Annotated in this window: 52 protein-coding genes, 1 tRNA gene, 1 other RNA gene and 2 pseudogenes (1 of these 56 cut by a window edge); 41 read left to right on the top strand and 15 right to left on the bottom strand. The window is 53.2% G+C overall.

Annotated features, from left to right (window positions below):
- From WC7_RS06655 to fbaA, 8 genes are all read left to right on the top strand, one after another.
- Positions 1-95, top strand: the end of a protein-coding gene (locus WC7_RS06655; RefSeq protein ID WP_016154384.1) for a PTS mannitol transporter subunit IIBC. It extends 1,285 nt beyond the left edge of the window; only the last 95 of its 1,380 coding nucleotides appear in the window; its start codon lies beyond the left edge, outside the window; it ends in the stop codon at positions 93-95.
- Positions 96-119: 24 nt separating this feature from the next.
- The gene (locus tag WC7_RS06660) at positions 120-1,397 is read left to right on the top strand and encodes a zinc-binding dehydrogenase (protein ID WP_016154383.1); all 1,278 of its coding nucleotides are present in this window, start codon (positions 120-122) and stop codon (positions 1,395-1,397) included.
- Positions 1,394-2,365 (top strand): class II fructose-bisphosphatase, encoded by a 972-nt coding sequence (gene glpX / locus WC7_RS06665; RefSeq protein ID WP_016154382.1) that lies wholly within the window; start codon positions 1,394-1,396, stop codon positions 2,363-2,365. Before WC7_RS06660 ends, glpX begins: the two co-directional genes overlap by 4 nt.
- 15 nt (positions 2,366-2,380) lie before the next feature.
- Positions 2,381-2,890 carry an MltR family transcriptional regulator gene (locus WC7_RS06670; protein ID WP_016154381.1) on the top strand — a complete coding sequence of 170 codons (510 nt, stop codon included), beginning with the start codon at positions 2,381-2,383 and terminating at the stop codon, positions 2,888-2,890.
- Positions 2,887-3,597: a nucleoside/nucleotide kinase family protein gene (locus tag WC7_RS06675; RefSeq protein ID WP_016154380.1), complete on the top strand. Its 711-nt coding sequence runs from the start codon at positions 2,887-2,889 to the stop codon at positions 3,595-3,597. Before WC7_RS06670 ends, WC7_RS06675 begins: the two co-directional genes overlap by 4 nt.
- A gap of 287 nt (positions 3,598-3,884) precedes the next feature.
- The gene (epd, locus tag WC7_RS06680; RefSeq protein ID WP_016154379.1) at positions 3,885-4,913 is read left to right on the top strand and encodes an erythrose-4-phosphate dehydrogenase; all 1,029 of its coding nucleotides are present in this window, start codon (positions 3,885-3,887) and stop codon (positions 4,911-4,913) included.
- A 39-nt stretch (positions 4,914-4,952) separates the two neighbouring features.
- Entirely contained in the window at positions 4,953-6,116 is a 1,164-nt protein-coding gene (gene pgk / locus WC7_RS06685) for a phosphoglycerate kinase (protein WP_003027032.1), read from the top strand.
- Between the two features lie 88 nt (positions 6,117-6,204).
- Positions 6,205-7,284, top strand: coding sequence for a class II fructose-bisphosphate aldolase (gene fbaA / locus WC7_RS06690; protein WP_003027029.1), 1,080 nt, complete (start codon positions 6,205-6,207; stop codon positions 7,282-7,284).
- A gap of 48 nt (positions 7,285-7,332) precedes the next feature.
- On the opposite strand, the gene WC7_RS06695 is transcribed toward fbaA, so the two are convergent.
- On the bottom strand, positions 7,333-8,238 hold the full coding sequence (locus WC7_RS06695) for a carbamate kinase (RefSeq protein ID WP_016154378.1): 906 nt from the start codon (positions 8,236-8,238) through the stop codon (positions 7,333-7,335).
- A 338-nt stretch (positions 8,239-8,576) separates the two neighbouring features.
- Here WC7_RS06695 and WC7_RS06700 point away from each other — a divergent pair, with 338 nt between their 5' ends.
- The 6 genes from WC7_RS06700 (at position 8,577) to WC7_RS06725 (ending at position 15,575) form a co-directional block, all read left to right on the top strand.
- On the top strand, positions 8,577-9,800 hold the full coding sequence (locus WC7_RS06700; protein ID WP_016154377.1) for an MFS transporter: 1,224 nt from the start codon (positions 8,577-8,579) through the stop codon (positions 9,798-9,800).
- A 13-nt stretch (positions 9,801-9,813) separates the two neighbouring features.
- A complete protein-coding gene (locus tag WC7_RS06705) occupies positions 9,814-11,475 on the top strand; it encodes an acyl-CoA synthetase FdrA (protein WP_016154376.1) in 1,662 nt (553 codons plus the stop codon).
- Between the two features lie 16 nt (positions 11,476-11,491).
- A complete protein-coding gene (locus tag WC7_RS06710) occupies positions 11,492-12,754 on the top strand; it encodes a YlbE family protein (RefSeq protein ID WP_016154375.1) in 1,263 nt (420 codons plus the stop codon).
- A 110-nt stretch (positions 12,755-12,864) separates the two neighbouring features.
- Positions 12,865-13,737: an oxamate carbamoyltransferase subunit AllH family protein gene (locus tag WC7_RS06715; protein ID WP_016154374.1), complete on the top strand. Its 873-nt coding sequence runs from the start codon at positions 12,865-12,867 to the stop codon at positions 13,735-13,737.
- Positions 13,655-14,587 (top strand): HTH-type transcriptional activator AllS, encoded by a 933-nt coding sequence (gene allS, locus WC7_RS06720; protein ID WP_032931810.1) that lies wholly within the window; start codon positions 13,655-13,657, stop codon positions 14,585-14,587. Before WC7_RS06715 ends, allS begins: the two co-directional genes overlap by 83 nt.
- 127 nt (positions 14,588-14,714) lie before the next feature.
- Positions 14,715-15,575 carry a small-conductance mechanosensitive channel MscS gene (locus tag WC7_RS06725; RefSeq protein ID WP_016154372.1) on the top strand — a complete coding sequence of 287 codons (861 nt, stop codon included), beginning with the start codon at positions 14,715-14,717 and terminating at the stop codon, positions 15,573-15,575.
- A gap of 41 nt (positions 15,576-15,616) precedes the next feature.
- Here the strand turns inward: WC7_RS06725 and dctP are convergent, their stop codons facing one another.
- Entirely contained in the window at positions 15,617-16,663 is a 1,047-nt protein-coding gene (gene dctP / locus WC7_RS06730; protein WP_016154371.1) for a TRAP transporter substrate-binding protein DctP, read from the bottom strand.
- Positions 16,664-16,863: 200 nt separating this feature from the next.
- Here dctP and argO point away from each other — a divergent pair, with 200 nt between their 5' ends.
- The 3 genes from argO to WC7_RS06745 all read left to right on the top strand — a co-directional run bounded on the left by argO (position 16,864) and on the right by WC7_RS06745 (position 19,399).
- Positions 16,864-17,499: an arginine exporter ArgO gene (gene argO, locus WC7_RS06735; RefSeq protein WP_003027005.1), complete on the top strand. Its 636-nt coding sequence runs from the start codon at positions 16,864-16,866 to the stop codon at positions 17,497-17,499.
- A 93-nt stretch (positions 17,500-17,592) separates the two neighbouring features.
- On the top strand, positions 17,593-18,315 hold the full coding sequence (locus WC7_RS06740) for an oxidative stress defense protein (RefSeq protein ID WP_016154370.1): 723 nt from the start codon (positions 17,593-17,595) through the stop codon (positions 18,313-18,315).
- Between the two features lie 187 nt (positions 18,316-18,502).
- On the top strand, positions 18,503-19,399 hold the full coding sequence (locus tag WC7_RS06745; RefSeq protein ID WP_016154369.1) for a LysR family transcriptional regulator SrsR: 897 nt from the start codon (positions 18,503-18,505) through the stop codon (positions 19,397-19,399).
- On the opposite strand, the gene WC7_RS06750 is transcribed toward WC7_RS06745, so the two are convergent.
- The 5 genes from WC7_RS06750 to argP form a co-directional block, all read right to left on the bottom strand.
- A complete protein-coding gene (locus WC7_RS06750; protein ID WP_016154368.1) occupies positions 19,396-20,862 on the bottom strand; it encodes an acetyl-CoA hydrolase/transferase family protein in 1,467 nt (488 codons plus the stop codon). The two genes, WC7_RS06745 and WC7_RS06750, sit on opposite strands and share 4 nt — an antisense overlap.
- A gap of 24 nt (positions 20,863-20,886) precedes the next feature.
- Positions 20,887-21,672 carry a methylmalonyl-CoA decarboxylase gene (gene scpB / locus WC7_RS06755; RefSeq protein ID WP_016154367.1) on the bottom strand — a complete coding sequence of 262 codons (786 nt, stop codon included), beginning with the start codon at positions 21,670-21,672 and terminating at the stop codon, positions 20,887-20,889.
- Between the two features lie 10 nt (positions 21,673-21,682).
- Positions 21,683-22,678: a methylmalonyl Co-A mutase-associated GTPase MeaB gene (meaB, locus tag WC7_RS06760; RefSeq protein WP_016154366.1), complete on the bottom strand. Its 996-nt coding sequence runs from the start codon at positions 22,676-22,678 to the stop codon at positions 21,683-21,685.
- The gene (gene scpA, locus WC7_RS06765; protein WP_016154365.1) at positions 22,671-24,815 is read right to left on the bottom strand and encodes a methylmalonyl-CoA mutase; all 2,145 of its coding nucleotides are present in this window, start codon (positions 24,813-24,815) and stop codon (positions 22,671-22,673) included. Before scpA ends, meaB begins: the two co-directional genes overlap by 8 nt.
- 226 nt (positions 24,816-25,041) lie before the next feature.
- On the bottom strand, positions 25,042-25,935 hold the full coding sequence (argP, locus tag WC7_RS06770) for a DNA-binding transcriptional regulator ArgP (protein ID WP_003825477.1): 894 nt from the start codon (positions 25,933-25,935) through the stop codon (positions 25,042-25,044).
- Between the two features lie 170 nt (positions 25,936-26,105).
- On the opposite strand from argP, the gene rpiA reads away from it, so the two are divergent.
- Entirely contained in the window at positions 26,106-26,765 is a 660-nt protein-coding gene (rpiA, locus tag WC7_RS06775) for a ribose-5-phosphate isomerase RpiA (protein ID WP_016154364.1), read from the top strand.
- A gap of 271 nt (positions 26,766-27,036) precedes the next feature.
- A complete protein-coding gene (serA, locus tag WC7_RS06780) occupies positions 27,037-28,269 on the top strand; it encodes a phosphoglycerate dehydrogenase (protein ID WP_016154363.1) in 1,233 nt (410 codons plus the stop codon).
- 381 nt (positions 28,270-28,650) lie between these two features.
- Here the strand turns inward: serA and WC7_RS06785 are convergent, their stop codons facing one another.
- The 3 genes from WC7_RS06785 to zapA all read right to left on the bottom strand — a co-directional run bounded on the left by WC7_RS06785 (position 28,651) and on the right by zapA (position 29,821).
- Positions 28,651-29,247, bottom strand: a complete 597-nt coding sequence (locus WC7_RS06785; protein WP_016154362.1) for a 5-formyltetrahydrofolate cyclo-ligase — start codon at positions 29,245-29,247, stop codon at positions 28,651-28,653.
- A 19-nt stretch (positions 29,248-29,266) separates the two neighbouring features.
- A non-coding RNA gene (gene ssrS, locus WC7_RS25850) (6S RNA) lies at positions 29,267-29,450 on the bottom strand.
- Between the two features lie 41 nt (positions 29,451-29,491).
- Positions 29,492-29,821 carry a cell division protein ZapA gene (gene zapA, locus WC7_RS06790; RefSeq protein WP_003026980.1) on the bottom strand — a complete coding sequence of 110 codons (330 nt, stop codon included), beginning with the start codon at positions 29,819-29,821 and terminating at the stop codon, positions 29,492-29,494.
- Between the two features lie 167 nt (positions 29,822-29,988).
- On the opposite strand from zapA, the gene WC7_RS06795 reads away from it, so the two are divergent.
- The 8 genes from WC7_RS06795 to WC7_RS06830 all read left to right on the top strand — a co-directional run bounded on the left by WC7_RS06795 (position 29,989) and on the right by WC7_RS06830 (position 40,251).
- A complete protein-coding gene (locus WC7_RS06795) occupies positions 29,989-30,567 on the top strand; it encodes a YecA/YgfB family protein (protein ID WP_016154360.1) in 579 nt (192 codons plus the stop codon).
- 24 nt (positions 30,568-30,591) lie between these two features.
- A complete protein-coding gene (gene pepP / locus WC7_RS06800) occupies positions 30,592-31,917 on the top strand; it encodes a Xaa-Pro aminopeptidase (RefSeq protein WP_016154359.1) in 1,326 nt (441 codons plus the stop codon).
- A complete protein-coding gene (gene ubiH / locus WC7_RS06805; protein ID WP_016154358.1) occupies positions 31,914-33,092 on the top strand; it encodes a 2-octaprenyl-6-methoxyphenyl hydroxylase in 1,179 nt (392 codons plus the stop codon). The genes pepP and ubiH overlap by 4 nt, the downstream gene beginning before the upstream one ends.
- Positions 33,093-33,231: 139 nt before the next feature.
- Positions 33,232-34,434 carry an FAD-dependent 2-octaprenylphenol hydroxylase gene (ubiI, locus tag WC7_RS06810; RefSeq protein ID WP_016154357.1) on the top strand — a complete coding sequence of 401 codons (1,203 nt, stop codon included), beginning with the start codon at positions 33,232-33,234 and terminating at the stop codon, positions 34,432-34,434.
- Positions 34,435-34,886: 452 nt separating this feature from the next.
- A complete protein-coding gene (gene gcvT, locus WC7_RS06815) occupies positions 34,887-35,981 on the top strand; it encodes a glycine cleavage system aminomethyltransferase GcvT (RefSeq protein ID WP_016154356.1) in 1,095 nt (364 codons plus the stop codon).
- A 25-nt stretch (positions 35,982-36,006) separates the two neighbouring features.
- Positions 36,007-36,396 (top strand): glycine cleavage system protein GcvH, encoded by a 390-nt coding sequence (gene gcvH, locus WC7_RS06820; protein ID WP_003026965.1) that lies wholly within the window; start codon positions 36,007-36,009, stop codon positions 36,394-36,396.
- Positions 36,397-36,572: 176 nt separating this feature from the next.
- Positions 36,573-39,446, top strand: a complete 2,874-nt coding sequence (gcvP, locus tag WC7_RS06825; protein WP_016154355.1) for an aminomethyl-transferring glycine dehydrogenase — start codon at positions 36,573-36,575, stop codon at positions 39,444-39,446.
- Between the two features lie 61 nt (positions 39,447-39,507).
- Positions 39,508-40,251 (top strand): SDR family oxidoreductase, encoded by a 744-nt coding sequence (locus WC7_RS06830; protein ID WP_016154354.1) that lies wholly within the window; start codon positions 39,508-39,510, stop codon positions 40,249-40,251.
- A 94-nt stretch (positions 40,252-40,345) separates the two neighbouring features.
- Here the strand turns inward: WC7_RS06830 and bglA are convergent, their stop codons facing one another.
- Together bglA and WC7_RS06840 are read right to left on the bottom strand one after the other, a co-directional pair.
- Positions 40,346-41,779, bottom strand: coding sequence for a 6-phospho-beta-glucosidase BglA (gene bglA / locus WC7_RS06835; protein ID WP_016154353.1), 1,434 nt, complete (start codon positions 41,777-41,779; stop codon positions 40,346-40,348).
- A 122-nt stretch (positions 41,780-41,901) separates the two neighbouring features.
- Entirely contained in the window at positions 41,902-42,630 is a 729-nt protein-coding gene (locus WC7_RS06840) for a MurR/RpiR family transcriptional regulator (RefSeq protein ID WP_003838265.1), read from the bottom strand.
- A 52-nt stretch (positions 42,631-42,682) separates the two neighbouring features.
- Here WC7_RS06840 and yqfB point away from each other — a divergent pair, with 52 nt between their 5' ends.
- On the top strand, positions 42,683-42,994 hold the full coding sequence (gene yqfB / locus WC7_RS06845; RefSeq protein WP_016154352.1) for a N(4)-acetylcytidine aminohydrolase: 312 nt from the start codon (positions 42,683-42,685) through the stop codon (positions 42,992-42,994).
- A gap of 163 nt (positions 42,995-43,157) precedes the next feature.
- Positions 43,158-43,817, top strand: coding sequence for a PAQR family membrane homeostasis protein TrhA (locus WC7_RS06850; RefSeq protein WP_016154351.1), 660 nt, complete (start codon positions 43,158-43,160; stop codon positions 43,815-43,817).
- Between the two features lie 79 nt (positions 43,818-43,896).
- Here WC7_RS06850 and ygfZ read toward each other — a convergent pair whose 3' ends face one another.
- The gene (ygfZ, locus tag WC7_RS06855) at positions 43,897-44,877 is read right to left on the bottom strand and encodes a tRNA-modifying protein YgfZ (RefSeq protein WP_016154350.1); all 981 of its coding nucleotides are present in this window, start codon (positions 44,875-44,877) and stop codon (positions 43,897-43,899) included.
- Between the two features lie 257 nt (positions 44,878-45,134).
- On the opposite strand from ygfZ, the gene sdhE reads away from it, so the two are divergent.
- Together sdhE and WC7_RS06865 are read left to right on the top strand one after the other, a co-directional pair.
- Positions 45,135-45,401, top strand: coding sequence for an FAD assembly factor SdhE (sdhE, locus tag WC7_RS06860; protein ID WP_016154349.1), 267 nt, complete (start codon positions 45,135-45,137; stop codon positions 45,399-45,401).
- Entirely contained in the window at positions 45,382-45,789 is a 408-nt protein-coding gene (locus tag WC7_RS06865; RefSeq protein WP_016154348.1) for a protein YgfX, read from the top strand. The genes sdhE and WC7_RS06865 overlap by 20 nt, the downstream gene beginning before the upstream one ends.
- Positions 45,790-45,889: 100 nt before the next feature.
- On the opposite strand, the gene fldB is transcribed toward WC7_RS06865, so the two are convergent.
- The gene (gene fldB, locus WC7_RS06870; RefSeq protein WP_016154347.1) at positions 45,890-46,411 is read right to left on the bottom strand and encodes a flavodoxin FldB; all 522 of its coding nucleotides are present in this window, start codon (positions 46,409-46,411) and stop codon (positions 45,890-45,892) included.
- Positions 46,412-46,524: 113 nt separating this feature from the next.
- Here fldB and xerD point away from each other — a divergent pair, with 113 nt between their 5' ends.
- From xerD to lysS, 5 genes are all read left to right on the top strand, one after another.
- The gene (xerD, locus tag WC7_RS06875) at positions 46,525-47,421 is read left to right on the top strand and encodes a site-specific tyrosine recombinase XerD (RefSeq protein WP_016154346.1); all 897 of its coding nucleotides are present in this window, start codon (positions 46,525-46,527) and stop codon (positions 47,419-47,421) included.
- 23 nt (positions 47,422-47,444) lie between these two features.
- Positions 47,445-48,158 (top strand): bifunctional protein-disulfide isomerase/oxidoreductase DsbC, encoded by a 714-nt coding sequence (gene dsbC, locus WC7_RS06880; protein ID WP_016154345.1) that lies wholly within the window; start codon positions 47,445-47,447, stop codon positions 48,156-48,158.
- A 5-nt stretch (positions 48,159-48,163) separates the two neighbouring features.
- Positions 48,164-49,897 carry a single-stranded-DNA-specific exonuclease RecJ gene (gene recJ, locus WC7_RS06885; RefSeq protein WP_016154344.1) on the top strand — a complete coding sequence of 578 codons (1,734 nt, stop codon included), beginning with the start codon at positions 48,164-48,166 and terminating at the stop codon, positions 49,895-49,897.
- A gap of 217 nt (positions 49,898-50,114) precedes the next feature.
- Positions 50,115-51,213, top strand: a protein-coding gene (gene prfB / locus WC7_RS06890) for a peptide chain release factor 2 (RefSeq protein WP_100250065.1) whose coding sequence is annotated in 2 segments (ribosomal slippage) — positions 50,115-50,189 and positions 50,191-51,213 — 1,098 coding nt in all. Because the reading frame shifts where the segments join, the coding sequence is not laid out codon by codon here.
- Positions 51,214-51,222: 9 nt separating this feature from the next.
- Complete coding sequence (gene lysS, locus WC7_RS06895) at positions 51,223-52,740, top strand: lysine--tRNA ligase (protein WP_005123357.1); 1,518 nt, start codon at positions 51,223-51,225, stop codon at positions 52,738-52,740.
- A gap of 85 nt (positions 52,741-52,825) precedes the next feature.
- Here the strand turns inward: lysS and idi are convergent, their stop codons facing one another.
- Positions 52,826-53,374: an isopentenyl-diphosphate Delta-isomerase gene (gene idi, locus WC7_RS06900; RefSeq protein ID WP_016154343.1), complete on the bottom strand. Its 549-nt coding sequence runs from the start codon at positions 53,372-53,374 to the stop codon at positions 52,826-52,828.
- A gap of 166 nt (positions 53,375-53,540) precedes the next feature.
- Between idi and actS the strand changes: the two genes are divergently transcribed.
- From actS to WC7_RS26410, 5 genes and pseudogenes are all read left to right on the top strand, one after another.
- Positions 53,541-54,299 (top strand): amidase activator ActS, encoded by a 759-nt coding sequence (gene actS / locus WC7_RS06905; protein ID WP_016154342.1) that lies wholly within the window; start codon positions 53,541-53,543, stop codon positions 54,297-54,299.
- Between the two features lie 79 nt (positions 54,300-54,378).
- Positions 54,379-54,452 (top strand) — tRNA-Gly (locus WC7_RS06910).
- Between the two features lie 114 nt (positions 54,453-54,566).
- Positions 54,567-56,180, top strand: a complete 1,614-nt coding sequence (locus tag WC7_RS06915) for a site-specific integrase (protein WP_016154341.1) — start codon at positions 54,567-54,569, stop codon at positions 56,178-56,180.
- Positions 56,173-56,643: pseudogene (locus WC7_RS06920) on the top strand (DUF4145 domain-containing protein); the annotation flags it as partial. The gene WC7_RS06915 and the pseudogene WC7_RS06920, both read left to right, overlap by 8 nt.
- 73 nt (positions 56,644-56,716) lie before the next feature.
- Positions 56,717-57,585: pseudogene (locus WC7_RS26410) on the top strand (IS3 family transposase); the annotation flags it as partial.
- Between the last annotated feature and the right edge of the window lie 86 nt (positions 57,586-57,671).

Below are 57,671 nucleotides of genomic sequence, written 5' to 3'. Positions count from 1 at the left end.
TTAAACGTGTAAGTGAAAAACCCTTAGTGCTGATTAAGAACTATATTGGTGACCCATTGTTGGATGATTTATTTAAACGCATTACTGCGAACTAGCCTTCTTCTATTTTTGGAGTGAATATGAAAACGAAAGTTGCTGCCATATATGGCAAGCAGGATATTCGTATCCGTGAGTTTGAACTGCCTGCAATTACAGATAATGAATTGTTAGTAAGCGTAATATCCGATAGCGTTTGTTTGTCCACCTGGAAAGCAGCAGCATTGGGGAGCGATCATAAACGCGTACCGGACGATCTGGAAAACCATCCGGTGATTACCGGACATGAATGTGCAGGTATCATTGTTGAGGTGGGAAAAAACCTGACGGATAAATATAAGAAAGGTCAGCGTTTTGTGTTGCAACCCGCGATGGGATTGCCAAGTGGATATTCAGCAGGATACAGCTATGAATATTTTGGCGGCAATGCGACATATATGATTATCCCGGAAGTGGCGATTAACCTGGGATGCGTTTTGCCTTACCACGGCTCTTATTTTGCCGCCGCCTCATTGGCAGAACCGATGTGCTGCATTATTGGCGCGTATAACGCGAATTTTCATACCACTCCTTACGTTTATGAGCATCGCATGGGGATTAAGCCAGGGGGGAACATTGCGCTTCTGGCCTGCGCCGGGCCGATGGGTATTGGTGCAATAGATTATGCCATTAACGGGAATATTCAGCCGTCGCGCGTGGTGGTGGTCGATATTGACGAAGCACGACTGGCGCAGGCTAAAAAACTGTTGCCCGTTGAGCTGGCAGCAGAAAAGGGGATTGAGCTCATCTATGTGAATACTACTGGCATGGATTCTCCGACAGCGATGCTGCGAGCGTTAACTCATGACGCAGGTTTTGATGATGTCTTTGTGTATGCGGCAGTGCCTGCAGTTGTTGAGATGGCTGATGATTTACTCGCGGAAGATGGTTGCCTGAATTTTTTTGCCGGTCCTACGGACAGTAACTTCAAAGTGCCGTTTAATTTTTATAACGTGCACTACAACAGCACTCACGTTGTCGGGACATCCGGTGGTTCAACGGATGATATGAAAGAGGCTATTGCGCTCAGTGCAACTGGCCAACTGCAACCGTCGTTTATGGTGACGCACATTGGCGGCCTTGATGCAGTTCCGGAAACTGTATTGAATTTACCGGCGATCCCCGGCGGTAAGAAGCTGATATATAACGGCGTTACCATGCCACTAACCGCCATTGCTGATTTTGCCGAGAAAGGGAAAACTGACCCATTATTCAAAGAACTGGCGCTGCTGGTGGAGGAGACGCACGGTATCTGGAATGAAAAGGCAGAAAAATACCTTTTGGCACACTTTGGCGTTGATATCGGGGAGGCGGCGATATGATGTCGCTGGCATGGCCGCTATTTCGTATCACGGAGCAGGCTGCACTGGCAGCCTGGCCGCAAACCGGGTGCGGCGATAAAAACAAGATTGATGGTCTGGCTGTGACGGCAATGCGGGAAGCATTGAACAGTATTGCCATTCGCGGACGCATCGTTATTGGCGAAGGGGAGATTGATCAAGCCCCGATGCTGTGGATTGGTGAGGAAGTGGGAACCGGCACCGGACCTGAGGTAGATATCGCCGTTGATCCTATCGAAGGAACCCGAATGGTGGCTATGGGGCAAAGCAATGCGCTGGCCGTCATGGCGTTTGCCCCTCGCGGTAGTTTGTTACACGCCCCTGATATGTACATGAAAAAACTGGTTGTTAATCGGTTTGCGAAAGGGGCGATTAATCTGGCGCTGCCGTTGGCAGATAATCTGCGTAATGTGGCAGAGGCGTTGGGTAAACCGCTGGAGCGACTGCGGATGGTGACGCTGGATAAACCGCGCCTTCAACCAGCGATTGCCGAGGCGACACGGCTTGGCGTCAAGGTCTTTGCTCTACCCGACGGCGACGTGGCCGCCAGCGTGCTGGCCTGTATGCAGGAGAATCCTTATGATCTGATGTATACCATTGGCGGCGCGCCTGAAGGGGTTATTTCAGCCTGTGCGGTTAAAGCGCTGGGGGGTGATATGCAGGCTGAACTGATTGATTTTTGCGAAGCGAAAGGAAATAACGCAGATAATCGTCTGATTGCGGCACAGGAACATCAGCGCTGCGCGGAAATGGGCGTTGAGATCAACCGGATCTACGCGCTGGACGAACTGGTAGGGGGAAATAAGATCCTCTTTAGCGCGACAGGGGTCACGGGCGGCGATCTTGTGAAAGGGATCCAACAGGTTGCGAATGGTGTGCGCACGCAAACTTTACTAATCGGCGGCGCGGATCGAACGTGTAATATAATAGACTCTCTGCATTCATGGTGATTTATCGAGAAACGAATGACGACGCTGACAGAAGACGATGTGCTTGAGCAACTGGATGCTCAAAATAATTTACTCTCGTTTATGACGACGGCACATAACATTTTGCTCCAGGGCATTAAGCGCTTTCTACCGTCGCTGTTCGTTAATAACGATGAAGAGATCGTGGAATATGCAGTGAAGCCGTTACTCGCCCAGAGTGGACCGCTTGACGATATCGACGTTGCGTTACGTCTGATTTATGCGTTGGGAAAAATGGATAAATGGCTTTATGCCGACATCACCCATTTCTCTCAGTTTTATCAGTATCTGAATGAGCAGGATAATATCCCCGGTTTTGCCGATGACATTACCTGGGATTTTGTCAGCAACGTGAACAGTATCACCCGCAACGCAACGCTCTACGGTGCGCTGGAGTCGATGAAATTTGCCGACTTTGCTGCGTGGTCCGAAGTGCGCTTTAGCGCAATGGTCAAGACGGCAATGACGCTGGCAGTGACGGCGATTTTAAAGGAATTAACGCCGTGAAAATCAAACTAACGGTGAATGGGCTACAGGTTGAAGCACATTACCGTGATGATGAGATAGAGAACGTCCACAAACCGTTATTACAACAGCTGGCAAAAATACACGCCACTCACCCGCAGCGACGAACAATCGTTTTTCTCAGCGCACCGCCTGGTACGGGTAAATCGACGCTGACCACCTTCTGGGAATATCTCTCCCGTCAGGATCCTGGCCTGCCGGAGATCCAGACGCTGCCGATGGATGGCTTCCATCACTACAACACCTGGCTGGATGCTCATAACCTGCGAGCATACAAAGGTGCGCCGGAAACCTTTGATGTGGATAAGCTTGCACAGAATCTACGTCTGATAAGGGAAGGGGAGGGCACCTGGCCACAGTACGACCGGCAAAAACACGATCCGGTAGAAGCGGCCATAACAGTGACCGCGCCGATTGTGATTGTGGAAGGTAACTGGTTATTACGCGATGATGAAAGGTGGCGGGCGTTAGCTGAGTTTTGTGATTACTCGCTGTTTATTCGTGCTCCTGCCAACGCGCTCCGTACACGACTGGTAGGCCGTAAACTGGCGGGCGGACTATCACAAGCTGACGCTGAGGCGTTTTATGAGCGTACCGACGGACCGAATGTTCATCGGGTACTGGAAGTGAGTCTGCCTGGAGACCTGACGCTGGAGATGCTGGAATCTGGTGAATATCGGATTGCGTGAAGGCCAATTATTCCTGTTAAGCCGTAATGATTATTACGGTTTACTGGAATAATTTCCCCCGGTCTCAGCGGGAAAAATGTGATGTACGTCAGATAACTGTTTTCTTTGGCTGGACAATCATTCCTTTTATTCCGCGTTTCGCTTATTCTAGCTGAAGCGTTTCAGTCGATTAAATGTTCGACAATTAATCAATTAGTCGCAGTTTGCGACAGGTAAGGTTTCCCTGAGCGATTTGCTGCATTACTCTGTCTGCCACATCGTTTCTGAGAAATCCTTGCAGGAGACCTATGACCGTACGCGTAGCGATTAATGGTTTCGGTCGCATCGGACGCAACGTGGTTCGTGCTTTGTATGAATCCGGGCGTCGGGCGGAAATCACCGTGGTGGCAATCAACGAACTGGCGGATGCTGCAGGCATGGCGCATTTGTTGAAATATGACACCAGCCATGGACGTTTTGCCTGGGATGTTCGTCAGGAACGTGACCAGCTCATCGTTGGCGATGACGCGATCCGCATTCTGCATGAGCGAACGCTCGATGCGCTTCCCTGGCGCGAACTGAGTGTCGACGTTGTGCTGGATTGTACGGGGGTTTTCGGCAACCGCGAACACGGCGAGGCGCATATTGCCGCTGGTGCAAAAAAAGTGCTCTTTTCACATCCTGGTAGTCACGACATCGACGCAACCGTTGTGTATGGCGTTAATCAGGATCAGCTGCGCGCTGAACACCGGATCGTTTCCAACGCCTCCTGCACCACGAATTGCATAATACCCGTCATTAAATTGCTGGATGATGCTTACGGCATTGAGTCTGGTACCGTCACCACGATCCACTCTGCGATGCACGATCAGCAGGTTATTGATGCCTATCATCCTGACCTGCGTCGCACGCGAGCGGCCAGCCAGTCTATTATTCCGGTTGATACCAAACTGGCGGCGGGCATCACGCGAATTTTCCCGCAGTTTAACGATCGTTTTGAAGCGATTGCGGTGCGTGTACCGACCATAAATGTGACGGCGATCGACTTAAGCGTGACGGTGAAAAAACCAGTAAAAGCCAGTGAAGTCAACCAGTTGCTGCAAAAAGCAGCACAAGGTGCATTTCATGGTATAGTTGACTATACGGAATTACCGTTGGTCTCTGTAGATTTTAACCACGACCCGCACAGCGCCATCGTTGATGGTACGCAAACGCGCGTGAGTGGCGCTCACCTGATCAAAACGCTGGTCTGGTGTGATAATGAATGGGGCTTTGCTAACCGTATGCTCGACACAACGTTAGCGATGGCTGCTATTGGTTTCAGGCTCGACGCTTGAGCGTCGACAAAACTTTATGAATCAACGAGAGGATTCACCATGTCTGTAATTAAGATGACCGATCTGGATCTGGCTGGTAAACGCGTTTTTATCCGTGCGGACCTGAACGTACCAGTTAAAGAAGGGAAAGTAACCAGCGATGCGCGTATCCGTGCTTCCCTGCCGACCATCGAACTGGCCCTGAAACAGGGTGCTAAAGTGATGGTAACTTCCCACCTGGGTCGTCCTACCGAAGGCGAGTACAACGAAGAATTCTCTCTGCTGCCGGTTGTTAACTACCTGAAAGACAAACTGTCTGCTCCGGTTCGCCTGGTAAAAGATTACCTGGACGGCGTTGAAGTCGCTGCCGGTGAACTGGTTGTTCTGGAAAACGTTCGCTTCAACAAAGGCGAGAAGAAAGACGACGAAGCACTGTCCAAAAAATACGCTGCGCTGTGTGACGTATTCGTAATGGACGCTTTCGGTACTGCTCACCGTGCGCAGGCTTCTACCCACGGTATCGGTAAATTCGCCGACGTAGCTTGCGCTGGTCCGCTGCTGGCTGCTGAGCTGGATGCGCTGGGTAAAGCGCTGAAAGAACCTGCTCGTCCGATGGTGGCTATCGTTGGTGGTTCTAAAGTTTCTACCAAACTGACCGTTCTGGACTCTCTGTCAAAAATCGCTGACCAGCTGATCGTTGGTGGTGGTATCGCGAACACCTTCGTTGCTGCTCAAGGCCACAACGTCGGCAAATCCCTGTACGAAGCTGACCTGGTTGATGAAGCTAAGCGTCTGCTGACGACTTGCGATATTCCGGTCCCGACTGACGTTCGCGTAGCGACTGAATTCTCTGAAACTGCACCGGCTACGCTTAAATCCGTTAGCGATGTAAAAGAAGACGAGCAGATCCTGGATATCGGCGACGCTTCTGCACAGCAGCTGGCTGACATTCTGAAGAATGCGAAAACCATTCTGTGGAACGGCCCGGTTGGCGTGTTCGAATTCCCGAACTTCCGCAAAGGTACTGAAATCGTTGCTAATGCTATCGCAGACAGCGAAGCATTCTCTATCGCAGGCGGCGGTGACACCCTGGCAGCAATCGACCTGTTCGGCATTGCTGACAAAATCTCCTACATCTCTACTGGCGGCGGCGCATTCCTCGAATTCGTGGAAGGCAAAGTACTGCCAGCAGTAGCCATGCTCGAAGAGCGTGCTAAAAAGTAAGACATTGATGGGCAGGGAAACCTGCCCAATTATTAGCGCGCTGTCGAGCGCGCCCCCTTTCCAAGGCCGAAGATACAGGACTCGCAACATGTCTAAAATTTTTGATTTCGTAAAACCAGGCGTAATCACTGGTGATGACGTACAGAAAGTTTTCCAGGTAGCTAAAGAAAACAACTTTGCTCTGCCAGCTGTTAACTGCGTTGGTACCGACTCCATCAACGCCGTTCTGGAAACCGCTGCAAAAGTTAAAGCGCCGGTAATCGTCCAGTTCTCCAACGGTGGTGCTTCTTTCATCGCGGGTAAAGGCGTGAAGTCTGACGTTCCTCAGGGCGCTGCAATCCTGGGTGCTATCTCTGGTGCGCATCACGTTCACCAGATGGCTGAACACTATGGTGTTCCGGTTATCCTGCACACTGACCACTGCGCGAAGAAACTGCTGCCGTGGATCGACGGTCTGCTGGACGCGGGTGAAAAACACTTCGCAGCAACGGGCAAACCGCTGTTCTCTTCTCACATGATCGACCTGTCTGAAGAGTCTCTGGAAGAGAACATCGAAATCTGCTCCAAATACCTGGCGCGCATGTCCAAAATGGGCATGACTCTGGAAATCGAACTGGGTTGCACCGGTGGTGAAGAAGACGGCGTGGACAACAGCCACATGGACGCTTCTGCACTGTACACCCAACCGGAAGACGTTGACTACGCATACACCGAGCTGAGCAAAATCAGCCCGCGTTTCACCATCGCAGCGTCCTTCGGTAACGTACACGGCGTTTACAAGCCGGGTAACGTAGTTCTGACCCCGACCATCCTGCGCGACTCTCAGGACTATGTTTCTAAGAAACATAACCTGCCGCATAACAGCCTGAACTTCGTCTTCCACGGTGGTTCCGGTTCTACTGCTCAGGAAATCAAAGACTCCGTAAGCTACGGCGTAGTGAAAATGAACATCGACACCGATACCCAATGGGCTACCTGGGAAGGCGTTCTGAACTACTACAAAGCAAACGAAGCTTACCTGCAGGGTCAGTTGGGCAACCCGAAAGGCGAAGATCAGCCGAACAAGAAATACTACGATCCGCGCGTATGGCTGCGTGCTGGTCAGGCAACCATGATCACCCGTCTGGAACAGGCTTTCAAAGAACTGAACGCGGTTGACGTTCTGTAATTCCGTCTGCGGACAGTAAAAATGGCTTCCTTTGGGAAGCCATTTTTTTTACTGCATAACGCAAGTTCCTTTTTCACCCGCCAGGACCTGCGGCGCATCCTTCAGGGCGCCGATAAATGCTGCGTTTCCGGTCTGTTTGACAAACTGTATCACCGCCGCCGCTTTCGGGCCCATTGCACCGTCAGGCGCGGCAAACGGCGCCAGCTCTTCTGGTGTGACATGTCGTAGCGCACGCGCCTGGGGGGTTCCCCAGTTTTCATACACGGCATCGGCGTCCGTCAGGATCAGCAGGTGGTCAGCGTTAATGGATTGCGCCAGCACGGCAGCGGTCAAATCCTTATCAATGACGGCTTCGGTTCCCTGATAGCCATCGCCTTGCGCAATGACCGGAATACCACCACCGCCACAGCAAATCACCATGTGTCCCGCATCCATCAACGTGCAGATGGCATCACTGTCGAGAATTTTTAGCGGTGTCGGGGAGGGAACCACGCGGCGAATATATTGCCCATCCGCTTTCATCTGCCAGCCATAGCGTTCTTCCAGCTCTGTCTGTTGATCCGGCTGGTAGACGGGGCCGATATATTTACCGGGGGTTGAGAAAGCGTCATCCTGCGGATCGACCTCAACGCGGGTCATCAGCGTCGTCACGGGCGCGTTACCCGTGGATGACGCCAGCGCCTGGGCAATGGCAAAACCGATCATCCCCTGACTTTCCGCAACCAGAATGTCCAGCGGCCAGGCCGGGGACTCTTTGTAAGCCGCGTTCTGTAGCGCCAGCAGACCAACCTGAGGACCGTTGCCATGAACAATGACCAGTTGATAATCACGGGCTAATTCGGATGCCATTTCGGCAAATACCTGAATACTACGCTGCTGGTTTTCTGCACTCAAAATTTCTCCGCGCTGTAATAAGGCATTGCCGCCAAGCGCAATGACAATCTTCTTTTTCATTAATGACCTCATTGTGAAAAATATCTCGTGGTCAACATAGCGTTTTATCGCTTTTATTATGTGATAAGGTCGACAACTCAAATACCTGTAAAAATATCTCGATAATTAATGATGTTTTCTGTCTCTTTATTTAAATTGCTTTGAAAGTGATTATTAGACTTTTTTTAATAATGTTGTGGCCAGTTCCCAGGAATTTATAACAATGGATTTTGTGTGATTTTGTTCAAATGAAATGAATTTTTACCCCGATATGGTAGACGCAGTTAAAACATCAAACCTCACGTATCCTGTCAGATAACATGAGGTATTCAGCGGTAATGATTACCGGGAGATTAATTATGTCTGGTTCATATGAAGTGGCTGAGGCCACAAAGAAAAGAGGAATACCGGCCTGGTGGGTCACCGTTTTTCTGTTCTGGCTGGGATGGATTTTTATGTATGCCGACCGCACGGTGCTCAATCCGGTGATGGGCGAATTAGAAAAAGAATTTGGCTTAAGCGGCACACAATTGGGTATTCTTAATTCTGTGTTCTATTTTTCTTACGCATTACTTCAGGTACCTGCCGGAATTCTGGGTGACAAAATTGGTAAGAAAAAGGTGCTGGTTCCGGGGTTTATTCTTTTTGGTGTTTTCACCGCGGTAACCGGCTGGGCAAAAAGTTGGTACACCCTGCTGTTTGCCCGCGTGGTGACGGGGGCGGGTGAAGGAACCTATTATGGTCCGCAATACGGTCTTTCCTCTGAGCAGATCCCGAAGAAGTACCGCTCTCTTGGCAGCGCAATCATCAACAGCGGTATGGCTTTTGGTATTGCGCTGGGGCTGATGACCTCAAGCTGGCTGGTATACGATCAGGGATATTCATGGCGGATGCCATTCTATGCGATGGCGGTTCCATCCGTGCTGGTTGGGGTGGCTATCTGGCTATTTGTGAAAGAGAAGAAACGTACTGCCGACGCCGATGGCGCGCCGGTTAAAAAGGGTAAATTCAGCGATCTGCTGAAAAACCGTAATTTAATTATCACCTATATTATGGTGTTCTGTAGCCTGTTCGGTTTCTTCGTTATCCTGACCTGGCTTCCCTATTATCTGCAAAGTGAACGGGGTATCGCTGGCAGCGAAACCGGATTTATCTCTTCGCTGGTGGCCTGGATTTCCATTCCTGGGGCGCTGCTATTCTCCAGCCTGTCTGACAAATTAGGCAAGCGTAAACCTTTAATTATGTTCCTGGTGCCGGTCGCGATTATCAGCATGTTGTCAATTATTTGGATGCCGAATATGACAGGTGTTATCACTGCGCTGTGTGTCTATGGTCTGGTGGGTAAACTGGCGCTGGATCCGGTACTGGTTGCCCTGGTAGCCGATAGCGTGGATGAAAATAATTACAGCACCGCATTTGGCTTATTTAATTTTATCGGCATGAGTTCATCCATTCTGGCACCGATTATTGCCGGGGCTGCGCGTGATATGACCGGAAGCCTGGCTTCCAGTTTCTATGTTTCAGCCGTACTGCTGGCTATTGGTTTATTCGCAATGCTGTTTTTAAAAGAACAACGCACATAAAGAGGTAGTGGTAATGATTTACGCCTTTATTAAAAAGGGAAGTTTTCAGGATTCCGTCAGCCTGATGATCATTTCCCGAAAACTCAGTGAGCGCCCGGAAGTTGATCAGGTTTCGGTCATGATGGGAACACCAGCCAATAAATCGATGCTGGATTCCACAGGGTTCTGGCACGACGACTTTGCCGATGCCACGCCAAATGATATTTGTGTGGCGGTCAGAACCGAAGGTGAGCGGCCTGAGATCCTGGATTTGATTCGTGAGCAACTGGAGAAAGAGCTAAGCGCGATCGCCAACGCGTCGGGGAGTTCACATCAACTGGTGAAAGCTCGCCGCTTCGAAAGCGCGTGCCAGAAATTACCTCAGGCCAATCTTCTGCTGGTCTCCGTCGCCGGAGAATATGCCGCATCTGTTGCCAGAGAGGGGTTGCAGGCCAATAAAAACGTCATGTTGTTTTCCGATAACGTATCGCTGGAGCAGGAAGTTGAGCTGAAAACCATGGCCCGCGAGCGCGGGCTGATCGTCATGGGACCAGACTGCGGAACGGCGATGATTGCCGGAAGCCCATTAGCTTTTGCCAACGTCCTGCCTGAAGGCGGGATTGGCGTGATTGGCGCGTCAGGCACTGGTATTCAGGAAATTACCTCGCAGATTGCGCTGCATCAGCAGGGCATTAGCCATGCGATTGGCCTGGGGGGACGTGACCTGAGCGCTGACGTGGGCGGTATCAGCGCATTGACCGCGCTGGAGATGCTGGCTGCGGATGATGCCACGCGGGTAATGGCTTTTGTCTCCAAGCCGCCGTCTCCGCAGGTGCGAACCCGCATTATTGCTGCGATGCAAAAGGTGGGGAAACCGGTTGTCGCGCTGTTTCTGGGCAGCAAGCCGGAGCAGCGTCGCGAAGGAAACGTCTGGCTGGCGAATTCACTTTCTGATGCCGCGCGGCTGGCGGTGCTGCTGATGCGCGTGGCGCAGCAGAGACGAGCTCAGCCGGAAGTGGCAGGCAAAGGGATTTACGGCCTGTATGCCGGGGGGACGCTGGCCGCGGAAGCCGCCATGCTGCTCTCAGCGGGGCTGGGGGTTCCCGTGAGTGAAAGCCACGACCAGGGCGTGATGCTGGACGCCGGTGGTCATCGTATTGTCGACCTCGGGGACGACAGCTACACCCTGGGCAGACCGCATCCGATGATTGACCCAACCACCCGCAGCATTGAAATCGAAAAACTGGCCGCGTTTCCGGATGTCGGGGTACTGCTGCTGGATGTCGTACTGGGCTATGGCGCCTGCGCCGATCCAGCGGGGGCGGTTGTTGAGGCGGTAGATCAAGTGCGCGCCAAACGCACTGCGCCGCTGGTGGTGATTGCTACTCTGACCGGAACCGAGGGCGATCCGCAGGGCCGCTGCGAGCAGGAAGAGAAACTCCGTGAAGCCGGGGTTGCCGTGGTAGAAACCCTCGAAGAGGCGGTACTGCTCGCCGTTAGCCTGACGCATCACCAGATTCACAATATTCCACAGACGCATAGCGCGCTTCTTGCGGGCGTACAGGTTATCAACGCCGGATTGCGCAGCTTCGCGCTGGATCTGCAAAGTAGCGGTACGCCGGTTGTGCATTATCAGTGGGCGCCTGTTGCCGGTGGCAATGCCCGTCTTGCCAACTTACTCAAACAGTTACATTAAGTTCAGAGGTACGGATATGTATTCATCTATTGCACAGGCCAACGAAGCCATTATCGAACGAATTAAAGCTGCACGCCCCCACTGGGTTGCCGTGCGTCCTGCAAAAGAAGCGGTGGCCGAATTATCTTCTGGACGCAAATTACTGCACGCTGGTCCGCCGATTGCCTGGGGAGAGATGACTGGCCCAATGCGCGGAGCCTGTATTGGCGCATCGCTGTTTGAAGGCTGGGCGGTCACGGAGGAAGATGCCCTGCGGATGCTGGAGCAGGGAGAGGTCGAGTTTATTCCTTGCCACCACGTTGGCGCGGTCGGTCCGATGGGTGGTATTACGTCCGCCAATATGCCGGTGCTGGTCGTGCGTGATATCGTCCACGGCAATCAGGCCTGCTGCAACCTCAATGAGGGGATCGGCAAAGTGATGCGCTTTGGCGCTTACGGCGATGACGTGCAGAAACGTCTGCGCTGGATGCGTGATACGCTGGCGCCGGTATTGCAGGAAGCGCTCTCGCAGATGGAAAACGGCGTCGATCTGACGGCACTGATGGCGCAGGCTATCACGATGGGCGATGAGTTCCACCAACGTAATATTGCGGCCTCTTCTCTGCTGCTACGCACGCTTTCTCCGGTGATTGCCGGACTGGCGCGTCCGAAGGCGGAAATCATTGAGGTGTTGCAATTCCTGAGCGTCACCGACCAGTTCTTCCTTAACCTGGCAATGGCCTACAGTAAAGCCGTTATGGATGCGGCGGCGGAAATTAAAGCAGGTTCTGTGGTGACCGCCATGACGCGTAACGGCCGTGATTTCGGTATTCGCGTGAGCGGCACAGGCGATCGTTGGTTTACCGCGCCGGTGAACACGCCGCAGGGGCTGTTCTTTACCGGCTATAGCCAGACTGATGCCAATCCGGATATCGGCGACAGTGCCATCACGGAAACGCTGGGGATTGGCGGTGCTGCGATGATCGCCGCACCGGGCGTAACGCGCTTCGTTGGCGCGGGTGGCATGGGGGCTGCGCTGGAGACATCGGAAGAGATGGCGGAGATCTATCTTGCCAACAATCCGCTGTTCCAGATCCCGTCATGGGATTTCAAAGGGGCATGTCTGGGGCTGGATATCCGTCGCGTCGTGGAAACGGGGATTACGCCGCTGATTAACACCGGTATTGCTCACAAGGATGCGGGGATCGGCCAGGTGGGGGCGGGCACCGTTCGCGCACCGCTGCTCTGTTTTGAAAAAGCGCTTGAAGCGCTGGCGGAACTGCATCACATCACGGCATAACAACGTTGCCGGAAGGCGACGCAGTTGCGTTTTATCCGGCCTGCGAATGAGTTCATTCCGTAGGCCGGCTCGGGCGCTCTCCCTGCCATCCAGTGTCCTGGAGTGTATCGATGGTGACGATTAAGGCATTAGCCAGCGCGGGTTTTTATCGACTTCCCGATGGCGAATGGAGGTTGCACAGCCGCTTCTCGCAGGCGATTAATTTTTGCCGTCCTGACGGCGAGCTGTTGACGCTGTTTCGCTACGGAAAGGGGATGGGACCGACGGGCATGCTGCTGAGCACCACACAGTTTTCCCGCGTGGCGCATATTGAACGACTTATCAAACAGGGGAGCATCCTGCGGGGACAGGGTATAGCGCTTTGCTCGCGTCGCACACTCCGGATGTCGCTGGATCCTGCCGTACTTGCCCCTGTCGATCTCTCTTTTTGCACTCAACACAGTGGTCTTTCCGGAGCGCTGAATCAGCCACTCAATACGATGTTGCACTACCCTGAAATCATTGAGCAACTTGAGTGCTGGCATCGTGGCGTGACGCCTGACTGGCGCTGGCTGATCGGATACGGCCCAGGACTGACGCCCAGCGGCGATGATATGCTGACGGGGATGCTGGCTGTGCTGTATGCTGCGGGGCTTTCTGCCAAATTGCGCTATTTTTTACCCCCGACGGAGCAACTTGTGCCGCTCACCACGTCAGTAAGCTGTAGCTATCTGAACAGCGCCAGAGTGGGCGAATTTTCAACGCCGCTACAGAAGGTGATACGTGGTTTACAGTCCGGACGCGATCCGCATTCTGCAATCAGACGCCTGCTTGCTGTCGGGCACTCCTCGGGGGCGGACATATTGCTGGGAATCGCGATAGCGCAACGGTGGTTACAGGTGGTCGACTCAAGGGGAACGCATGCTCGATCAGGAAACAATACGCACTTTTATTCGGGTTGCACAGACGGAGAGTTTTTCCCGCGCGGCCAGCTCCCTGCATAAAACGCCCGCGGCGATTAGCTATCGCATTAAAACGCTGGAAGAGCAGGTGGGGACGCAGCTCTTTTTACGTACAACCCGCTCCGTCAGTCTGACGCTAGCCGGACAACATCTGCTTGAGCATTGTCGACAGTGGCTTAACTGGCTGGATGCAATGCCGGACGAGCTTCAGCAGATCAACGCGGGCGTTGAACGGCAGGTGAACATCGTTATCAACAATCTGCTGTACCAGCCGCAGACCACGGCAGATTTACTGACCTGGCTGCACCAACAATTTCCCTTCACCCGATTTCAAATTTCCCGACAGGTCTATATGGGCGTGTGGGATTCGCTACTGTATGACGATTTCCAATTGGCGATTGGCGTCACCGGATCGGAATCGCTCTCCAATAATATCTCTCTGTTGCCGCTGGGAGATATCAGTTGGCGGTTTGTGGTAGCGCAAAATCACCCGCTGGCCAGCCATCCAGTGCCGGTACTGTCAGACGATATGCTGCGCCGCTATCCGGCTATCAATATTGAAGATACCTCGCGTACGCTTACGCGCCGCGTCGCCTGGCTGCTTAGCGGACAAAAGGAGATCAAAGTGCCGGATCTCAGCACTAAGCTGGCCTGTCATTTAAGCGGGCTTGGCGTCGGTTTTTTACCCGAGCGGATGTGTCGTCCTTATGTTGAATCCGGGGCACTGGTTGCCCGTGAGGTGATTAATCCGCGCCAGCCATCGCCGCTCTCGATTGCCTGGAAGAATGCGGGCAGCGGAAAGGTGGTCAGTGAAATTGCGGACATTTTTAAGCAAAAAGATTCTCTGGTGAGCGGGTTCCTGCGGATGGTCGACCGACCGGCGGAGAACTGAGTTTACGGCGGTTTTTTAAGGGATCATGTTGAAAAAATGGCAGATTCGGTCTTTTTTGTTTACCTTTAATAGGGTGTTTTCGTGAGATTGATCTCGTAATTTTTTTGACATGCTCAAGGACTATTGAATGGAAGATTTGAATGTTGTCGACAGCATAAACGGTGCGGGCACCTGGCTGGTCCGCAATCAGGAGCTACTGTTGAGCTATGCCGTCAACATCGTTGCGGCCATCGCGATTGTCATTATCGGTATGATCGTGGCGCGTATCGTATCAAACACCGTTAATCGCCTGATGCTGGCGCGTAAAATTGATGCCACCGTTGCCGACTTTCTTTCTGCACTGGTGCGCTACGGTATTATCGCTTTCACGCTGATTGCCGCGCTGGGTCGCGTTGGGGTGCAAACTGCCTCCGTGATCGCCGTTCTCGGTGCCGCAGGTTTAGCTGTCGGTCTGGCACTGCAAGGGTCGCTGTCCAACCTCGCCGCAGGCGTGCTTCTGGTGATGTTCCGTCCGTTCCGCGCGGGTGAATATGTAGACCTTGGCGGCGTTGCGGGAACCGTGCTTAACGTGCAGATTTTCTCCACAACTATGCGTACCGTAGACGGTAAGATTGTGGTGATCCCAAACGGTAAAATCATTGCCGGGAACATCATTAACTTCTCTCGCGAGCCGGTCCGTCGTAACGAATTTATTATCGGCGTGGCCTACGACTCCGATATTGATCAGGTGAAAAAAATCCTCACTGATATCATCCAGTCTGAAGATCGCATCCTAAAAGACCGTGAAATGACGGTGCGCCTGAATGAGCTGGGCGCTTCCTCGATTAATTTCGTCGTACGCGTCTGGAGCAACAGCAGCGATCTGCAAAGCGTCTACTGGGATGTACTGGAGCGTATTAAGCGCGAGTTTGACGCCAACGGTATCAGCTTCCCGTACCCGCAGATGGATGTGAACTTTAAACGCGTGAAAGAGAACGCGACCGAGTAACTTCAGCTAAAAACGCCCGCCAGAGAGAGGCGGGCGTTGATTTATCTCGTCTTGTTAAGAATTGCGCTGACACCCTGCATCAGCTCGCCAACATCGTTTATTCCTTTACTTTCCTGTTGGGCAATCCATTCGGCCTGAACGTGCTGATACCCGGTAGCGGCTTGCCACGCATTCAGCTCGCTGTTGGTCAGGTAATGAACGTGTGCACCCTCTTTTGCCATCTTTTTCGCCATTGCGGTCAGGCTTGCGTCCTGCACTGCGCCAATACGCTTTTGCGTCATGGTGGCGGCCCGATTGATGGCTGCGCGATCTTTCACGTCCAGGCTATCCCAGACGTCTTTATTCATCACCAGAAGATAAACGTGTCCGAGCCAGAGCGAAGGGGAGAGCTGAATATAGGGGGCCGCCCGCTGGGCATGGATATCATCTCCGCTGTCGAGGTTAACCATCAGGCCGTCAAGCTGTCCGGTCTGAAGCGCATCGGTAATTTTTTCATTCCATGGCATGCTGACCGGCACGCCGCCCGCGTTGCGTAAAAATGATTGATGCCAAAAGCTGGCGGTCCGCCATTGGCTTGCATTCAGCTGTGCCAAATTGACGTTCGGTTTGGTAGTAAAAAATCCAACCGGATAGCCGAGGAAAAACTGAAGATTCACCAGATTGTTGTTTTCCAGCTCGCGACCAAACTGGCGATACTCGCGGAAAATCCGCTGAAAGGCGTTAACCTGCGCTTCACCACGACCCGGTCCGAGGGGGAAGCTCTTAAAAATCTGGTGTCGCGGCAGTTGTTCGGGCGTGTACTCAGGGACCACGATCCCCATATCCGCCACGCTGCCCTGGCCGATAGTTTTTAAGGCGTCATAGCTGGTGGACAGCTCGCCGTTCCAGTGAGCGTCGATTTTCAAACGTCCAAGCGACTCTTGTTCGATCGCGCGAAAAAAAGTCTCTTTTATGAGCCGGGTACGCATGTTGCCATATGGCTCGTGATCGGTATAGCGCAGCGTTCTGTCTGCGCTGGCGACAGTGGGCCACAAACTGGTAACTACCAGCGAGGCACAGAAGAGAAAAATGTTCGCGTTATGCTTCATACCCATTCCTTTGGTATAGACAGATTTATCTTTCAGCATACCTCGGGTAACGCACAATCGCTATTGTCAGAGACTGAATATGGAGGGGAGTGTGCGCGGTATTATTAATAATGCTAATTACTGATTAATATTATCCATTTCCTCTAATGAATCCCGCGCAGTATAGTCTGCCCACAAGACAATTATGTGAGATGTTTTACATGTTATCCTACTATTTTCAAGGGCTTGCGCTTGGTGCAGCCATGATACTTCCGCTTGGTCCACAAAATGCCTTCGTGATGAATCAGGGGATCCGTCGTCAGTATCACATCATGATTGCTTTACTCTGCGCCATCAGCGATTTAGTGCTGATTTGCGCGGGGATCTTCGGCGGTAGCGCCTTGCTGATGCAGTCGCCATGGCTGATGGCGCTGGTCACCTGGGGCGGGGTCGCATTTTTACTCTGGTACGGATTCGGTGCGCTAAAAACGGCGATGAGCAGTAATCTGGAACTGGCCAGCGCCGAGGTGATGAAGCAGGGGCGCTGGAAAATTATCGCCACTATGCTGGCGGTGACATGGCTCAACCCACATGTTTACCTGGATACCTTTGTGGTGCTCGGGAGTCTGGGGGGACAACTGGACGTTGAGCCTAAACGCTGGTTTGCACTGGGAACCGTCAGCGCTTCGTTCCTGTGGTTCTTCGGTCTGGCATTGCTGGCGGCCTGGCTGGCACCGCGTCTGCGAACTGCGAAAGCACAGCGCATCATCAATACGCTGGTAGGATTAGTGATGTGGTTTATCGCTTTTCAGCTGGCAAAAGAAGGTGTTGCACACGTTCATGCGCTGTTCAACTAAGTGTTGTCTGATGGACAACGCAGCGAGATCGGCTAAGCTTGCCTGCATGTGCCCTGAGTTTTGGGGTAATTAATGAAACATGGAGGAACGACCGTGAAGTTCAAAATAATGGCCCTGGCGGCATTAGTCGGATTCAGCGCACTATCGGTACAGGCAAATGAGTTGCCAAATGGACCGCACATCGTGACTTCCGGAACGGCAAGCGTAGATGCAACACCAGACATCGCCACCCTGGCGATTGAAGTGAACGTTGCTGCAAAGGATGCGGCTTCCGCGAAGAAGCAGGCCGATGAGCGCGTGGCGCAATATCTGTCCTTCCTTGAACAGAACCAGATAGCGAAGAAAGACATTAGCGCTGCAAACTTGCGTACGCAGCCGGACTACGACTACCAGAACGGCAAAAGCATCCTCAAAGGTTATCGTGCAGTGCGCACCGTTGAAGTCACGCTGCGTCAGTTGGACAAACTCAACGCTCTGCTTGATGGCGCGCTGAAGGCCGGTCTGAATGAGATTCGTTCGGTATCGCTGGGCGTTGCACAGCCGGATGCTTACAAAGACAAGGCGCGTAAAGCGGCGATTGATGATGCTGTTCATCAGGCTGAACAGCTGGCCGCGGGCTTTAATAGCAAACTGGGTCCCGTTTACAGTGTGCGTTACCACGTTTCCAATTATCAACCGAGCCCGATGGTACGGATGATGAAAGCAGATGCAGCGCCTGCAACCTCCGCTCAGGAAACCTACGAACAGCCGGTTATTCAGTTTGACGATCAGGTTGATGTCGTCTTCCAGATTGAGCCTACAGCAACCAATAAGTAGTCTTGATATAGGCGTAAGTCGCCATCCGGCAAGTTTTTAGCCTGATGGCGATGCTTACGCGTCTCATCAGGCCGACAAAACATTCCAGCCGGTTTTTTCTGTGAGCAACTGTAAAAATGAGACCTCACATTCAGTCTTTTTTTTCGTGGTAATGAGGATAGGCCATAGCGATTTTTAAGGGGACGCTATGGATATTTTTATCTCGAAAAAGATGCGTAATTTCATTCTGCTGGCGCAAACTAATAACATCGCCAGAGCGGCAGAAAAAATACATATGACCGCATCGCCTTTCGGTAAAAGCATTGCTGCACTGGAAGATCAAATCGGCTATACGCTGTTTACCCGTAAAGATAACAACATCAGCCTGAATAAAGCCGGACAGGAGCTGTATCAGAAGCTGTTTCCCGTCTATCAGCGCCTCTCTGCCATTGATAACGAAATTCATAACGCCTCTTGTCGCTCGCGGGAAATCGTCATCGGTATCGATAATACTTATCCAACGATTATTTTTGACCAGTTGATTAGCCTTGGCGATAAATATGACGGCGTTACGGCCCAGGCCGTTGAATTCAGTGAGAATGGGGTGATTGATAATCTGTTCGACCGCAAACTGGATTTCATTATCTCGCCACAGCACGTTTCTCCCCGCGTACAGGAGTTGGAAAATTTGGCGATCAGCGAACTGTCTCCGCTGCGTCTGGGGTTTCTCGTTTCCCGGCGCTACGAAGAGAAACAGCCGCAGGATCTGCTGCGCGAGCTACCCTGGCTGCAAATGCGCTTCCAGAATCGCGCCAACTTTGAGGCAATGCTGGATGCTTATATGCGGCCCTGCGGGATCAATCCGACGATTATCTACCGTCCGTACAGCTTTATGGCCAAGATTAGCGCGGTGGAACGCGGGCAGTTTTTGACGGTGATTCCTCATTTTGCCTGGCGGCTGGTGAATCCGTCGACGCTAAAGTATTTCGACGCGCCCGGCAGCCCCATGTATATGCAGGAGTTTCTCTATTCGCTGAAAAATCATCGCTATACCGGCACCATGCTCCAGCATATTGCTGAAGATCGTGACGGTACGGCAAGTTAACCGAGCATCGATCCTGTCTCGAGAAGGTTGCGATGCAGATCGAACGCATGGCTGAGATCGTGATGGATATGCCCGCCGGGCGCTTTTTCCAGATAGCGGTGCAGGTAGTCCCGGTAAAGGGGATGCGCACAGTTATCGATAATCGTGTGCGCCCGCTGCATCGGAGATAACCCACGCAGATCGGCAATCCCTTGTTCGGTCACGATCACTTTAACGCTATGTTCGCTGTGGTCGACATGGCTGCACATCGGCACGATGGTTGAGATTTTCCCGCCTTTGGCAATCGACGGCGCCATAAAGATAGACAGGTAAGCGTTGCGCTCGAAATCCCCGCTGCCGCCGATCCCGTTCATCAGGTTCACGCCCGCAACGTGCGTGGAATTGGCATGGCCGTAGATATCAAACTCAAGCCCAACGTTGAGCGCAATGACCCCCAGCCGACGGATGATTTCCGGGTTATTGGAGATCTCCTGCGGGCGCAGCACAATTCGGCTGGCGAAGAAGTCCATGTTGTCGTAAATCTTCTGTAGCGACGGGGCTGAGATGGTCAGGCTGGAGGCGCTGGCACCGGTGATCTTGCCCGTTTCCAGCAGATGCACCACCGATTCCTGTAACACCTCTGAATACATCATAAAGGGCGGGATATCCGGATTCTCTCCCAGTCTCGCCATTACCGCGTTATTGATATTGCCCACGCCGCTTTGTAAGGGCAGAAACTCTGCTGGAATGCGTTTGTGCGCCATTTCTGCCAGTAGAAAAGTGACTACGTTATCGGCAATTTGTTGGCTGACCGGATTGGTTTTATCCGACACATTCCCGGCATCGGGCAGCTCGGTATCCACCACCGCGACCACTTTCCTGGGGTCTATCTGCACGCACTGACTGCCCACGCGATCCATGGTATGAAATATGGGTACGCTGTTACGCCGCGGCGGTGCGCCGGGTATTACGATGTCGGCAAACTCAGCCACGCGCGGATTATGGTAATGATTCAGCTCGATAATCACCTTTTTCGCCCGCAGCAGCCAGGTAGGCGCATTGCCAATACCGCTGGAAAGCCAAATCCGGCCATCCGGCGCAATGGCGGAAGCTTCAATGACGGCAACATCGATATCGCCAAAAAAGCCGTAATTAACCATCTGCGCGACTTCGCTCAAATGGAGATCGACAAACCTCACCTGGCCCTGGTTAATTTTCTCGCGCAGGCCAGATGAGGTTTGATAAGGCGCACGCCAGGAAACGGCATCCGCCGCGGATAGTGCATCATCAGCGGCGGCGCCAATTGACGCCCCGGTCAGCAGGCGGATCTGAAAAGGCTGCCCGTCCTGATGCCGTTCGCAGGCGCGTTGGGCAATTGCGGTGGGTAACGCTTTTGGCGAACCCGCGGGGGTAAAGCCGCTGAACGCCACCATATCATCGTGCTGGATAATTTCTGCCGCCTGTTCGGCGCTCATCCGTTTCATGGCCGTCTCCTTCGTCGGACGTGATTAATGGCCAACAAAATTAGGTTTACGTTTTTCCATAAACGCGTTCATCCCTTCCTGATAATCCTCGCTGTCATACACCGCGCGGCGCATGCCCTGAATGCGCTCGAATTCGTCAGAGTTCATGGTGTGTGCTTCGCCCAACACGCGCAGTTCTTCTTTGATGACGGCGATTGCCAGCGGCGCTTTTTCCGAGATGTGATGCGCCATTTGCAGGGTGAAATCTTCCAGTTCCTCGGTTGGAACGACATGGTTGAGGATCCCGACCGCCATAGCGCGTTGAGCGGTGATGGGCGAGGCGGTAAAAATCAGCTCCTTAACGATGTGAAAACCAGCGTCGCGGGTCAGGTTGTGGATGCCCACCAGGTTATAGGGCACGCCGAGGTTGACCGGGGTCATGGAGAAGGTAGACGTACTGGCTGCGATGATCAGATCGGAACTCATGATCATCTCAAACGCGCCGCCCCAGACGCTGCCTTCAACCATGGAGATCACCGGCTTCGGATATTTTTGGATCATACGAGTTATCTGACGCAGCGGATCGTCATAAGAGAGCGGATCGCGACGTCCGGTGGGGAGTTCATGAATATCATGCCCGGCAGAGAACACTTTGGCCCCGCTCGGGGCGCGCAGAATGATGCAGCGAATGTCCGGACGATTGAGGTCGTTCAGCGCCTGCATCAGATCGTCAATAAACACTTTGCTCAGGGCATTGAGCTTGCGGGCGTAATTGAACTCAATGACCGCGACTTTCTGGATGATGACCACGTTGACGTATTGATAAGACATAATGTTCTCTTTATTGAAAGTAATGATGCTGGATAAATTCGCTGATGTGCCGCAGGCCGGTGCGCGGCGAAAGATCATTGTTTTTGACGGCCAGCAGCGTCTGCTGGAAATACTGGTCGAAATCAGCCCGTGCAAACAGCAGATGCAGGGCTTCTTCTTCAGCCTGCTTGTGTAGCCATTCCACCGCCTGCTGCTGGCGGACTTTTTCCAGTCGACCGCTGGCGGTAAGGCACGTTTTAAAGTCGGTTATCGCCTGCCAAACCTCCTCAATGCCGCGTTTTTCCAGGGCGCTGCAGGTCAGAACCTGCGGCTGCCACTCGTCATATTTGCGGCGCAGAATATGCAGGGCGGATTCGTACATATGGCGGGCGATGGCAACGCTGGTACGGTTATCACCGTCGTCCTTGTTGATGACGACCAGATCCGCCATCTCCATCAGGCCTTTTTTGATGCCCTGCAAATCGTCGCCACCGCCGGCGATTTGCAGTGAGAGAAAGCAATCCACCATGCCTGCGACTTCGGTTTCCGACTGCCCAACGCCGACGGTTTCCACAATCACCACGTTGAAGCCAGCCGCCTCGCACAGCAGCATTAATTCGCGGGCGCGCTGGCTGGCGCCGCCTAAATGACCGCTGGAAGGAACCGGACGTATAAACGCAGATTCTGCGCGAGCCAGTTCCGTCATGCGGGTTTTATCACCCAGAATGCTGCCGCCGCTGACCGGGCTGCTGGGATCGACGGCGATCACCGCTACCCGTAACCCGCGGCGAATTAACAGCATGCCGAATGCTTCCAGAAAGGTGCTTTTACCCGCGCCCGGCGTGCCGGTGATCCCCAGACGCAGGGCGTTACCGGTGAACGGCATAATCGCGTCCAGCAATTGCGTACTCAGCGGCTGGTGGCGCGGGTGATTGCTTTCGACCAGCGTCATCGCCTGGGCGAGCGTAGCCCGTTCACCGAGTCGCAAGCGGCGGACGGTATCCTCAAGCGTGGCGGCGTTAATCATGATGCTGACTGATACGGGTTAACACATCGCGGACGCTGTCGAGCATTGGCGTGCCTGGGCCATAAATGGCTGCCACGCCATGCTCGTGCAGGAAAGCGTAATCCTGTGGCGGAATAACCCCGCCGGCGACGACGCAAATGTCTTCGCGTCCCCAGCCTTTGAGCGCGGTGACCAGCTCCGGGATCAATGTCTTATGACCCGCCGCCAGCGATGATGCGCCAATGACATGCACATCGTTTTCTACCGCCAGACGGGCAATTTCCTCCGGTGTGGAGAACATCGGGCTGAGATCGACATCAAAGCCGAGATCGGAGTAGGCGCTGGCGATCACTTTTGCGCCGCGATCGTGGCCGTCCTGACCCATCTTGGCGATCAGAATACGCGGGCGGCGGCCATTTTCTGCGAGGAACTGTTCAGTTTGCGCAACAATGGCATCGAACTCATCGGCGGATTTGTCGGACTGGTGATAGCTTTGCGCAATCACCCCAGTAACACACTGGCTGGGAACCAGATAACGGTCAAAGGCGGCCTCGAGCGCATCGGATATTTCGCCGAGCGTGGCGCGAACGCGGGCGGCGTTGACGGCGGCTGCCAGCAGATTTTCATTCTGCTGCGCGGCGTGGGTCAGCGCGGATAGCGCGGTTTTAACCGCATCATTGTCGCGGGTGGCGCGGATATGCTGCAGTGAGGCAATCTGCTCGTTGCGCACCTTCACGTTGTCGATCTCCAGCACCGACGTGTCGTCTTCTTTATCCAGCTTGTATTTGTTCACCCCGACGATAACGCGCTTACCCTGGTCGATCAGCGACTGTTCGCGCGCGGACGCTTCTTCGATCATCCGTTTAGGAAGTCCGGCTTCAATCGCCTTCGCCATGCCGCCTGCCTCATCAATCTGCTTGATGATCGTGCGCGCCTGCTTCACGATTTGATCGGTGAGTGATTCGACGTAATACGATCCGGCCAGCGGATCGACGGTGCGGCAGATCTCTGATTCTTCCTGAATGATGATCTGCGTATTACGCGCAATACGGGCGGAGAAATCGGTGGGCAGACCGAGCGCTTCATCAAAAGCGTTGGTATGCAGAGACTGGGTGCCGCCAAGCGTAGCGCCGAGCGCCTCAATGGTGGTTCGTACCACGTTGTTGTACGGGTCCTGCTCGGTCAGGCTCCAGCCTGAGGTCTGGCAGTGGGTACGCAGAGCGAGAGATTTCGGGTTGGTCGCGCCAAAACTGCTGACCGCTTCGCTCCACAGATACCGTGCAGCGCGCAGCATGGCGACGTTCATAAACAGATCCATGCCGATGCCGAAGAAGAATGACAGGCGCGGGGCGAAGTCATCAATTTTCAGTCCGGCGGAAAGCGCGGCCTTGATGTATTCAATACCGTCTGCCAGCGTAAACGCCACCTGCTGTACGCAGTTTGCCCCGGCTTCACCCATGTGATAGCCGCTGATGCTGATGGTATTAAAGCGCGGCATATTGCCTGAGCACCAGGCGATGATGTCGGCGATAATGCGCATGGAGGGTTTTGGCGGATAAATGTAGGTGTTGCGGCACAGGTACTCTTTCAGAATATCGTTCTGAATGGTCCCGGTGAGCTGTTCCGGCGTCACGCCTTGCTCCTGCGCCGCGACGATATAAAACGCCAACACTGGCAGCACCGCGCCGTTCATGGTCATCGATACCGACATCTTATCCAGCGGGATCTGGTTGAACAGCACCTTCATATCTTCGACGGTATCGATCGCCACGCCGGCTTTGCCGACGTCGCCCGCTACGCGCGGGTTGTCTGAGTCATAGCCACGATGAGTGGCAAGGTCAAAGGCGACGGAAAGCCCTTTTTGTCCAGCGGCGAGGTTACGGCGGTAAAAGGCGTTGGACTCTTTGGCGGTAGAGAAACCGGCGTATTGGCGAATCGTCCACGGCTGCGCGGTATACATAGTGGCGCGTGGGCCACGCACGTAAGGCGGCAGACCGGGCAGGGTGCCCGTGACTTCCAGATTATCGATATCCGTTTCGGTGTACAGCGGCTTGATGACAATCCCTTCCGCCGTTTGTCTTTCCAGCGACTCAACGGTTTTTTCCCGTCGACTGAGTTCTTTATTGGCGAGTGTTTGCCACTCCTGCACGTTTGCCATTTTTTGCTCCGTATTACGCAATAAGTTGAATCTTTGCGAATACGGTGTGCTTTTTCATTTGGCTTGTCGCCAGCAAAAAATAGCCAACAGGACGTCGTTTTTTGCCGTGTGGCGTGTTTTATTTTGTGATGTATTTCAAAGACGTGGCGGGAATAGCATGAAAAGAGGGGAAAGGCTTGCAGGCCGGATAAGGCGTGACGCCGCTATCCGGCCTCTGTTCGAGGAATTAATCCTGACGCAGTACGTTGTGGCCATAGGCCAGCAGCGCGTCGGTGACGTTGCGCATCATGCGGCTTTCTGGTGCAAAGCGGTGCCAGTACAGCATCCGACGCTGGAACAGGCCTGGCGTTAAGTCGATAAGCTCACCGCTTTCCAGCTCTTTCTCAATCTGTAAGTGTGGGATCATGCAGCAGGTTGTTCCCTGACGGGCTAACTGGACGAAGGCTTCAGACGAGTTAACGATATGGCACGGTACGCTGCCCGGCGGTAGGTCGAAGTTTTGTTGCAAGAACGCCTGGTGCATATCATCAAGATGGTCAAACGCGACCGCCGGGGCTTTCAGCAGGGCGGAACGGGTGACGCCGTTTGGGAAATAACGCTCGGCGAAAGGTTTAGAGCCAACAAACAGGTAGTCCAGCGCGCCCAGTTTATCCACCAGACAGCTTGGCAGCGCCTGATGTTGAATACTCACCGCACCGACTACTTCACCACGACGTAGACGTTCCTGGGTTCGGGTTTCATCTTCAACCTGCAGGTTCAGTCGAATCGGTGAATTAGCCAGTACCGGGGCCAGTGCCGGAAGTAACCAGGTCGCCAGACTGTCGGCGTTCACCGCCAGCGAAAGCAGAAGCGGCGTCGAGCCGGTTTGTTCATCGCCCAGCCACTCGTCTTCCAGCAGTTCAACCTGGCGCAGAAGCGCCAGTAGTTTCTGTCCCTGTTCCGTTGGGCGCGGCGGTACGGTGCGCACCAGCAGCGGTTGTCCGAACATATTCTCAAGCTGTTTTATGCGCTGTGAAACCGCGGATTGCGTGATGCACAGCTTTTGCGCCGCGCGCTCAAATCCTCGTTCACGAATAACCGCATCCAGTGCTTGTAGTGTTCTGTAGTCCGGACGTTTCATTGCTTTGACGCACTCCTGAAATTTTTGCTTGTTCTGCACTATGACACAATTTTTGATTGGGTAAAGACGAAATCCGCCGCTTGCGAGCGGGTGTGGGGACATTTTTCTGCACAATGTTCTATAATGCGCGTGAATTTTCCCACCATATTCACACCACAGGCGAAACGATCATGACGCAGGATGAACTGAAAAAAGCAGTAGGATGGGCGGCACTTCAGTATGTACAGCCCGGCACCATTGTGGGCGTAGGTACAGGTTCAACAGCCGCACACTTTATTGATGCGCTGGGCACAATGAAAGGTCAGATTGAAGGTGCGGTATCCAGTTCGGACGCATCGACTGAAAAACTCAAAAGCCTTGGCATCCACGTGTTCGATCTTAACGAAGTGGACAGCCTCGGCGTATACGTTGACGGCGCGGATGAAATCAACGGTCACATGCAGATGATCAAGGGCGGCGGCGCAGCGTTGACCCGTGAAAAAATCATTGCTTCCGTGGCGAAGAAATTTATCTGTATCGCGGATGCGTCTAAAGAAGTCGATATTCTCGGTAACTTCCCGCTGCCGGTCGAAGTGATCCCAATGGCGCGCAGCGCTGTGGCTCGCCAGTTGGTGAAGCTGGGCGGTCGTCCTGAATACCGTCAGGGCGTCGTGACGGACAACGGCAACGTCATCCTCGATGTGCACGGTCTGGAGATCCTCGACGCCATCGCGCTGGAAAATGCCATCAATGCGATTCCTGGTGTGGTAACCGTCGGCCTGTTTGCCAACCGTGGCGCGGATGTCGCGCTGATCGGTACGCCTGACGGCGTGAAAACTATCGTAAAATGATCTGACGGGAGCGTCTTCTCCCGTTAAAAAAATTTTGGCAGGGCAAATTTGGTGACTTGTGTCACGTTTATAATATTGTCCTGCCGATCTCTCCAAAGAAAAAGTTATCGCCAGTATTTTCCTCTGACATTTCCCGTTGAATGACATTTCTTCAGCACGGCGACGCAAACGTTCATATTGCCGCAATATTATTTTTTGATATGTTGAAGAGACGGATGAAAATCCCACACACAACACATCAGTTTGAACAAAAAAAGACAGGGTCGGGGAAATGGCAAAGGTATCACTGGAGAAAGATAAGATTAAATTTCTGCTGGTTGAAGGCGTGCACCAAAAAGCACTCGAAAGCCTTCGTGCAGCAGGTTATACCAACATCGAGTTTCACAAAGGTGCTCTGGACACTGAACAACTGAAAGAGTCCATCCGTGATGCCCACTTCATTGGCCTGCGATCCCGTACCCATCTGACTGAAGATGTGATTGACGCCGCAGAGAAACTGGTCGCGATTGGCTGCTTCTGCATTGGCACCAACCAGGTTGATCTAAGTGCAGCGGCAAAGCGCGGGATCCCTGTGTTTAACGCACCATTCTCTAACACACGTTCCGTTGCTGAGCTGGTGATTGGCGAACTGCTGCTACTGCTACGTGGCGTACCCGAAGCGAACGCCAAAGCGCACCGCGGGGTGTGGAATAAACTGGCTACCGGCTCTTTTGAAGCGCGTGGTAAAAAACTGGGGATCATCGGCTACGGCCACATTGGTACTCAGTTGGGCATTCTGGCGGAATCACTCGGGATGCATGTCTTTTTCTATGATATTGAAAATAAACTCCCGCTTGGCAATGCCACACAGGTACAGCATCTTTCCGACCTGCTCAATATGAGCGACGTGGTCAGTCTGCACGTGCCGGAAAATGCCTCCACCAAAAACCTGATGGGCGCGCGTGAGATTTCGCTGATGAAGCCGGGGGCGCTGCTGATTAACGCCGCTCGCGGTACGGTTGTTGATATTCCTGCGTTGTGCGACGCGTTAGCGACTAAACATCTGGCGGGGGCTGCAATCGACGTATTCCCAACCGAACCGGCAACTAACAGCGATCCTTTCACTTCGCCGCTGTGTGATTTCGATAACGTGATCCTGACGCCGCACATTGGTGGTTCAACGCTGGAAGCGCAGGAAAACATCGGTCTGGAAGTAGCTGGGAAACTGACCAAGTATTCCGACAACGGCTCTACGCTGTCTGCGGTAAACTTCCCGGAAGTTTCGTTGCCGCTGCACGGTGGTCGTCGTTTGATGCACATTCACGAAAACCGTCCGGGCGTACTGACGGCACTGAACCAGATTTTTGCCGAGCAGGGCGTCAACATTGCCGCGCAGTATCTGCAGACTTCAGCGCAGGTAGGTTATGTGGTTATCGATATTGAAGCGGATGAAGATGTGGCGGAGAAAGCGCTGCTGGCGATGAAAGCCCTTCCAGGAACCATTCGCGCTCGTCTGCTGTACTGATTTCCTCTACATGGGCAGGCGGTTGACCTGCCCATCTTTCCTCTGATTTCCCTGCCTCAAAATCTCTTTCTGTAACGCATACATTCTGTTTTCGAGCTTTGCCGCAGTTGGCAACTAAAGGCAGCGTTGCGTGTTGTACAGCAATAAAAGGAATTTACGATAGGGGCGCAGCATAGCGCTGAAACGGGAAAGCCCCTACCGAAGCAGGGGCTCTAAAAAGGAAAGGGACGATGATGAGATACGTCATCATGCTGCTGATCCTGTTAATCATCGCTTGGCCAGCATATTAACAGAGAGTACGCAGGAGGGAGGTTCGCCTCCCTCACCCTTCACCGAGGAATTTAGGTCAAAAAAACGGCGCTGTCAATCGGCAAAAAACGGCTACCACTCCCAGATTTTGGACGGCGTCACCACCGCTGGCAGCGGGATATCCCACTCTTCAACCGGCAATTTTTCTACTAACTGGCAGTCATGCGCGTAGCCCACGGGTTGGATCTTATGCTGCTGCCAGTTTTGTAGCGTGCGGTCGTAAAATCCACCGCCCATGCCCAGGCGTTGCCCGTCCTCATCAAATGCCACTAACGGCGTAATCAGTACGTCCAGCTTTGACAGCGGCAATACGTCGCGTACATCAAGCCGTGGTTCCTGGATCTTTAAGCGATTGGTCACCAGGTCGCTGCGCGGATGATAGTGCAGGAACAGTAAATTACCGGGACTGAAGGGATGAAGAACCGGAAGGTAAACGCGCTTGCCCGCTCGCCACAGTTGATCTATCAGCGGCTGGGTATCGAGTTCGCCATCGAACGAGAGAAATACCGCCACAGTATGCGCGAGTACAACAGGGGGAAAACTGAGCATTCGGGTCGCGGCTTGCTGACCGTATTGTCGTTGCTGTTCAGAGGTCAACGCGCGACGACGCTGTCGAATCAGTTGACGAATTTCTTGCCGGGATAAAGGGAGTTCAGAAAGTAGTGTCATGGCTGTTGCCAGGTAGAAGGGAATCTCCGAGATGCCGCCGCAGGCTGTAACCCTTGAACCCTTGGTTCAAGGTGAATGCGTCGTCACAGTTTTAAGGCTTCTCGGACGGGCCGAGCATGCTCACCAACCATGGAGCGCCACATTCTTGTGGTATGAAATATCGGCTCAGGGGACTGGCCCGCTTGCAAACATCTCAGAGAAATTTTGTCTTCACGGTCACTCTACCACAGTAAACCGAAAAGTGTTATTCAAAGTTTTGGCCCGTTTTTTCGGTTATGCGACCCTGATCAAGCAACGCCTGTTCGATGGTCTGTTGTAGCATCCGAATACGTTGTTCCATGCTCGCCGCGTACTCACGCGTCTTCGCTTTTTCCTGAGTTAATTCATAGCTGATGTTCAACGCGGCGATGAAAACCAACTGCTCAGTATTTGTGACTCTAGTGCGAACTTTCAGATCTTGCAATCGCTGATTGAGATCGTCCGCAGCCTGATTCAACGCATCCCTTTGTTCAGGCGGGCAATTCACTCGCAGTGAACGGCCAAATATTTGGATATCGACGGGTTGTGCAGACATGCCACCTTCCTGCTGATTGACTGCGCTGCCTTCGTCTCCAGACCTTGGGTCCGCGAAGGGGCGACACTATAGCTACCCTGGTATCAAGATACAAGCCCTTTTCTGGTCCACCAGGGCCCAAAGTGGTAGCATACCATGAATATTCCTCCCTTTGATGACGAATGCTTATGTCTATACAGAACGAAATGCCTGGCTACAACGACGTTAGCCAGTTTTTGAACCAACAAGGGGCTGGAATAACCCCGGCCGAAATGCACGGCTTGATCAGCGGGATGATTTGCGGCGGCAACAACGACAGCTCATGGCAGCCGCTGCTGCACGACCTGACGAACGAAGGTTTGGCCTTCGGTCACGAGCTGGCTCAGGCACTGATGAAAATGCACTCTGCCACCAGCGATGCCCTCGAGGACGACGGCTTCCTTTTTCAGCTTTATCTGCCTGAAGGCGACGACGTTAGCGTGTTTGATCGTGCCGATGCGCTGGCGGGGTGGGTAAACCACTTTTTGCTGGGCCTTGGCGTTACGCAGCCAAAGCTCGACAAAGTGACCGGTGAAACCGGTGAAGCGATTGACGACCTGCGCAATATCGCTCAGTTGGGATATGACGAAGACGAAGATCAGGAAGAGCTGGAAATGTCGCTCGAAGAGATTATCGAATACGTGCGCGTAGCCGCCTTGCTGTGTCATGACACGTTTACGCGTCAGCAGCCGACCGCGCCGGAAGTCCGTAAACCGACTCTGCACTAAGAACGAAACGCAAAGGAGAGTGTGATGAGCGAGATATCTCAGCAAGAATTCCAGCGTCGTCGCCAGGCTTTACTGGCACAAATGCAGCCCGGCAGCGCCGCGCTGATTTTTGCCGCGCCTGAAGCGACGCGCAGCGCGGACAGTGAATACCCGTACCGCCAAAGCAGTGATTTCTGGTACTTCACCGGTTTTAACGAACCGGAAACCGTGCTGGTGCTGATTAAAAGTGATGACACTCATAACCACAGCGTTTTGTTTAATCGGGTTCGCGATCTGACGGCGGAGATCTGGTTTGGCCGCCGTCTGGGCCAGGATGCCGCACCGGCAAAACTCGGCGTTGACCGGGCGCTGGCCTTCAGTGAAATCAACCAACAGCTGCACCTGTTGCTCAATGGCCTGGACGCGGTGTACCACGCGCAGGGCGAATATGCCTGGGCAGATGAGATTGTGTGCACGGCGTTGGATAAACTGCGTAAAGGCTCCAGACAAAATCTGCACGCACCCGCCGCGATCATCGACTGGCGTCCAATGGTGCATGAAATGCGCCTGTTCAAATCACCAGAAGAAATTGCGGTCATGCGCCGTGCCGGAGAGATCAGTGCGCTGGCGCATACCCGCGCGATGGAAAAATGCCGTCCGGGAATGTTTGAATACCAGTTGGAAGGGGAGATTCACCACGAGTTTACTCGCCATGGCGCGCGTTACCCATCCTATAACACGATTGTCGGCAGCGGCGAAAACGGCTGTATTCTCCATTACACCGAAAATGAAAGTGAAATGCGCGATGGCGATCTGGTGTTAATTGACGCCGGGTGTGAATACAAAGGTTATGCGGGCGACATTACGCGTACCTTCCCGGTAAACGGCAAATTTTCCCCTGCTCAGCGTGAAATCTACGACATCGTACTGGAGTCATTAGAGACCAGCCTGCGCCTGTATCGCCCGGGGACGTCCATCCAGGAAGTCACCGGCGAAGTGGTGCGCATCATGATTACGGGTCTGGTGAAGCTTGGCATTTTGCACGGCGAGATCGACCAACTGATTACCGAAAATGCGCATCGCCCATTCTTTATGCATGGTCTTAGCCATTGGCTGGGACTGGATGTGCACGACGTTGGCGTTTATGGTCAGGACCGCTCACGTACTCTCGAGCCAGGAATGGTACTCACTGTCGAACCGGGGCTGTATATCGCACCGGACGCCGATGTGCCGCCTGCTTATCGTGGTATCGGCATTCGTATTGAAGATGACATCCTCATCACCGAGGACGGCAATGAGAACCTGACCGCCAGCGTGGTGAAGAAAGCGGATGACATTGAAGCCTTAATGGCTGCGGCGCGACTGCAATGAGCGTGATTATCGTTGGCGGTGGTATGGTCGGTGCGACGCTGGCGCTGGCCATTTCTCAGCTCAGCCACGGGACTCTGCCTGTTCACCTGATAGAAGCGAGCGAACCTGAAACTGACCGCCATCCAGGGTTTGACGCCCGGGCGATCGCGCTGGCGGCAGGGACCTGCCAACAGCTGGCGCGAATTGGCGTATGGCAGGCGATTGCCGATTGCGCAACGGCGATCAAAACGGTTCACGTCAGCGATCGCGGCCATGCCGGATTTGTGACGCTGGATGCGCAGGAATACCGTATTCCGGCGCTGGGCCAGGTGGTAGAACTGCACGATGTCGGGCTGCGTTTGTTTGCGCTGCTGCGTAAAGCGCCGGGCATCACGCTGCACTGCCCCGACCGTGTAGCCAGCGTGTCACGCACGCAGGAACGCGTTGAGGTTACGCTGGAAAATGGCGAGATGATCAATGGTCGCCTGTTGGTGGCCGCCGATGGCACGCGCTCCGCACTGGCTACCGCCTGCGGCGTTGACTGGCAGCAACAACCCTATGAACAACTGGCGGTGATTGCCAACGTCACGACCTCCGTTGCGCATGACGGGCGAGCGTTTGAACGTTTTACGCAATATGGCCCGCTGGCAATGCTACCGATGTCTGATGGTCGCTGCTCGCTGGTGTGGTGCCATCCGCTGGAGCGGCGTGATGAGATTATGGCCTGGTCCGACGAACAATTTTGCCGCGAACTGCAAACTGCGTTTGGCTGGCGGTTGGGGCGTATTACCCAGGCCGGTAAACGCAACGCCTATCCGCTTTCATTAACCTCGGCGCAAAAAGCCATTACCCATCGTACTGTGCTGGTGGGGAACGCAGCACAGACGCTGCATCCCATTGCCGGACAAGGTTTCAACCTTGGTCTGCGCGACGTGATGAGCCTGGCTGAGACGTTGACGCAGGCGCAAAACTGCGCGGAAGATATCGGTGATTATGCGGTGCTGGCACGCTATCAGCAGCGCCGCGAACGCGATCGCGAAACGACGATTGGTGTGACCAACAATTTGGTGTATTTGTTTGCCAATCGCTGGGCCCCTTTGGTCGTTGGGCGTAATGTCGGGCTGATGGCGATGGAATTATTCACGCCTGCGCGCGATGCGTTGGCGGAGCGGACCCTCGGTTGGGTTGCGCGATAGATATAACCTGTAGGCCGAATTAAAAAAGCAGGCCTGATTAGCGCAGCGCCATCAGGGAATGTCGCGGAAGTAATGCCGGATGGCGGCTTTGCCTTATCCGGCCTACGGTTTTTGATTGTCCTATTTTCAGGAGCAAACAGTGCAAAGTGTTGATGTAGCAATTGTTGGTGGCGGCATGGTGGGGCTGGCGGTTGCCTGCGGCTTGCAGGGCAGCGGGTTGCGCGTTGCAGTGTTAGAACAACATGTTCCGCAGCCTTTGGCGGCGGATGCACCTCCTCAGCTTCGCGTATCGGCCATTAATGCCGCCAGTGAAAAACTGCTTAGCCGACTGGGCGTCTGGTCCGACATTGTTGCCCGTCGCGCTTGTTGCTACCACGGCATGGAAGTCTGGGACAAAGACAGCTTTGGGCGTATTGCGTTTGATGACCAGAGCATGGGCTACAGCCATTTAGGCCACATCGTTGAAAACTCAGAGATCCATTACGCACTCTGGCAAAAAGCGCAGCGTTCAGCGGACATTACGCTGATGGCGCCCGCTGAGTTACAGCAGGTAGCCTGGGGTGAGAATGAGGCATTTCTGTCCCTGAAAGATGGCGCAATGCTGACAGCTCGCCTGGTGGTCGGCGCCGATGGCGCTAACTCCTGGCTGCGCAACAAAGCGGATATTCCGCTCACTTTCTGGGATTACCGTCATCATGCGCTGGTGGCGACTATCCGTACGCAGGAAGCTCACGGCGCGGTTGCGCGGCAGGCGTTTCACGGTGAGGGGATCCTGGCGTTCCTGCCTCTCAGTGACCCGCACCTGTGCTCTATCGTCTGGTCGCTCTCGCCGCAGGAAGCAGAACGCATGCAGCAGGCAAGCGTTGACGAGTTTAATCAGGCGCTGAATATCGCTTTTGATAATCGCCTGGGGCTGTGCAGCCTTGAAAGCGAGCGTCAGGCGTTTCCGCTGACGGGACGCTATGCCCGTCAGTTCGCTGCTCATCGTCTGGCGCTGGTGGGGGATGCGGCGCATACCATCCACCCGCTGGCGGGTCAGGGGGTTAACCTTGGCTTTATGGATGCGGCGGAGTTGATCGATGAGCTGAAGCGGCTACAGCGTCAGGGCAAAGATATTGGTCAGTATCTCTATTTGCGCCGCTACGAGCGCAGCCGTAAGCACAGCGCAGCGATGATGCTGGCCGGTATGCAGGGCTTTCGTGAACTGTTTGCAGGCGAGAATCCGGCGAAAAAACTGCTGCGTGATATTGGTCTGAAACTGGCCGATACCCTGCCAGGCGTAAAACCACAGCTCATCCGCCAGGCGATGGGACTGAACGATCTTCCTGAGTGGTTACGCTAGCGTCCGTAAGGACAATCTTAAGAGTTTGAGACCCGTCACACTTTCCACTCCCGGCCTGCGCGCCGGGGTGCTTCTCTCATTTGAAATAATCTAATTCCACGCCTTTTTTCGCATTAGTTTTTTTAATATTACGTTTTTTTCATAACGCCATTTTTGACAATTTTTCCACATTTAATGTTGGTTGGTGCTGTTAATTCCAGCTTGTATTTATTTTTTATTCTGATTATTTGCCGTATGGATGGGGTTTTGTTCTGTCGGTGATTTTGCTGTTTTTGGCCATAAGCTAATGTGATGGTTAATTTTGCCTTATGGTTTAGCGTCTGTTTCGGTGGTAAGTTCAGGACAAAGAGAACGTTTGCGTCGTGGCCCCTGGAGCGGCTGCGGTGCTGGGTTTCGTGGCGAAAATTTCACCGCGAAAGAGTTGGTAGCCCCGCTTATTCAACGAGGACAAGATGGCTCAACAGACTCCTTTGTACGAACAACACACGCTATGTGGCGCGCGCATGGTAGATTTCCATGGCTGGATGATGCCACTGCATTACGGTTCTCAGCTTGATGAACACCATGCTGTTCGCACCGATGCCGGAATGTTTGATGTGTCACATATGACCATCGTCGACCTGCGCGGTAGCCGCACCCGGGAGTTCTTGCGTTATCTGCTGGCAAACGACGTCGCGAAGCTAACGAAGACGGGTAAAGCCCTCTACTCCGGTATGCTCAACGCTTCGGGCGGCGTGATAGATGACCTGATTGTCTACTACTTCACTGAAGATTTCTTCCGCCTCGTTGTAAACTCCGCCACCCGCGAAAAAGACCTCTCCTGGATTACCCAACACGCTGAACCTTACGCCATCGACATCACCGTTCGAGACGATCTATCGCTGATTGCGGTGCAGGGCCCAAACGCGCAGGAAAAAGCAGCCACATTGTTTACTGACGAGCAGCGCCAGGCGGTAGAAGGCATGAAGCCGTTCTTCGGCGTTCAGGCGGGTGATTTGTTTATCGCAACCACCGGTTATACCGGCGAAGCAGGCTATGAAATTGCCATGCCGAGTGAAAAGGCGGCAGACTTCTGGCGTGCGCTGGTACAAGCAGGTGTCAAACCTTGCGGTCTTGGCGCGCGCGACACGCTGCGTCTGGAAGCCGGCATGAACCTGTACGGTCAGGAGATGGACGAAGCCATTTCTCCGCTGGCGGCCAACATGGGCTGGACCATCGCGTGGGAACCGACTGACCGCGACTTTATCGGTCGGGAAGCGCTGGAAATGCAGCGTGAAAAAGGCCACGAACAGTTGGTTGGACTGGTGATGACCGAGAAAGGCGTACTGCGTAATGAACTGCCGGTGCGTTTCACCGATGCTTCCGGCAATCAGCAGGAAGGCATTATCACCAGCGGGACATTCTCCCCAACCCTGGGTTACAGCATCGCGCTGGCGCGTGTCCCTGCGGGTATTGGTGAGAACGCGATCGTACAGATCCGTAACCGCGAAATGCCGGTAAAAGTGACTAAACCTGTTTTTGTGCGTAACGGCAAAGCCGTCGCGTAATTCATCCTTTTTTGGAGATTGATTGATGAGCAACGTACCTGCAGAACTGAAATACAGCAAAGAACACGAATGGCTGCGCAAAGAAGCTGACGGCTCTTACACCGTTGGGATCACCGAACATGCTCAGGAGCTGTTAGGTGACATGGTTTTCGTTGACCTGCCCGAAGTTGGCGCAACCGTCAGCGCGGGCGATGACTGCGCCGTTGCGGAATCCGTAAAAGCGGCATCCGATATTTATGCGCCAGTAGGCGGTGAGATTGTTGCGGTTAACGACGCGCTCAGCGACTCCCCGGAACTGGTCAACAGCGAGCCGTATGCAGGGGGCTGGATCTTCAAAATCAAAGCCAGCGATGAAAGCGAAATTGAATCGTTGCTGGATGCGACTGCATATGAAGCTTTGTTAGAAGACGAATAAATACGCTTCATTCTTCACGTTGCAGGTGTGTTGGCTTTCTTGCACACCTCAGTTACTTACTGATGTAAGCTCCTGGGGATGTGCTGCGTCGCCGCCTTCCTGCAACGCGAATTTTTTGCGTATTCAGGTAAGTAGAGACACCTACGATTCACTGCACGTTTCAGGAACCATCGCCCATGACACAGACGTTAAGCCAGCTTGAAAATAGCGGCGCTTTCATTGAACGCCACATCGGACCGGACGCCGCGCAGCAGCAAGAGATGCTGAATGCGGTTGGCGCCGAGTCGTTAAACGCGCTGATCGGCCAGATTGTGCCGAAAGACATTCAGCTCGCAACCCCGCCACAGGTGGGCGAGGCGGCGACCGAATACGCTGCGCTGGCTGAATTAAAAGCCATCGCCGGGCGTAACAAGCGCTTCACGTCCTACATTGGCATGGGCTACACCGCCGTGCAGCTGCCACCGGTTATCCTGCGTAACATGCTGGAAAACCCGGGTTGGTACACCGCCTACACCCCATATCAACCGGAAGTCTCCCAGGGCCGTCTGGAAGCATTGCTGAACTTCCAGCAGGTGACGCTGGACCTGACCGGCCTGGACATGGCTTCCGCTTCTCTGCTGGATGAAGCTACTGCTGCAGCTGAAGCCATGGCGATGGCCAAACGCGTCAGCAAACTGAAAAACGCTAACCGTTTCTTTGTGGCGGCTGATGTTCATCCGCAAACGCTGGACGTAGTGCGTACTCGTGCGCAAACTTTTGGTTTTGACGTCATTGTTGATGACGCGGCAAAAGCATTGGATCATCAGGATGTGTTCGGCGTGCTGTTGCAGCAGGTTGGCACCACCGGTGAAGTGCACGACTACAGCGCCCTGATGGCTGAGCTGAAATCCCGTAAAATAGTGGTCAGCGTCGCTGCCGACTTTATGGCGCTGGTACTGCTGACTGCACCGGGCAAACAGGGCGCGGATATCGTTTTCGGCTCTGCGCAACGCTTCGGCGTACCGATGGGCTACGGCGGCCCGCACGCGGCATTCTTTGCCGCTAAAGACGAATTCAAACGCTCCATGCCAGGCCGTATTATCGGCGTCTCCAAAGATGCAGCGGGTAATACCGCCCTGCGCATGGCGATGCAGACTCGCGAACAGCATATCCGCCGCGAGAAAGCGAACTCCAACATTTGTACCTCGCAGGTTCTGCTGGCCAACATCGCCAGTCTGTATGCCGTTTATCATGGCCCGGTTGGCCTGAAACGCATCGCTAATCGCATCCATCGTTTGACCGATATTCTGGCAGCCGGTCTGCAACAGAAAGGATTGAAGCTGCGTCATGCGCACTACTTTGACACTTTGTGTGTTGAAGTGGCCGATAAGGCTGCGGTACTGGCGCGTGCTGAAGCGGCAGAAATCAACCTGCGTAGCGATATCCATAACGCGGTAGGTATTACGCTTGATGAAACCACCACCCGTGAAAACGTGGTGCAGTTGTTCAATGTTCTGCTGGGAGACAGCCACGGTCTGGACATCGATACGCTGGACAAAGACGTGGCGCTCGACAGCCGTTCCATTCAGGACAGCATGCTGCGTGATGATGCGATCCTCAGCCATCCGGTGTTTAATCGCTATCACAGCGAAACCGAGATGATGCGTTACATGCACTCGCTGGAGCGCAAAGATCTGGCCCTGAACCAGGCAATGATCCCGCTGGGATCTTGCACCATGAAGCTGAACGCTGCCGCCGAGATGATCCCTATCACTTGGCCGGAATTCGCTGAACTGCATCCGTTCTGCCCGCCAGAGCAGGCAGAAGGTTATCACCAGATGATCGGCCAGCTTTCCGAATGGCTGGTAAAACTGACCGGTTATGACGCAGTCTGCATGCAGCCGAACTCCGGCGCGCAGGGCGAGTATGCGGGTCTGCTGGCGATTCGCCATTATCACGAAAGCCGTAACGAAGGCCATCGCGATATCTGTCTGATCCCGGCCTCTGCCCACGGTACCAACCCGGCCTCCGCACAGATGGCGGGTATGCAGGTAGTGGTTGTCGCCTGTGATAAGAACGGCAACATCGATCTTGGCGATCTGCGTGAAAAAGCGGCGCAGGCGGGTGAAAACCTCTCCTGCATCATGGTGACCTATCCCTCTACTCATGGCGTGTATGAAGAAACGATCCGTGAAGTGTGCGACGTTGTGCACCAGTTTGGCGGCCAGGTTTATCTTGATGGCGCGAACATGAATGCTCAGGTTGGGATCACCACACCGGGCTTTATCGGTGCCGATGTCTCACACCTTAACCTGCATAAAACATTCTGCATTCCGCACGGCGGCGGCGGCCCAGGTATGGGGCCAATCGGTGTTAAATCGCATCTGGCGCCGTTCGTGCCGGGTCATAGCGTAGTACAGATTGAAGGGATGCTCACCCGTCAGGGCGCGGTTTCTGCGGCACCGTTCGGTAGCGCATCCATTCTGCCGATCAGCTGGATGTACATCCGTATGATGGGCGCAGAAGGTCTGAAGCAGGCAAGCCAGGTGGCGATCCTTAACGCTAACTACATTGCCAGCCGTCTGAAAGATGCCTATCCGGTGCTGTATACCGGTCGCGATGGTCGCGTGGCACATGAATGTATTCTCGACATTCGCCCACTGAAAGAGGAGACCGGCATCAGCGAACTGGATATTGCCAAGCGTCTGATCGATTACGGTTTCCATGCGCCGACCATGTCGTTCCCGGTAGCGGGTACGCTGATGGTGGAACCGACTGAATCGGAAAGCAAAGTGGAACTGGATCGCTTTATCAATGCGATGCTGGCAATCCGCGCAGAGATCGATCGCGTGAAAGCCGGTGAATGGTCGCTTACAGATAACCCGCTGGTTAACTCCCCGCACACGCAAAATGAGCTGGTCGCGGAGTGGAATCACGGTTACAGCCGCGAAATCGCCGTCTTCCCGGCGGGCGTAGCGAACAAATACTGGCCGACCGTGAAACGCCTTGATGACGTTTACGGTGACCGTAACCTGTTCTGCTCCTGCGTGCCGATGAGTGAATATCAGTAATCGACTGATTCAGCTATCTTTTAAAGGCGCTTCGGCGCCTTTATTTTTGGGGAGAATAGTGATGGCTATAGCACTGGTTACGGGGGGCAGTCGCGGTATTGGTCGGGCAACCGCGCTGCAGTTAGCGCTAGAGGGTTACACGGTCGCCGTTAACTTTCATCACAATATTCGCGCGGCAACGGAGGTGGTGAACAATATCGCCGCTGCGGGAGGAAAGGCGTTTGCTCTGCGGGCAGATATCAGCGATGAAAGCCAGGTCGGGGCGATGTTTGAGTCCATTGACCGCGAGGGCGAGCCGCTGACTGCGCTGGTGAACAATGCCGGGATTTTGTTTGAACAGAGCACGGTGGAAAGCCTAACCGCTGAGCGTATTAATCGCGTCCTGGCGACTAATGTTACCGGCTATTTTCTGTGTTGTCGGGAAGCGGTAAAGCGCATGTCGTTTAAGCACGGCGGTCAGGGCGGGGCGATTGTGAATGTCTCTTCGGCGGCGTCACGGCTTGGCGCCCCGTTCGAATACGTTGATTATGCAGCCTCAAAAGGTGCGGTGGACACGCTTACCACCGGCCTCGCGTTGGAGGTTGCGGCGCAGGGGATACGCGTGAACTGCGTGAGACCCGGTCTTATCTACACGGAAATGCATGCGTCAGGCGGCGAGCCGGGAAGGGTGGATCGCGTGAAATCCATGTTGCCTATGCAGCGCGGCGGACAGCCGGAAGAGGTCGCGCAGGCGATAACCTGGCTGCTGAGTGAGAAGGCGTCTTACGTCACGGGCAGTTTTTTGGAGCTGGCCGGCGGGAAGTAATGCGTTGCTTGCCGGATGGCGGCGTAAATGTCTGCTCTGGTCTACAGGTTCAGTTCCCGTAAACCGGATAAGCGCAGCGCCATCCGGCAAAAAATTACAGATTCTCGCCGTTGCTGGCAATCACCGCTTTATACCACTCAAAACTTTTCTTACGCGATCGCGACATATCGCCGGTGCCGTCGTCGTGTTTGTTCACGTAGATAAAACCGTAGCGTTTGCTGTACTGGCCGGTGGTGAACGAGACGCAGTCGATGCAGCCCCACGGCGTGTAGCCCATCAGATCTACGCCGTCATACGTTACCGCTTTCATCATCTCTTCGACGTGGGCGCGCAGATAGTCGATGCGGTAGTCGTCGTGGATGCTGCCGTCTTCTTCCACTTTGTCGTAAGCGCCAAATCCGTTTTCAACGATAAACAACGGCTTCTGATAACGCTCGTACAGTTCGCATAAGGCGTAACGCAGGCCGACCGGATCAATCTGCCAGCCCCAGTCGGATGCTTTGACGTGCGGGTTCGGCACGCTGCCCTCAAAACCGGAAATAGCATCGCCGCTACCGCCTTCCGCTTTTACCGCGTTGGTCATGTAGTAACTAAATCCGAGATAGTCGCAGGTGCCTTCACGCAGGATTTGTTCATCGCCAGCTTCCATTCGAATATTGAATTCGCGGCGCTCCCACTCGTTCAGTACATAAGATGGATAGTAGCCGCGCAGTTGAACGTCGGTGAATACATAGCGTTCACGCATCGATTCCTGCGCGAACATCACATCTTCAGGCTTACAGGAGTACGGGTATAGCGGGACCATTGCCAGCATGCAGCCGACTTTCATTTCAGGGTTGATGCGACGTGCGGCTTTCACCGCCAGAGCGCTGGCCACGAACTGGTGGTGCAGCACCTGGTACATAGTCTCTTCCGGGTTTTCATGCTCGGTATACACCACGCCGGAGCAGCAATAGCCAAACAGCGGTGCACGCCAGTTACGCTGGTTGTTGATCTCATTGAAGGTCATCCAGTATTTGACCTTGTGCTTGTAGCGCTCAAAGACCACTTCAGCAAAACGGACAAAGAAATCGACGACTTTACGATTGGTCCAGCTACCGTACTGTTGAACCAGGTGTAGCGGCATTTCGAAGTGGGAAAGGGTGATGACCGGTTCGATATTGTACTTCAGCAGTTCATCAAACATGTCGTCGTAGAATTTTAGCCCTTCTTCGTTTGGCTGGGTTTCGTCCCCTTTGGGGAAGATACGGGTCCAGGCAATTGACGTACGGAAGCATTTGAAGCCCATCTCGGCAAACAGCTTAATGTCTTCTTTGTAATGACCGTAAAAATCGACGGCTTCGTGGTTGGGGTAGTACTTACCTGGCACGACGTCCTGAGTGATTTCTCGCGGAACGCCGTGTGCCCCCCCGGTCAGTACGTCGCAAATGCTGGGCCCTTTGCCACCTTTATTCCAGCCGCCTTCAACCTGATGCGCCGCAACCGCGCCGCCCCATAAAAAATCGTTTGGTAAGGTAAGTTTTTTCATCTGCGCTCAGTCTCAAATTAATACAATCTGATTTTGAGTCTAACAAAGGAAAGATAAATGTCACGATATAACAAAATAGCGTTAATGTGATTTGTTACATCAAAAAAACATATTGTTTTTTTTTACGCTATTCTTTTCGCCAGCTTGCGACCGAGTGATTCCAGAATATAAATAACGGGGATCTGCGTGGTTATATCGTATACCCCGGCAATGCGTGTCTGTGGAACGTGCCAGGAGAGATTAAAGTCGGCAAGTTTCGCGAGGCGCGAATGTTCATGGCTGGTGACCGACAGAACCTTACAGTTATGCAGACTGAACTGGCTGGCAAAGCGTAGGATCTCTTCGGTTTCTCCAGAAACGGAAAGCACGATCGCCAGCGCGTTTCTGGCCATATCATTAGTTACCGGGAAATAAGGGTCATCGATGTGGTTACTGAATTTTCCGACGTTTGAGAAAAAACGAGCGCCATATTTTGCCAGGGCTCCGGATGTTCCCGCCCCGACGAATATAATACGCTCGGAAGATAATATAATATCAACAGCCTGATCGAGTAATTTGTCGAACTCGTCGTTATTGACGCCTTTAAAGAAGCTGATGATTTCGCTGGCACCGAAATTAGCCTGTTGCGGTTCATTCTGCTCTAAATATAATTTGAAGCGTACGCGAAATTCTGAGTAACCTTCACACTTAAGCTTGCGGCAAAAGCGCAGTACGGTGGTGGTGGAAACGCCCACGGCATCCGCCAGTTCGCGAATGGTCATGTACATGACTTTGTCACGGTTTTTGATGACATAGTTGTAGACCAGCATCTCAAGATTGTTGAGACTGGCGATGGCAGCGTGGGAGAACATACTCACAATGGCAAAACTCACTCATCAGACTTCATCTACAGGGAATAATAACATGCAGCCAAATGACATCACTTTTTTTCAGCGTTTCCAGGATGACATTCTGGCCGGACGCAAAACCATTACGATTCGTGACGAGTCCGAATCACACTTCAAAGCCGGTGACATTCTACGGGTTGGGCGCTTCGAAGATGAGGGGTACTTCTGCACGATTGAGGTTGTTGGCACCTCAACCGTCACGCTGGATACGCTGACGGAGAAACATGCTCGCCAGGAAAATATGACGCTAGAAGAACTTAAACACGTGATTGCCGAGATTTACCCGGATCAAACACAATTTTATGTGATTGATTTTAAATGTCTTTGATTTTGACGGTACGCCTGTTAGCTGAATATTAAAATATAATATCATGATTTTTATGGATTGTTATTTAGTTGGCAAATATTTTAGCTAACAGGTGTTCACTGGAACCATTCTCAGTTACGCTAGAGGAGCAATCACGATAGTGTTCGTTTCTCGGGAGTAAAATATGGTTCAGAAGCCATTAATTGCGCAGGGATATTCGCTGGCAGAGGAAATAGCCAATAGCATCAGTCACGGTATCGGGCTGGTGTTTGGGATTGTCGGACTGGTATTGTTGCTGGTTCAGGCAGTGGATACCAACGCCAGCGCCATGGCGATAACCAGCTATAGCCTGTATGGCGGCAGCATGATCCTGCTGTTCCTCGCCTCAACTTTATATCACGCGATCCCCCATCAAAGAGCGAAAGTCTGGCTGAAAAAGTTCGACCACTGCGCGATTTATCTGCTGATTGCCGGGACCTACACGCCATTTCTGCTGGTGGGGCTGGATTCGCCGCTGGCACGTGGACTGATGATTGTTATCTGGAGCCTGGCGCTGCTCGGTATTTTATTCAAACTGACCATTGCGCACCGGTTTAAGGTCCTGTCGCTGGTAACCTACCTGGCGATGGGCTGGCTATCGCTGATTGTGGTGTATCAACTGGCGGTTAAGCTGGCGGTGGGTGGTGTGACGTTGCTGGCAGTTGGTGGTGTGGTGTATTCGCTGGGCGTTATTTTCTACGTCTGTAAGCGCATTCCATACAACCATGCGATCTGGCACGGCTTTGTGCTGGGTGGCAGCGTTTGCCATTTCCTGGCGATCTACCTGTACGTGGGGCAGGCGTAATTATTATTACCCAGCGGTGCTGTGCTTACCGGGTCTTTAAAACTCGTGACCCGGTAAGATAAAGTCACCACCCGGCGATTTACTCTTCCAGCGAATAAGGCAGCGGTACGATATGCAGCGTTTTCGCGTCGTCACGAACGCGGAACACGCTGTCGGCTTCCATGTCGTTATTCATCACAACCTGCACCAGTACCTGTCCATCCGCCAGTTGCACCGCGGCGAGTACGGTGCCGGTACGGCGCCAGTTCTCACCCATTTTCAGCTCCAGGTCTTCACCTGCTTCCGGTACCCGACTGGCCGCACCTGCCAGCGTCCACATGGCACGTTTGTTGGCTCCGCGGAATTTTGCACGAGCAACCATTTCCTGACCGGTATAGCAGCCTTTTTTAAAGCTGATCCCGCCCAGAGCCTGCAGATTGGTGGCTTGCGGAATAAACTGTGCGCTGTTGGCAGTATCAATCACCGGAATACCTGCTTCGATATCCAGCGCCAGCCACTGTTGGCTGTTATTTAACTCCGCTTCACCGCGCAGCTTCTCTACCAGGGTTTCCGCCGTTGCAACATCAACGATCAGCAGGAAACGCTCAGCGGGATGTTCGAACCACAATATGGTGGAAGAACCTTCAGTAATGACCTGTTTATCGCTGTTTGGTAATTCGCTAAAGAGATTGGCCAGCGCAGCACGCGCCTGGAATCCCGCGACGCCCAGCAGTACGCGCTCGTCGTCCGGGGCAATCGCCACCTTCGAGAAGACCGCATATTTTTTCAGTTCGGTGAGCTGCGCATCGCGCAGACTACGGCGCTCAAGCCATGCAAAACCGTCACCCTGGCGGAACAGACGCAGGTTGCTCCACATTTTACCTTTGGCGTCACAATGTGCTGCCAACACGTGCTGATGCTCAGTCATCTGGCTGACATCCGCTGTGACCTGACCCTGAATATACTTCTCACTGTCGACACCGGTGATGGTGGCGAGCGCCCATTCATCGAGCGTCATTAGCGTCAGAGGCAAGCGCGTTGACGCGAAAGGCTGGCGAGGAGGAAAAGATATAAAAGCCATAATTAATGTCCTGATTTGCTTAACGCAGTGATAATGACTAATGGTAAAAGAGCTATGGCCCATTGCAAGCGGTTTAAACAGGCTATTTGTGCCATATATTAAGCTTTGCGAGGAGACATCCAAAAATGCTGAATCCTTTGACTTAATGTGGTTTTATTTAGCGAGCACGCTTCCGTTTACTGATATTCCCGTAAATATGAGGGAAAAACACGTTACAATAGCGGGATACTTCGTTTTCGCGAGACAGGAAGAAGAACATGGATATTAACAACAAAGCACGTATTCATTGGGCATGCCGTCGCGGTATGCGTGAGCTGGACATCTCGATCATGCCGTTTTTCGAACATGAATATGACAGCTTAAGTGACGAAGAAAAACGTATCTTTATCCGTCTGCTAGAATGTGATGATCCAGACTTATTTAACTGGTTGATGAATCATGGGAAACCGGCTGATGCTCAGCTAGAGCAGATGGTGCGACTTATCCAGACACGGAATCGGGAACGTGGTCCAGTGGCAATCTGATTTACGCGTTTCATGGCGCGCGCAATGGCTTTCGCTGCTCATTCATGGGCTGGTCGCGGTATTTATTTTATTGATGCCCTGGCCATTGAGCTACACCCCATTATGGCTGGTTCTGCTCTCTCTGGTGGTGTTCGATAGCGTCCGTAGCCAGCGCCGAATCAATGCCTGTCAGGGCGAGATTCGGCTGTTGATGGACGGTCGTCTGCGCTGGCAAGGGCAAGAGTGGACTATTGCTAGCGCACCCTGGATGGTCAAAACAGGCATGATGCTGCGTTTACGTTCCGATGCCGGAAAACGTCAGCATTTGTGGCTGGCGGCAGACAGTATGGATGACGCGGAGTGGCGGGATTTGCGGCGGTTAATACTGCAACAGGCGAAGCAGGGATAATGCTGATGAATGCCTGATGGCGTGCAGCGTTAAGGTCTACGGTTCGGTGCGGCATGTAGGCCGGATATGGCGTTTACGCCTACATCCGGCAAAATGGTTATCAGGACCAGTGTTCGGCCATTTCACCAAGGATTTGCTCGCACCAGGCCTGAATGCGTTCATCGCTGAGATCGTACTGGTTTGTTTCATCCAGTGCCAGGCCAACAAACAGCTGTCCATCGGCAATGACGGGCTTATCGCTGGTAAATTCATACCCTTCGGTTGGCCAGTAACCAACAAATTTTACGCCTTTGGTGACCAGTTTATCGTGCAGCATACCCAGCGCATCCAGGAACCATTCACCGTATCCCAACTGATCGCCCATACCGTAAAGCGCAACAATTTTGCCTTCCAGGTTGAGGTCGTCCAGTTGCTCCCAGACCGCTTCCCAGTCCTCTTGGATTTCACCGAAATCCCAGGTTGGGATGCCTAAAATGAGCACGTCATACTGCTCCATTAAGGTCGGGGAATCATCTTTGAGGTTGTGCAGTGTCACCAGTTCGGGACCCAGGATATCGCGGATTTTTTCTGCTGCCATTTCGGTATAGCAGGTGCTGGAACCGTAAAAAAGACCCATGTTCATGACGTAAACATCTCAATTCTGCTGTAGCGTTGCGGGTAGTGTAACAGAATCGCCGCATTCTCGGCACAATGAGGCATAATGCATCAAAAATGAGAGTGAAATAAGGGGCGCGAGTGGAACAGGATCTGGCACGCATCGAGCAGTTTCTTGATGCCCTGTGGCTGGAACGAAATCTGGCGGAAAACACGCTAAGTGCGTATCGTCGCGATCTGACCATGCTTGTCGAATGGCTACATCACCGCGGCGCCTCGCTTGCGACCGCGCAGAGTGATGACCTGCAAGCATTGCTGGCTGAGCGGATGGATGGGGGATATAAAGCCACCAGTTCCGCACGCTTGCTCAGTGCAATGCGGCGTTTTTTTCAGCATCTGTACCGTGAAAAATATCGCGAAGATGACCCCAGCGCCTCGCTTGCATCACCTAAACTTCCGCAGCGTCTGCCCAAAGATCTCAGCGAAGCACAGGTCGAACGACTTCTGCAGGCGCCGCTGATAGAACAACCGCTGGAACTTCGCGACAAAGCCATGCTGGAAGTATTGTATGCCACAGGCCTGCGCGTGTCTGAACTGGTGGGGCTGACGATGAGTGACGTCAGCCTGCGTCAGGGCGTGGTTCGGGTGATCGGTAAAGGTAATAAAGAGCGCCTTGTCCCGTTAGGTGAGGAGGCGGTGTACTGGCTGGAAACGTACCTGGAGCATGGGCGTCCGTGGTTGCTCAACGGTGTATCAATAGATGTGCTGTTTCCCAGCCAGCGGGCGCAACAGATGACTCGTCAAACCTTCTGGCATCGTATCAAACACTATGCTGTGTTGGCTGGAATCGACAGCGAAAAGCTGTCCCCGCACGTCCTGCGGCATGCGTTTGCCACGCATCTGCTCAACCATGGCGCTGACCTGCGCGTGGTGCAGATGCTACTGGGGCATAGCGACCTCTCGACAACGCAGATTTATACTCATGTCGCAACGGAGCGCTTGCGGCAACTACATCAACAGCATCACCCGCGAGCGTGAGTGCTGACAGGAAAGGATAGGTTATGAAAAAACGTTTTATGATGTTCACCCTGCTGGCGACGGCGTTTTCCGGCATGGTACATGCAGACGATGCGGCGATTCGCCAGTCATTAGCGAAGCTGGGTGTTCAGAGTACCGAGATTCAGTCTGCTCCGGTTGCGGGCATGAAAACTGTACTGACCAATAGCGGCGTGTTGTACGTTACCGAAGACGGTAAACATATTATTCAGGGACCGATGTATGACGTGAGCGGTGCAAGCCCGGTAAACGTCACCAACCAACTGCTGATGAAGCATTTGAACGCGCTGGAAAATGAGATGATCGTCTACAAAGCGCCGCAGGAAAAACACGTCATTACCGTTTTCACCGACATCACCTGTGGCTACTGCCACAAGCTGCATGAAGAGATGAAAGACTACAATGCGTTAGGGATCACCGTACGCTATCTGGCCTTCCCTCGTCAGGGACTTGAAAGCCAGGCCGAGCAGGACATGAAATCTATCTGGTGTGCGAAGGACAAAAACAAAGCCTTTGACGACGCCATGGCTGGCAAAGATGTGAAGCCAGCGACCTGTAATGTGGACATCGCTAACCACTACGCGCTGGGCGTACAGTTTGGCGTCAGCGGTACGCCGGCGATTGTGCTGAGCAATGGCTATGTAGTGCCTGGCTATCAGGGCCCGAAAGAGATGAAAGAATTCCTCGACGCACATGCAAAACAAACCAGCGGTAAATAATTCGCGTGAAACAACAGATACAACTTCGTCGGCGTGAAGCCGACGAGACCGCCGAGCTACCTGCCGACTTGCCGCCATTGCTGCGCCGTTTATACGCCAGCCGTGGCGTGCGCAGCGCGCAGGAGCTTGAGCGTAGTGTGAAAGGCATGCTGCCGTGGCAGCATTTGAACGGTGTCGAAAAAGCGGTTGAAATCCTCTATAACGCTTTTCGCGAAGGAACCCGAATCATCGTGGTCGGCGATTTTGACGCCGATGGCGCGACCAGCACCGCGCTCAGCATTCTGGCGATGCGCGCGTTGGGCTGCAGTAACGTGGACTACCTGGTGCCTAATCGTTTTGAAGACGGTTATGGATTAAGCCCGGAAGTCGTTGATCAGGCCCATGCCCGGGGCGCTCAGCTGATTGTCACCGTCGACAACGGCATCTCGTCCCATGCGGGTGTTGAACATGCCAGAATGCTGGGGATCCCGGTCGTTGTGACCGATCACCATCTGCCTGGGGACACGCTGCCGGGCGCTGAAGCGATCATCAATCCTAACCTGCACGATTGTGAATTCCCGTCTAAATCGCTGGCTGGCGTTGGCGTGGCCTTCTATCTGATGCTGGCGCTGCGCACCTTCCTGCGTGACAAAGGCTGGTTTGATGAACGAGGAATTGCGCCGCCGAACCTGGCGGATTTGCTCGATCTGGTTGCGCTTGGCACGGTGGCCGACGTGGTCCCGCTGGATGCCAATAACCGCATTCTGACGTGGCAAGGCTTAAGCCGTATTCGTGCCGGAAAGTGCCGCCCTGGTATAAAAGCGCTGCTGGAGATTTCCAATCGCGACCCACTCAAATTGGCTGCCAGTGATTTAGGTTTTGCCCTCGGGCCACGGCTGAATGCAGCGGGGCGTCTGGACGATATGTCCGTTGGCGTGGCGCTGTTGCTGTGCGACAACATTGGTGAAGCACGCGTGCTGGCCAATGAACTGGACGCACTCAACCAGACGCGTAAAGAGATCGAGCAGGGTATGCAGGCGGAAGCGCTGACTCTGTGTGAAAAGCTGGAACGCAGTAGCGATACGCTACCAGGCGGTCTGGCGATGTACCATCCCGAGTGGCATCAAGGAGTGGTGGGGATTCTGGCATCGCGTATTAAAGAGCGCTTTCACCGTCCGGTAATTGCGTTTGCCCCGGCCGGTGACGGTACGCTGAAAGGCTCCGGGCGCTCGATTCAGGGGTTGCACATGCGCGATGCGCTGGAGCGGCTGGACACTCTTCATCCAGGTATGATCCTCAAGTTTGGCGGTCACGCTATGGCGGCGGGTTTGTCGCTGGAAGAGGCGCAGTTTGAGCGTTTCCAGCAGCGTTTCGGCGAACTGGTAACCGAGTGGCTGGACCCCGCCTTACTGCAGGGCGAAGTGGTGTCAGACGGTGCTCTGAGCGCGGCGGAGATGACCATGGAGGTCGCGCAAATGCTGCGTGATGCCGGACCGTGGGGACAAATGTTCCCGGAACCGCTGTTTGACGGGCATTTCCGTCTGCTCCAGCAGCGTCTGGTCGGTGAGCGTCATCTGAAGGTGATGGTGGAGCCCGTCGGTGGTGGACCGTTGCTGGACGGTATTGCCTTTAACGTTGATACCACCTGCTGGCCGGATAACGGTGTTCGCGAAGTTCAGCTTGCCTACAAACTGGATATTAATGAGTTTCGCGGCAACCGCAGCCTGCAGATTATAATCGATAATATCTGGCCACTTTAGCGTCACTTTACACAAAATCATTCAAGCAGCATCGAGGCGGCAAGTGGATGAGTCTCCATGAGCGTATGAGTAGTACGTGACTGGGGCGAAATCGCGCAGCCAACAAAGAGGCAGCTTGAAGGATGATGTGTATATTCGCTATAAAAAAGGGTGTGGATTAGTTACAATCCCGCTCTTATAACCGCATTTTGACTAGTCCAATAAAAGAAATCAGACAATGTTTGAAATTAATCCGGTAAATAACCGCATTCAGGACCTCACGGAGCGCTCTAACGTTCTTAGGGGGTATCTTTGACTATGATGCCAAGAAAGAGCGTCTGGAAGAAGTAAACGCCGAGCTGGAACAGCCGGACGTATGGAACGAACCCGAACGCGCGCAGGCGCTGGGTAAAGAGCGTTCCTCCCTTGAGGCCATCGTCGATACGCTCGATCAGATGAGCCAGGGCCTGGAAGATGTCTCCGGCCTGCTGGAATTGGCTGTAGAAGCCGACGACGAAGAAACCTTTAACGAAGCCGTAGCAGAACTTGATACGCTGGAAGATAAGCTGGCCCAGCTGGAATTCCGTCGTATGTTCTCCGGTGAATATGATAGCGCAGATTGCTATCTCGATATTCAGGCTGGCTCAGGCGGTACGGAAGCACAGGACTGGGCAAGCATGCTGATGCGTATGTACCTGCGTTGGGCCGAAGCGCGCGGCTTTAAGACTGAAATTATTGAAGAATCTGAAGGTGAAGTGGCGGGTATTAAATCCGTGACCATCAGAATTGCTGGCGAATATGCTTACGGTTGGCTGCGTACCGAAACCGGTGTACATCGCCTGGTGCGCAAAAGCCCATTCGACTCCGGCGGTCGTCGCCATACGTCGTTCAGCTCTGCGTTTGTCTACCCGGAAGTTGACGATGATATTGATATCGATATCAACCCGGCGGACCTGCGTATTGACGTTTACCGCGCTTCTGGTGCGGGCGGTCAGCACGTTAACCGTACCGAATCTGCGGTGCGTATCACCCACATCCCGACTGGGATTGTGACGCAGTGTCAGAACGACCGTTCCCAGCACAAGAACAAAGACCAGGCCATGAAGCAGATGAAAGCGAAGCTTTATGAACTGGAAATGCAGAAGAAGAATGCCGAGAAACAGGCGATGGAAGATACTAAATCAGATATCGGCTGGGGTAGCCAGATTCGTTCTTATGTCCTTGATGACTCCCGCATCAAAGATCTGCGTACCGGGGTTGAAACCCGCAACACGCAGGCGGTGCTGGATGGCAGCCTGGATCAATTTATCGAAGCAAGTTTGAAAGCAGGGTTATGAGGAACCAACATGTCTGAACAACACGTACAGGGCGCTGACGCGGTAGCCGACCTTAACAATGAACTGAAAACGCGCCGTGAGAAGCTGGCGAGCCTGCGCGAGCAGGGGATCCCCTTCCCGAACGATTTCCGTCGCGATCATACCTCAGACCAACTGCATGCTGACTTCGACGCGAAAGAAAACGAAGAGCTGGAAGCGCTGAACATTGAGGTTTCCGTTGCTGGCCGTATGATGACCCGCCGTATTATGGGTAAAGCATCATTCGTTACGCTGCAGGATGTTGGCGGCCGCATTCAGTTGTACGTTGCTCGCGACGATCTGCCGGAAGGCGTCTACAACGAGCAGTTCAAAAAATGGGATCTGGGCGATATCCTCGGCGCGAAAGGTAAGTTGTTCAAGACCAAGACCGGTGAGCTGTCTATCCACTGTACCGAGCTGCGTCTGCTGACGAAAGCGTTGCGCCCATTGCCTGATAAATTCCACGGTCTGCAGGATCAGGAAGCGCGCTATCGTCAACGCTACCTGGACCTCATCTCTAACGATGAATCCCGCAATACCTTTAAAGTGCGTTCACAGATTATGGCTGGTATCCGCCAGTTCATGGTTGGTCGTGGCTTTATGGAAGTTGAAACCCCGATGATGCAGGTGATCCCTGGCGGGGCGGCAGCGCGTCCGTTTATCACCCATCATAACGCGCTGGATCTGGACATGTACCTGCGTATCGCGCCGGAACTGTACCTCAAGCGCCTGGTGGTTGGCGGCTTCGAACGCGTATTCGAAATTAACCGTAACTTCCGTAACGAAGGCATCTCTGTTCGCCATAATCCAGAGTTCACCATGATGGAACTCTACATGGCTTATGCGGACTACAAAGATCTGATCGAACTGACCGAATCGCTGTTCCGTACGCTGGCGCAGAACGTTCTGGGAACGACTGAAGTGCCTTACGGCGAAGAAGTCTTTGACTTTGGTAAGCCGTTCGAAAAACTGACGATGCGCGAAGCGATTCAGAAATACCGTCCGGAAACCAACATGGCCGATCTGGATAACTTCGATTCTGCAAAAGCGATTGCGGAATCTATCGGCATCAAAGTTGAGAAGAGCTGGGGTCTGGGCCGTATCGTGACCGAAATTTTTGAAGAAGTTGCAGAAGCGCACCTGATTCAACCGACCTTCATTACCGAGTACCCGGCAGAAGTTTCTCCGCTGGCGCGTCGTAATGATGAAAATCCGGAAATCACCGATCGCTTCGAATTCTTCATTGGCGGACGTGAAATCGGTAACGGCTTCAGCGAGCTGAACGATGCAGAAGACCAGGCGCAGCGTTTCCAGGATCAGGTTAACGCCAAAGATGCAGGTGACGACGAAGCGATGTTCTACGACGAAGACTATGTTACCGCTCTGGAACACGGTCTGCCGCCGACTGCGGGCCTGGGCATTGGTATCGACCGTATGGTTATGCTGTTCACAAACAGCCATACTATCCGCGACGTAATCCTGTTCCCGGCAATGCGCCCGGTTAAGTAAGATGTGAAATGCCGGATGGCGGCTGATGCCTTATCAGGCCTACAATGCGTTATGTAGGCCTGATGGGCGTAGCCCCGTCAGGCAATCAATTCCCGTTGGCAAACTTGCGCAGTAACTCTCGCGCCTTAACGTCTGAAACCTGCATTACCATCCACGGGCTAAAAGCCCACGGCGTCGCGTCAATCCCGCTTAAAACATCCTCAAGCTTGCTCCACTGGGAATCCATCACTTCATCTGGGTTTAGCTGTAGCTCACTGACGATATGTGCGGCATAAACCGGGCATACTTCGTTTTCCACTATTCCACTCGGGTCCGTTGCGCAATAACGAAAATCAGCATACACGGGGCTGAGCGAGTCGATGTCTGCACCCAGTTCGAAGCAAGCCCGGCGGATAATAGCGGCTTCGGTGGTTTCACCCAACTGCGGGTGACCGCAGACAGAGTTGGTCCAGACGCCTGGCCAGGCTTTTTTGTGCAGCGAACGGCGGGTGACCAGCAGTTGACCCTGCTCGTTAAATATCCAGCATGAGAAAGCAGAGTGCAGGGGGGTTGTGGCGGTATGCGCCGCATACTTTTCCAGTGTTCCACAGGGCTGGCCCTGCTCATTCAATAAAATGACATGTTCCTGTCGCATCGCGTCCACCATCAATCTTAAGCATTCACATTATATGCTTTATTAAGTCAGAATGATTAACAGAGGGTGTGAAATGCCAGAGTCGACGCTTCGTTGCGCGATATGATTTGGCATCCGGTTTCTGGCTGCTATGATAAAGCGTCTGAAAATGTTGCGAGGTATTGTTTTGAGTGCAGGACGCCTGAAGAAAAATGGCCTGAGTATCGCGATGCTGCTGTGTGTCGGTCTGCTGTTAGCAGGCTGTTCCGGGAGCAAGTCGTCTGATACAGGAAGTTATTCCGGCTCCGTGTATACCGTGAAGCGGGGAGATACGCTATACCGTATTTCGCGCGCCACCGGGACCAGCGTAAAAGAGCTTGCACGCCTGAATAATATTTCACCGCCCTATACCATTGAAGTGGGGCAAAAGCTGAAGGTCAGCGGCGGCGCAAAAACCAGTTCAGGCTCTGGCAAAACAACTAAGAAATCCTCAACCAAAACGGCGGCGGTCAGACCATCTTCGTCCGTACCGCAGTCCTCTTGGCCACCGGTCGGACAGCGTTGCTGGCAGTGGCCTGCCAGCGGTAAAGTGATTCTGCCTTATTCAACCGCGGACGGCGGCAATAAAGGCATTGATATCTCAGCTGCGCGCGGTACGCCGATTTATGCCGCCGGAGCCGGGAAGGTGGTTTATGTCGGTAATCAGCTGCGTGGTTACGGTAATCTCATTATGATTAAGCACAGTGAGGACTACATCACTGCGTATGCGCATAATGACACCATGTTGGTGAACAACGGTCAAAACGTGAAAGCCGGGCAGAAGATCGCGACGATGGGCAGCTCGGATGCGACCACGGTGCGGCTGCATTTCCAGATCCGCTATCGGGCGACGGCTATCGATCCGCTGCGTTATTTGCCACCGCAGGGCAGTAAGCCAAAATGCTGACGGTGAATTAATCGCCAGTCAGTCAGTTAGTCCCTTGCCAAGAAGAGCGTAAGGTTTATAATCCCTTACGCAATCCAATGCGGGCGTAGTTCAATGGTAGAACGAGAGCTTCCCAAGCTCTATACGAGGGTTCGATTCCCTTCGCCCGCTCCATGACACTTCTTAAAGTATTCTAACCTACTGAATCCCTTGGGATATGGCTTAAAGCCTCCTTGCAGAGTTACTTACTGTAACCCACTGTGTAACCCTCTCAGGGCATACAGACATATGATTCAGCTATCCAGCAGTCACAAACTTCCAGCCGTCTCCTATCTCTACCAGCGTAACGGCGTCTACTACTTCCGTCTTCGGGTCAGACAATCAAACAATGATAGAATGACCTCAGTATCATTACGGACCAAGGATAGACGTACCGCTATGGCTCACTCAAGGCACATCAAGGCAGCACTCAAGGCAATACACGCAGACAGACCCAACGCTACCTATGAGGAGATGAGGGGCCACCTTAAGGACATCGCTGAGTGGGAACTATCGACGGGCCGCTCTGACCTCTTCGAGCCTGACATGAGGGAAACATATAGCGGGCTTTATTCAGAACTTGGTGGGAACCTTGTTGATGCACTAGCCTGTGAACCCCTTAGCATTGACCAGCATCGTTACATTCACGAGGCTTTGGGAGTGCTTAAGGCCTGTATGAAGCGTATCGATGCGGGAGACAGTCGGCCTCTGATAGATTACGTCGATCGTTTTGATGATATTGATCGGCAAGATGACCAAGCCTCTGTGTCCTTATCTGTTAGTGCTCCAGAAGTAAAACCAGAAGTCACGCCTAGCGTCACCGTAGCGTGCCTCTTTGAGCAATACGAAGCGGAGAACGCTCAGAACTGGAAGCCCGCCACCTTAAGGGAAAACAAAGCGTCACACGCTGCGTTAATCGAAATATTCGACCATCTGGGTCTCAATGCTGAAGCCAGTAGAGCAGACATGCTCAGAGTTCGTGATGTGCTCCAGCAGTTACCTAAGAACCGTAAGCAGCGCTTCAAGGATGCCTCATTGGCTGACCTGCTAAGCCGTGATGATAAGACTGATTGTCTGGATGTCGTTACCATCAATAATAAGTATCTCATCAAGATGGCGGCTGTCTTTAAGTGGGCTGTGCGTAATGACTTGATTAAAAAGAACATGACTGAGGGGTTGGAACTTAAGGTTCCCCAGCGTAAAGCCTCTGAGGCCCGTAACGCCTTCTCTACGGAGCAGGTGGGGCAACTACTGGTTGCCGCTAAGTCATACTCTCAGAAGACTTCTGGCAAACCTTATCACTACTACGTTACCGCTTTGGCTGCTATCACTGGGGCAAGGCTTAATGAAGTCGCACAACTTCAGGTCAAGGACGTTAGGACCACCGAGGCCGGGACCGTTTATATTCATATCAATGAGGATGACAGCAGCCTACCCGGTAAGAGTATCAAGAACGCTCACAGTGATCGCTGTGTGCCTCTGGTCGATGGTGCCTATGGTTTTGTATTGGCTGACTTTATGGCGCTTGTAGAGACCCGTAGAGGCTCTGGTGGTGATGACGCTATGGTCTTTGATGGTTTGCGCCTAATGAAGAACGGTTACGGTGAGCAGGTGAGTAAATGGTTTAACCGTACGCTGTTACCTAAGGTTGTAGCTGACCGTGACGGATTGGCGTTCCATTCGTTTAGACATACAGTTGCGACTCAGTTAAAACAACAAGGTGTCGAATTGGCGTATGCTCAGGCAGTCATGGGGCATAGCTCTGGGTCAATTACCTATGACCGATACGCTAAAGAGGTTGAAGTGGATAGATTAGTTAATGTGCTGGCTGATATTTATAAGGAGACTGGTATCAATGGCTGAGTATCATCCGGCTGTATTTAGGGCTGCGGCTTTCAATTGTCCTTATTGCAATGTTTACTCAAAGCATGAATGGCTCCCCTTAAAGGGGACTCGGGTGGGAATTGCTCTTGACCTATTTACTAAGATGTACGTTTCAGTGTGCCTGTGCTGCTCAGAGGAGGCTTATTGGTGTGATGAGCGGTTGATAATCCCGGCATCAACTGATGTCGAAATGCCCAGCCCTGACATGCCGGAGGACTGTAAGTCCGACTACATGGAGGCTAGAAGCATCGTCAATCTGTCTCCTAAAGGGGCCGCTGCGCTTCTCCGTCTGTGTCTTCAGAAGTTAATGGTCCACTTAGGCGAGCCGGGGAGCAACATTAACGCCGACATAAAGTCTCTCGTGGAGAAAGGATTACCTCCTCGCATTCAACAAGCAGCAGACATCTGTCGTATCGTAGGGAATCAGGCGGTCCATCCCGGAGTGAAGTGGTTTACTGAATTTGGCCACCTGAACAGAGGTGATATGCTCACCTCAGAACAACACAGGTGCCATAATGAAAAAAAGAAATTTCAGCGCAGAGTTTAAACGCGAATCCGCTCAACTGGTCGTTGACCAGAATTACACCGTGGCAGATGCAGCCAGCGCTATGGATGTCGGCCTTTCCACAATGACGCGATGGGTGAAACAATTACGTGATGAGCGGCAGGGAAAAACACCAAAAGCCTCCCCCATTACCCCGGAACAAATTGAAATCCGTGAGCTCAGGAAAAAGCTACAACGTATTGAAATGGAAAATGAAATATTAAAAAAGGCTACCGCGCTCTTGATGTCAGACTCCCTGAACAGTTCTCGATAATCGGGAAACTCAGGGCGCGTTATCCTGTGGCCACTCTCTGCCATGTGTTCGGGGTCCATCGCAGCAGCTACAAATACTGGAAAAACCGTCCTGAAAAGCCAGACGGCAGACGGGCTGTATTACGCAGCCAGGTACTTGAACTGCATGACATCAGCCACGGCTCTGCCGGAGCAAGAAGCATCGCCACAATGGCAACCCAGAGAGGCTACCAGATGGGGCGCTGGCTTGCTGGCAGACTCATGAAAGAGCTGGGGCTGGTCAGTTGCCAGCAGCCGACTCACCGGTATAAGCGTGGCGGTCATGAGCACGTTGCTATCCCGAATCATCTTGAGCGACAGTTCGCCGTAACGGAACCAAATCAGGTGTGGTGCGGTGATGTGACCTATATCTGGACGGGTAAGCGCTGGGCGTACCTCGCCGTTGTTCTCGACCTGTTCGCAAGAAAACCAGTGGGCTGGGCCATGTCGTTCTCGCCGGACAGCAGGCTTACCATGAAAGCACTGGAAATGGCATGGGAAACCCGTGGTAAGCCCGTCGGGGTGATGTTCCACAGCGATAGTAATAATGCCGATGTCAGTCTTTACCACCACTTAGTTTGCCGTTTAACCAGATTGGTGTGATTACTGATGCAGTGAAGACCTTCCCGCATCCT

Source organism: Citrobacter sp. KTE151, assembly GCF_000398845.1.
Taxonomy (GTDB): Bacteria; Pseudomonadota; Gammaproteobacteria; order Enterobacterales; family Enterobacteriaceae; genus Citrobacter; species Citrobacter braakii.
This window is presented reverse-complemented; position numbering and strand designations above follow the sequence as displayed.

Bases quoted from the DNA above. Each gene is read 5' to 3' on its own strand.
- WC7_RS06660 (WP_016154383.1), top strand. From the start codon at position 120: ATGAAAACGAAAGTTGCTGCCATATATGGCAAGCAGGATATTCGTATC.
- glpX (WP_016154382.1), top strand. From the start codon at position 1,394: ATGATGTCGCTGGCATGGCCGCTATTTCGTATCACGGAGCAGGCTGCA.
- WC7_RS06670 (WP_016154381.1), top strand. From the start codon at position 2,381: ATGACGACGCTGACAGAAGACGATGTGCTTGAGCAACTGGATGCTCAA.
- epd (WP_016154379.1), top strand. From the start codon at position 3,885: ATGACCGTACGCGTAGCGATTAATGGTTTCGGTCGCATCGGACGCAAC.
- pgk (WP_003027032.1), top strand. From the start codon at position 4,953: ATGTCTGTAATTAAGATGACCGATCTGGATCTGGCTGGTAAACGCGTT.
- fbaA (WP_003027029.1), top strand. From the start codon at position 6,205: ATGTCTAAAATTTTTGATTTCGTAAAACCAGGCGTAATCACTGGTGAT.
- WC7_RS06695 (WP_016154378.1), bottom strand. From the start codon at position 8,238: ATGAAAAAGAAGATTGTCATTGCGCTTGGCGGCAATGCCTTATTACAG.
- WC7_RS06700 (WP_016154377.1), top strand. From the start codon at position 8,577: ATGTCTGGTTCATATGAAGTGGCTGAGGCCACAAAGAAAAGAGGAATA.
- WC7_RS06705 (WP_016154376.1), top strand. From the start codon at position 9,814: ATGATTTACGCCTTTATTAAAAAGGGAAGTTTTCAGGATTCCGTCAGC.
- WC7_RS06710 (WP_016154375.1), top strand. From the start codon at position 11,492: ATGTATTCATCTATTGCACAGGCCAACGAAGCCATTATCGAACGAATT.
- WC7_RS06715 (WP_016154374.1), top strand. From the start codon at position 12,865: ATGGTGACGATTAAGGCATTAGCCAGCGCGGGTTTTTATCGACTTCCC.
- allS (WP_032931810.1), top strand. From the start codon at position 13,655: ATGCTCGATCAGGAAACAATACGCACTTTTATTCGGGTTGCACAGACG.
- WC7_RS06725 (WP_016154372.1), top strand. From the start codon at position 14,715: ATGGAAGATTTGAATGTTGTCGACAGCATAAACGGTGCGGGCACCTGG.
- dctP (WP_016154371.1), bottom strand. From the start codon at position 16,663: ATGAAGCATAACGCGAACATTTTTCTCTTCTGTGCCTCGCTGGTAGTT.
- argO (WP_003027005.1), top strand. From the start codon at position 16,864: ATGTTATCCTACTATTTTCAAGGGCTTGCGCTTGGTGCAGCCATGATA.
- WC7_RS06745 (WP_016154369.1), top strand. From the start codon at position 18,503: ATGGATATTTTTATCTCGAAAAAGATGCGTAATTTCATTCTGCTGGCG.
- WC7_RS06750 (WP_016154368.1), bottom strand. From the start codon at position 20,862: ATGAAACGGATGAGCGCCGAACAGGCGGCAGAAATTATCCAGCACGAT.
- scpB (WP_016154367.1), bottom strand. From the start codon at position 21,672: ATGTCTTATCAATACGTCAACGTGGTCATCATCCAGAAAGTCGCGGTC.
- meaB (WP_016154366.1), bottom strand. From the start codon at position 22,678: ATGATTAACGCCGCCACGCTTGAGGATACCGTCCGCCGCTTGCGACTC.
- scpA (WP_016154365.1), bottom strand. From the start codon at position 24,815: ATGGCAAACGTGCAGGAGTGGCAAACACTCGCCAATAAAGAACTCAGT.
- argP (WP_003825477.1), bottom strand. From the start codon at position 25,935: ATGAAACGTCCGGACTACAGAACACTACAAGCACTGGATGCGGTTATT.
- rpiA (WP_016154364.1), top strand. From the start codon at position 26,106: ATGACGCAGGATGAACTGAAAAAAGCAGTAGGATGGGCGGCACTTCAG.
- serA (WP_016154363.1), top strand. From the start codon at position 27,037: ATGGCAAAGGTATCACTGGAGAAAGATAAGATTAAATTTCTGCTGGTT.
- WC7_RS06785 (WP_016154362.1), bottom strand. From the start codon at position 29,247: ATGACACTACTTTCTGAACTCCCTTTATCCCGGCAAGAAATTCGTCAA.
- zapA (WP_003026980.1), bottom strand. From the start codon at position 29,821: ATGTCTGCACAACCCGTCGATATCCAAATATTTGGCCGTTCACTGCGA.
- WC7_RS06795 (WP_016154360.1), top strand. From the start codon at position 29,989: ATGTCTATACAGAACGAAATGCCTGGCTACAACGACGTTAGCCAGTTT.
- pepP (WP_016154359.1), top strand. From the start codon at position 30,592: ATGAGCGAGATATCTCAGCAAGAATTCCAGCGTCGTCGCCAGGCTTTA.
- ubiH (WP_016154358.1), top strand. From the start codon at position 31,914: ATGAGCGTGATTATCGTTGGCGGTGGTATGGTCGGTGCGACGCTGGCG.
- gcvT (WP_016154356.1), top strand. From the start codon at position 34,887: ATGGCTCAACAGACTCCTTTGTACGAACAACACACGCTATGTGGCGCG.
- gcvH (WP_003026965.1), top strand. From the start codon at position 36,007: ATGAGCAACGTACCTGCAGAACTGAAATACAGCAAAGAACACGAATGG.
- gcvP (WP_016154355.1), top strand. From the start codon at position 36,573: ATGACACAGACGTTAAGCCAGCTTGAAAATAGCGGCGCTTTCATTGAA.
- WC7_RS06830 (WP_016154354.1), top strand. From the start codon at position 39,508: ATGGCTATAGCACTGGTTACGGGGGGCAGTCGCGGTATTGGTCGGGCA.
- bglA (WP_016154353.1), bottom strand. From the start codon at position 41,779: ATGAAAAAACTTACCTTACCAAACGATTTTTTATGGGGCGGCGCGGTT.
- WC7_RS06840 (WP_003838265.1), bottom strand. From the start codon at position 42,630: ATGTTCTCCCACGCTGCCATCGCCAGTCTCAACAATCTTGAGATGCTG.
- yqfB (WP_016154352.1), top strand. From the start codon at position 42,683: ATGCAGCCAAATGACATCACTTTTTTTCAGCGTTTCCAGGATGACATT.
- WC7_RS06850 (WP_016154351.1), top strand. From the start codon at position 43,158: ATGGTTCAGAAGCCATTAATTGCGCAGGGATATTCGCTGGCAGAGGAA.
- ygfZ (WP_016154350.1), bottom strand. From the start codon at position 44,877: ATGGCTTTTATATCTTTTCCTCCTCGCCAGCCTTTCGCGTCAACGCGC.
- sdhE (WP_016154349.1), top strand. From the start codon at position 45,135: ATGGATATTAACAACAAAGCACGTATTCATTGGGCATGCCGTCGCGGT.
- fldB (WP_016154347.1), bottom strand. From the start codon at position 46,411: ATGAACATGGGTCTTTTTTACGGTTCCAGCACCTGCTATACCGAAATG.
- dsbC (WP_016154345.1), top strand. From the start codon at position 47,445: ATGAAAAAACGTTTTATGATGTTCACCCTGCTGGCGACGGCGTTTTCC.
- lysS (WP_005123357.1), top strand. From the start codon at position 51,223: ATGTCTGAACAACACGTACAGGGCGCTGACGCGGTAGCCGACCTTAAC.
- idi (WP_016154343.1), bottom strand. From the start codon at position 53,374: ATGCGACAGGAACATGTCATTTTATTGAATGAGCAGGGCCAGCCCTGT.
- WC7_RS06915 (WP_016154341.1), top strand. From the start codon at position 54,567: ATGATTCAGCTATCCAGCAGTCACAAACTTCCAGCCGTCTCCTATCTC.